Here is a 54,649-nt window from a genome sequence, read left to right as displayed (position 1 = left end):
AGCTGTCGGTAACGCTACCGTTGAGATCGCCGACTAGCCCACCTATATAGCTATATGCGCCAGTCACGTTGCCCGTTGCGTAGCTGCGGTCGATGCTGCCATTCATCACACCGACGAGGCCGCCGATGTTATCCGTCTGGCCCGTTACAGTGGCGGTGGAGTAGCTATCGGTAATCTGGCCGCTCATCATACCCACCAGCCCGCCAGTCTTGTTGATAGAGTCCAGGGTGCCACTACTGTGGCTGTGTTCAATGGTGCCGTTGAAGGCTCCCGCCAATCCACCGCTGATGCCGCTTGTAGAGACAATATCGCCTTGTACCGAGCTGTGGCTGATGCGACTGTTATTAGTCCCACTACCAACGAGCCCGCCAACTGAGCTTTGTCCGGTGATGGTGGTGTTAGTCAGCCCGATATTGCTGATCTGGCTAGCTGAGATCACCCCAAACAGGCCGACGTAATTGGTATTGGGTCGGTTGATGGTCAGGCCGTTGATAATATGACCCTGGCCATCAAAGCTGCCGGTATAACGGTTAGACCAGTCCCCAATAGGCACAAACCCCGCACCGCCATTCCAGTTGGCGGTGCCGCTGGCGTCGATATCGTTGCTCAGTGCGAAGTGGCTGCTTAACAGGCTGCGTGAGGCGATGCCCTGCAGGCCGTAGAGATCAACAATCTGATAAGCGTTGCCCTCACTGCCGTCACCGCCGTTGGCGCGCAGGAAGCTGGCATTGGTGGTGTTGAGTTGGAAATCCCGGGCAGAAAAGTCTGCCAGTGTAGCGCCCAGCTGGCTCCAGGCGCCGCTTTGCAGATTAAAGGTGCCGACGTTGACGGCGCCGCCTGCGCTGATCGCACCACCTGCGTTGAGGGTCAGGCCGCCGTTGGTCGCGGTGATGGCTTCATTGATCTGAATGTCGTTGTGGGCATCCAGCGAGAGGGTGGTGTTGGCGCTCCAGCTCACTGCACCGTTGACGTACATATCGCCGGGCTCGGTGCCGTCGTCGACGGTGGCCAGTGTGACATTGCTGTATTCCAGATTGTCGCTGAGGGTTATGGCACCAATGCTGCTTTCGGTTGGCAGGTCAATGCTGTCGGTAATGTAAAAATCGGTCGGGTCGATCAGCCATTCACCGGTGTTGCCATTGTTGGCCTTGGTGGTGACCTGGGTGCCGCCAGCGATTTTGACGTGGGCGCCGGAGGTGTCGATAAAACCGCCGTCGCCGCTGTCCGGGGCGGAGGCGTCCAGCGTGCCGGCGACGTTGACCGTGCCGCCGTTAAAGCCACCCTTGAGCACGATGGTGCCGCTGTGGTTTTCCAGGGTTTGTGCCTCAATCATCCCGGTGTTGTTGACCACGGTTTGCAGCACCGCATCGGTGGCGTTGGCGGTCATCACCACCTGGCCGCCGTTGGCGCGAACCAGTTGGTGGTTCTCCGCCAGTGCATTCAGGGTGCCTTCATCCACGGTCACGTTGAGCAGGCCGTCACCGGCAAAGTCCAGGGTGATCTTGTCGCCGGCCGCTAGTGCCACCGTGCCCTGATTGGCCTGAATAATGCCGTGGTTGCTTACCTGCCCGCCGAGCAGGGCGACTGCGCCCTGGTCGGCATTGAGGGTGCCGCGGTTGATTACTGCGGCGTTGTTGCCGTCGCCGCTGAACTGGTAATTGCCATCGTTGAAGTCTTCATCACTGAGACTCAAGGTCGAGGCCACCAGCGCCCCCACGTTGACCGCCGCCCCCTGACCAAACAGCACGCCGTTGGGGTTGACCAGAAACACCTTGCCGTTGGCGTTGAGGTTGCCGTAGATCGCCGAGGCGTCTTCGCCGATCACCCGGTTCAGCGCTACCGAGTTGCTGCCCGGCTGGTAGAAGTTGACCGTATGGCCCGCGCTAATATCGAAGCTGTCCCAGTTGGTGATCAGCCTGTCACTGTTCTGCTGCACGTTCAGGCTGTTGCCATCCTGGCTGATGCTGCCGGAGCCACCGACGATATTGCCGCCGGTGGGCAGGTCGGCGGCGTGCAGGCTGACCGAGATCAGGCTGATGGCGATGGCCAGGGCGGTGGGGGCGAACGTGTGCTGTGTGCGGGTCATGGGTCTGTCCTTTTCTGGTGGCGGGTACTACCCCGTGTTTACGGTCTTGGCAGGCAGTGGACCTAGAACATCCACTGCACCTGACCCCAGAGGTAAACGTCTTCCGGTTCGTCGCTGACGGCTTCCTCACCATCCAGCGAAGTGGCTGCGGTGGCGCTGACCTGCCACTGGTGATGCGGTCGCCAGTAGGCGGCAACCCCGGCACCGGTGAGGTTGCGATGGCGGTCGCCGATAGGCAGCGGGTCCTTGTTGTAGGTGATTTCGCCGGCTTCCAGGAAGGCGCCCAGCTGCCATTGGCCGTTCAGGGCGTAGCGCAGTTCGGTACTGGCCAGCCAGCCCTCATCACCGGAGGCCTCGCCCTGCGGGAAGGCGCGAATGCCGTAGGCGCCGCCCAGACTCATCTTCTCGACGGAATCCAGATTGCCGTCGGCCAGTTGGCCACGCAGGTTCAGGTTCAGGGTGAAGCGCGGGCTGAGACGCTGCTGGCGCAGCAGTGCCAGGTTGACTTTGTGGTAGCGGCCTTCGGTGCCGTAAAAGTCGGATGCGACGGCGTAGGGGCTGTCCAGCGACAGCTCGCCGTGGGTCCAGCTCAGGCGGTAGCTGTTGGCGCTGCCGCCCAGCAGGTCGTCACGCCAGTAGCCGTTGACCAGATCGAGGGTGACGCTGCGCAGGGTTTTCTCGCTGGCGACACCGAGCTGCTCGTCTTCCAGGTCGCGGTAGCGCCATTCGATGCGGCTGGATACGCCCCAGCTGCGTTGCTGCCACCAGTCCTGGCTGGCAAACAGGCTGCCGGTGGCGGCCTTGCCCTTGGCGTTGAGGCTGTCGAAGTCTTTGCCCAGTTCGTATTCCAGCCAGGACAGGCCAAACCCGACACGGGTGTTCCACGGGCCTACTGGCAGTTCGTATTGGGTGCTCAGGTATTTTTGGTCGCCGTCGGAGACCAGCGCCTGCAGTTGCAGGCTGTCACCCAGCCCGAAGGGATTAGCAATGGCAAGGCCGCCGGTCAGGCGGTATTCGCCGTTGTAGGTGTTGCCATAGTTGTCGAGCGACAGTTGCCCGCTCAGCGCTGGCAAGTCGTTTACGTCGATATCCAATGCGCTGGTACCGACCTGTTCACCGCGAGACAGCCGCGAGTTGACCTGGCTGGCGGGCAGCGCATCGAGGCTCATCAGCGCGTTTTCCAGTGCGCCGGCGCGCACGCCGTCGCCGGCGTTCAGGCCGCGGGTGGCGTTCTGCAGCACGCGGTCCGGCAGCGCGCTCTGGTTGTTGAGCCGAACCTGGTCGTATTTGCCTTCGACGATTTGAATGGTCAGGTAGCCGTCATCAATTTCCTGGGGGGGCAGGATGGCGCGGGCGAGCAGCCAGTCGTGCTGGCGATACCAGGCGGTAATCCGGTCGGCGGCCTGTTGCAGTTGCCCAAGGGTGAGGGCTTGGCCGGACAGGTCGAGCAGCAGGGCGGCCAGTTGGTCATCACTGAACGCGGTGTTGCCCGTGAAGCGAAAGCCAAGGATGTTGACGGTTTGCCCACCGGCGGCCTGCTCGCTGGCTGGTGGTGGGGTCAGGGTGGGCGTGTCTGCTGGTGGTTCGGGCGGCAGATCGAGCGGCCTGGTTTCGAGGTCGCGCAGGGCGCCACCGGCGGTTTCTGCGGCCTGCAGCGGCGCTGCTGCAAGGCATGAAATCAGGCCAACGGCCTGCAGACTGGATACGACAGCCAGTTTTTTCACGGAGTCTCCCATCCCTAGTTGCGTTATGCGTTAGTGGAAAGGGGGGAGGGTAGCAATGGGCTATTGCAGCGGCTTCCACTCAGCGCCACAACAGCGGCTGGGAACGGCCTTCAGACGGGCTCCCCAGCCGGTTGCTGAGTACTCGCAAGCTCACGCACTTCGCCGGGCGTGAGACCGAAACGGCGCCGAAACGCACGATAGAACCAGGACGGGTTATTGAAGCCGGCGTCATAGACGATGTCGGCCACCTTTTTATGCGCGTGCGCAGCGCTGCTCAGGCACTGAAACACCCGCTCCAGGCGTAGCCCCAGGACATAGTCGGTAAAGCTTTGGCCTTCCTGTTCGAACATGGCTCGGATGTAGCCGGGCGAGACGCCGTGCCGTTTTGCCAGCCAGCTCAGGGAGGTGTCACCATGCCAGGCACTGATGCGCAGGTCAGCCTTGACTGCGCGCAGTCTGGCCTGCTTGAGGCCGCGATGCCGGGCGGTGATCTCAATATCGCGCGGGGCTCCAACCGAGAGCGCGGCGAGATCCAGCAAGCGGTTGGTGTCGGCGAGGATGTTGAGATCTTCCGGCCCCGGAGCCTGGACCAACTCGATCGCACATTGTGTCAAATGGGTAAATGTTTCGGGGGCTAGCCGGGGTGACTTGCTGGTGCGTTCGATGTCGCCAATCAGCGGGCCGAGCAGTGAGCGCGAGAAGCAGATATTCAGCATGTAGGTCTGGCTACCTTGAAACTCGATGGTGCCGGGGCGGTCGTTGAAGCCGAAGCAGCCAGCACCTGGGCCGCACTCGACCTCGCCAACACCCGCCAGTTCGGAGCGCCAAGCCGTGCGCCCGGTTGGGTTCAGCAACAGGGCGAAGTCATCGTTGCCGTCCTGAATCTGCTGTGAGCGACGTTTTACGGTGAGGGGCGAGGTTCTGATCAGTGCGATAGAAATGCCGGGAAGCAGACGAATGCGGGTTTCTATCTCGGGGGCCTTACCGCGGGGTAGCGAGACATCAATGTTGGCCATGGCGGCGTAGATATCCTGGGAGGCTTCGAGGCGCTCCGCCAGAGGATAGTCTGCAGTGGAAAATGTAATGTAAGCCATGTTGCGAATCGACCTCTTCCTGAGTCGCAGAGTAGCGATTTTCCTGGTTGGAATTTAGTGTCAAACCCGCTTCTGCGACTAGGGACTGCTTTGTTTTTGTACGCACGGCTGTGCACGGATGATTACGCCTGCTGGGGATTATAACCCTGGCGTGGCCGCTCGTGCGCGGGCTGTCTTGGTATCGATTTACAATAACAATGCTACTGCTGCAATGATGCTGGTTCGCGCTTGAGGCAGCGATAGCGGCAGGCAGCCTGGCCTGCCGACCCGACTGCGCCGGGCGGCGTGGTTTTGATGCTGTTCGTTGTTAATAAAAATGATTATCATTGGCGCATAGTCGGCGAATCGAGCTTGCCAGTGACCAGTTCCAATCTAGATCGCGTTTTTATCTGTCAGCGCGCACCGTTGCTGCGCACGCTGCTGAAGATGGTGAAAAATGCCAGCATCGCTGAGGAGCTGGTGCAGGAAACCTATCTGCGCGTGGCGCGCAGCCAGCGTGACAACCCCATTGATTATCTCGAACCTTTCCTCTTCCAGACCGGCCGGAATCTGGCGCTGGATCACCTGCGTCGTGAGCGCATGCAGTCGCGGACCATGCTGGATGATGTGCCCCATGAGGTGGTGGAGTCGGTGCCCGCTCCGGCGTCGTCCAGTGAGGACAGTCTGCATGCAGCGCGCGTGCTGCAGCGGCTGGGCACTGCAGTCGAACAACTAAGCGAACGCCAGCAGCGAATTTTTATTCTCAGCCGGCTGCATGGCAAGGGCGCGGCTGAGATTGCGGCTGAGCTTGGGGTGTCTGCCAGTACTGTGCAAAAAGAGCTGAAGCTGATCATGGCGATCTGCATTACCCTAATAGAACGCCTGTCCCCGCCGGAATGAGTGGCTTTCGCTTGAACCCGCGTTCGGCCAGAATGAGTGCTCCCCCGACCAGAGATTTGCCCGATGCCTGAGCCGCACGGCCCGCAGACTGACGACGACGCGCTGATGAGCGAAGCGCTGGATTGGCTGTTGGCGCTTGAGTCTGCCGATGAAGACTGTCGTGAGCGGTTCCAGGCGTGGCTCGCTGCTTCATCTGAGCATGCGGCAGCGTTTCAGCGGGCCCAGCGCAGTTGGCAATCGCCGTTGCTCGGTGAGGCTGCGCAGCGGTTGGCCACGGCACGGCAGGCCGCCGTGCCGCGTCGCCGTCGGCTGCGACGGTATCTGGCGGTGGCAGCCTCGGTGTTGCTGTTACTGTCGGTTGCGGTGCAGCGCGACATGTTGCTTGACGTGCGTGCCGATCATGTCACCGCGGTGGGGCAGCGTCAGGGGCTCGACCTGGCTGACGGCTCGCACGTCACGTTGAATACTGACACTGCCTTTTCCAGCCAGATTGACGACCAGCGCCGGGTAGCGAATCTGTTGCGTGGAGAAGCCTATTTCGATGTCACTCCCGACAGCAGCCGGCCGTTCGAGGTTAATGCTGGGCCGATCAAGGTGTCGGTGTTGGGCACCGCTTTTGCTGTGCGCTATCAGGGCGATGAAGCCTGGGTGAGCGTTGAGCACGGCTCTGTTGAGGTCCATGCGCAGCGCGATGGCGCGCGGATTCAGCTGGGAGATGGTGACAGTATCCGCATCGGGCCTGATGGCATCGGCCGGCGTGAACGCGACGGTTCGGCTGGGCGCTTTGCCTGGGTGCAGGGGCGGCTGGTGTTTGATGACCAGCCACTGGGGGAGGTGCTGGCTGAGTTGCGCCGCTATTACCCTGGCTGGATCGTCAGCACCGACCCGCGCCTGAACGGAGTGCGGGTAACGGGTAATTACCGGTTGAGTGACCCGCTGAGCGTAGTGCGCTCCCTGGCGCAGGTAACCTCAGCCACCCTGCATGAGTATCCGGCTTTGTTGGTATTGAACTGAGCGGCTGGAGGCAAGAGACCGGGTTCATCAGGGATTTTCGGGGTGAACCGTCTCCTGCGGCCTACCGTTTCGTGCGTGCTCCGTTGTTGTTTCAGCCTTTCGCCTTGACGGCGAGCCAAGGGGGAGCTGTCTTGGCGCAGCAGTCCGGCACGTCATCCCGGCATTCCACGAAGAAACAAAAATAGTTTTACGCGTTGCGGCAACTCGTTCGTCTCGTCTGAATGTAATGCAAACCATTCGCATTAATTGGCTATCCACATTCCAGCAAAGAGACTATCGATGACTGTTCATACCCGGCGCTCGCTGTCCCGGACCCTGTCTGCCACAGGTCTATCGCTTCTGGCTGTTTCCCTGTCCTGCACTCTGGCCCCGCAGGCCTTCGCCGCGGACGCCGTTGTTCTGGCGCGCGCGGAGCATCAGGCCAACTACCGCTTTGTCATTCCCTCACAGCCGCTGGTAGCAGCCCTTAACGCTTTTAGTGAGACCACCGGCTGGCAGGTTGGCCTGCAGGCGGAGCTGGCAGGGGCGTTGCAATCGCGGGGGATTACCGGGCGGATGTCGGCCCAGCGGGCGCTGGAGCGGATGCTGGAGGGTACTGGCCTGACTTACCAGAGCGTGGGTGAGCGCAGTGTGGTTTTGGTCAGTGCCGAGCAGACCAGTGAGCTGCAGCCGATCACGGTGACGGCAACGCGCCACGTTCGTGAACTTGATGACGTGCCTGTTGTGGTGAGCGTGCTGGACCGGGATCAGCTGGATCAGCGGAACGTCAACGATATCAAGGACCTGGTGCGCAACGAGCCGGGTGTGTCTGTGGGCGGCAGCGGTCAGCGGTCTGGGATCACCGGTTACAATATCCGCGGTATTGATGGTGATCGGGTGCTGACGCAGGTGGATGGCGTGGAAGTGCCCAACAGCTTTTTCAATGGCCCGTATGCCAATACGCAGCGCAACTACGTTGATCCGGAGATTGTGAAGCGGGTGGAAATTCTCCGCGGTCCGGCATCGGCGCTGTACGGCAGCAGCGCCATCGGTGGCGCCGTGAGTTACTTTACGCTCGACCCGGAAGACATCATCAAGCCCGGACGAGATACTGGCGCCCGGCTCAAGGCCGGTTACAGCTCGGCCGATGACAGTTGGCTGACCTCGGGAACCGTGGCAGCGCGCCAGGGTGACGTTGATGTGCTGCTGCACCTGTCCCAGCGCAATGGGCACGAGACCGAATCCTACGGCAACACTGGTGGCATCGGCCTCGACCGCACCGAAGCCAACCCCGAAAATGTGCGCACCACCAATATTCTGGCCAAGCTGGGCTGGGACTACAGCGACAATGGTCATTTGCAGTTCACTTACGAGCACTACAAGGATGACCGCGACACCAATCAATTGAGCGCGGTGGGTGGGCCTTACAACGCCGGCAGCGGTTTTGGCTACTATGAGTCGCGTGAAGGAAACGACACTATCAGCCGTGAGCGGTTCGGCCTGACTCACACGCTGATGCTCGACAGCCTACTGGCGGACAACCTGAAGTGGAGCCTGAACTACCAACTGGCGAAGACCGACCAGAATACGGCTGAGCATTACGTGCCGAAGAACTTCATGACCGGTGCGCCGACGCGGGATGTGATGCGCTATCGCGACACGACCTACAAGGATCGCCAGTGGTTTCTGGACGGCCAGCTCGACAAGGCTTTCAGCGTCGGTCACAGCGAGCACCTGCTGACCTATGGCTTCTCAGCCAGGCATCAGGAAGTGACCGGCCTGCGCACCGGTTACGGCATTTGCCTGCAGGCGCTGAGCTCCAGCTGTGCGGCGGTCGGTGACATCAGCACCAGTTCCTCCGACACCTTGACGCCTCAAAGCGATTTTCCCGACCCGACCATTGAGGTCTACAGCCTGTTTCTGCAGGACGAAATTCGCTGGAACAACTGGACCTTCCTGCCAGGGCTTCGCTACGACCGCACCCAGCTGTCACCCGAGTTGACGGACCAGTTTCTGGCCACTGTCGGTAGCGCTGGCGTGTCCGAGTTTAATGATCAGGATCGCGTCTGGCACCGGGTGTCACCGAAGTTGGGCGCAACGTATGCCTTCAACGACAGCTATAGCCTGTTTGCTCAGTACGCCGAGGGTTTCCGCACGCCGACGGCCAAAGCGCTCTTCGGTCGTTTCGAGAACCTGGCTGGCGGCTATACGGTAGAGCCAAACCCGGACCTGGAACCGGAAAAGAGCCGTGGGCTGGAAGTGGGGCTGCGTACCCGCTCCGCACTGGGTAGCTTTGATCTTGCGTTGTTCTACAACCGCTATCGCGACTTTATCGACGAGAATGCACTGACGCCCGGCTACACCAGCGACAGCTTCCAGAGCCAGAATATCGCCCACGCCAGTATCCGTGGTGCAGAGGTCAAGGGGCGACTGAATCTGGATCAGATTGGCGCCATGTCCGGTCTATACGCAGAGGGTTCTGTGGCCTATGCCCGCGGGCGCAACGATGATACCGGCGCGCCGCTGAACAGCATCAATCCGCTCACTGGCGTGTTTTCCCTGGGGTATGAGCAGGAGCGCTTTGGCGGCGAGCTGAGCTGGACTCTGGTCAAGCGCAAGACGCGCATTGATGAGTCGAGCCTCAATGTCCCAGATGGTACAACCAGCCAGTTTGCCACCCCTGGTTTCGGCCTGCTTGATCTGACTGGCCACTACCGCATCACCGATGATCTGATGCTCAACGCCGGGCTCTATAACCTGACCGACAAGAAGTACTGGCTGTGGGATGACCTGCGTGGCTACGACAGCGTCGGGGAGGCCAGCGTTACCAGCCCGGCCAATCTGGATCGCCTGACTCAGCCCGGCCGTAACTTCGCTGTCAATCTGGTCTGGGATATCTGATCAGCCGCTGTGCGCTGGCGGGGTGGGGAGCGTTATGTGGCCTCGCCGTCAGCGCGGCGGTCTGTTTGCATATTGTAATGATAATAACTATCATTCTCCGCTTTGGCGCGGGCCCTGCCTGGGCTCGGTTCAACTGTGCATGATCTGCTGTGCTGAGGCAGACGCGCTAACGCGGTGAGTGCTTATGTCGTTTTCTTTCGTTTGGGGTGTGTTCGCATGACAGCCGTCTCCGCGCCTCATATTGTGTCCCGGGTGGTCGCTGCCATCTTTGGTTCCTACGCCTTTATCTGGGGCGTTATTTCCCTGGGTGTGGTGAGCTTGAGTGCCATCGGCGTCGACTTTCACAGTGCCGAGCTGAGCATGCTGCTGCTCGGAGTGCTGCTCTATATCGCGCTCTTTATCTGGGTGTTCTCAATCAAGAGCCTGCTGCGGATCTGGCTGGTGCTGGGGCTCGGTGCGGCTCTAATGTTATCGGCAGCCTGGTTGCTGCAGCCCTTGCTGCTTTGCCAGGAGGCCACATGCTGAACCACTTCCGTCTCTCCATGGCCTGGGTACACACCTGGTTCGGGCTGGTGCTTGGCTTTGTGCTGATGGTGGCTTTCTTCTTTGGTTCGCTGTCGGTGTTTGACCGCGAGATCGACCGCTGGGCGGTGCCGGCAACCCGTTTTGCGCCGCAGCCGATGCCATCCTACGATCATCTGCTGGCCGATGTGTATGCCCGCCTCAAGCCGGATCCGGTCGATATGGCGGCGACGGCCAAACGGGTCGTCGGCGAGCTGCCAGCGGCCGATACCATGCCGTTGGTATCGTTGTTTGCCTACACCACGCACCGTGATCCGGTGCTGCTGATCGGCGGCGAGTTTGGCATTCCGAATCAGCCGAAGAATCCCGCCGACGATCATTTGCATGTGCATGGTCGGGCGACGGTGGATCCGCGCACCGGTGAGTTTCTGCCGGATGACGCTCTGAAGATCGGCAGTGACTGGTTTTACCCGCTGCATTACAGCCTGAATCTGAACTGGATGCGGCTGGGAATTTACGTGGTCGGTCTGGCGGGGCTGGCGATGCTGGTGGCGCTGGTCACCGGGGTAATAATGCATCGCAAGGTATTCCGCGAGTTTTTTACCTTCCGTCCGAACAAGCGCCTCCAGCGCAGCGCGTTGGATCTGCACAACATGACCGGTGTGGTTGCGCTGCCCTTTCACTTCTTCTTTGCCTTTACCGGGGTGCTGATCTTTGCCGGGTTTTACTATTTCCCGGTGACGCACACCTTGCTCAAGCCACTGCACGATCAGCATGAAGTGCTGGAGGCGGCGGATACTGGCCTGCCCCACGATGAGGCTGGCGTTCCCGCGCCGCTGGCGTCAGTGGACGCCATGGTGGCCGAGGCAAAACGCATCTGGGCCGAGCGTGACATGGCAGGAGAGGTCGGCTTTCTGACCATCAAGCATCTCGGTGATGCCAACGGGTATGTGAGCATTTACCGCGCTGGCAGCGACCGGGTCGCGCTGGTCGGCGAGGGCATTCATTTCAAGGCAAGTACCGGTGAACTGCTGCGTGAGGATCCGCCACGCAGCCCGGTGGAGAGCATTGCGCAGTTTCTGACCGGTCTGCATCTGCAGCACTTCGAGCATTGGGCCTTGCGCTGGCTGTATGTGTTGGGTGGTTTGCTGGGCTGTGTCTGTATCGCCACGGGGTTTGTGTTTTTTGTCGAGAAGCGCAAGCAGGATCACGCCCGTCGAGGGCTGCAGGGTAGCCGTATCGTTGACGCACTGGCGGTCACGACGGTGACGGGTATGGTGCTGGCAGCGGTCGCCATGCTGGTGGCAAACCGGGTGCTGCCGGAGGCAATGGCCGGCAAGGGCGAGTGGGAGAAAGCGGTGTTTTGGGGGGTGTGGGTGCTAGCCCTGTTGCATGCAAGCTGGCGCAGCTCGCCGGTTGCCAAGGCTTGGCGCAATCCCGCCTGGGCGGAGCAATGCTGGTTGCTGGTGGCGCTGTCGGTTGCCGCAGTGCTGCTGAACTGGATCACAACGGGAGACCACCTGCTCAAGACTGTGCTGATCGAACCCTACTGGCCGGTTGCCGGCGTTGATCTCAGCTTGCTTGGCTGCGCGGTGCTGGCGGCGTGCTGTGCGCGTAAACTGGCGAAGCCGAAAACGGTTTCGGCCGCGGCGCGGGGTGCGGAGGTGGTGTATGACTGACACGCTCTGGTTACTCTGCGCGGCGCTGCTGATGCTGCTGGCAACCTGCTGGCTGGCGCTGTCGCTGCAAAGCCACTGGCGCCAGGTGTTTGCCCGGACTGATGCGACGCCTGCGGCCAAACGCCTGCGTGCAGCTGGCTGGACTGCGCTGTTGCTGTCTGCACTGTGCTGCCTGAAGGCGGATCACCCGTCGATGGCTGTGCTGGTCTGGTTCACCCTCTTCTCTGCGGCAGCCATGACAACCAGCATGCTGCTTAGCTATCGCCCGCTCTGGCTGCGTCTGGTCTGCCCGCCATTGTTGCGCCTGTCCTGAACCACGGATAGCACCGGACATGTTTCAGGCAACGGCACTGAGGCTGTTCCGGTGTTTGGTCAGAAGTTGGTAAAAGTATGTAAATTCGCTACTTCCATGGGCTGATCTTCCCTACAGTCTGGCATTCGAAGCAGCGGTTTACGCTGTAGCTGTTCAGTTAACGGATTACACGCCCATGCCTCTCCCGCAATCGTCCCGTTCCCTTCGCAACCGGTTACTGCTGGCCGCAGCCATCCTTGCGGCCGGCACCCTCACCTGGTACCAGTTTGGCGGCGACGCCGACAGCGCCAAGCCCGACAATCTGCGGCGTATGGGCTGGGATGCGCCTGCTGTGGTTCGGGTCGAACCGGCGGAGCTGGGGCAGCTGGACGTGCGGATCAAGTCGATCGGGACCGTCACACCGCTCAATACTGTCATGGTGCAGAGCCGGGTTAGTGGTGTGCTGGACAAGGTGGTGTTCGAGGAGGGCGCACGGGTGGAGCAGGGTGACCTGCTGGCCGAGATCGACCCTTCGTCCTATCGCGCCCAGCTGGATCAGGCTGAAGGCCAGTTGCAGCAGGACATCGCCAAGCTGGAGAATGCCCGCGCTGATTTGGCGTTGTATGAGCAGCTCTGGGAACAGGACTCCATTGCTCGCCAGAAACTGAGCGCCCAGCGCGCGCTGGTGCAGGAATTGCTCGGCACGGTCCGTGCTGATCAGGCGCGGGTTGATGATGCTCGTCTGCAGCTATCCTGGACGCGGATCACCGCGCCGTTGTCTGGCCGGCTCGGTCTGCGCAAGGTTGATCAGGGCAATCTGGTGACTGGCAGCGAAGCCGAGGGGCTGGTCAGCATCACCCAGACTCAGCCGATTGCGGTCAACTTTACCGTGCCGGAGGTAGACGTACCGGCGCTGCGCGAGGCGCGTCGCGGTGAAGCGGCGTTGAAAGTTGAGGTACTTGATCGCACTGAACAACGGGTGCTGGCCACCGGCGAGCTGACCACCCTCGACAATCAGATTGATACCAGCACGGGCACACTGCGGGTACGGGCCCAGTTCGCCAACGACGACGAGGCGCTGTTTCCCAACCAGTTCGTTAACGTGCATCTGCGGTTGAAGACGCTGGACGCGGTGGTGACCATTCCTTCCGATGCCGTGCAATTTGGGACTGAGCGCAGCTATGTCTATGTCGTACAGGACGACAAGGCCTATGTGCGCAATGTGGTGCTGGGCGCCGCCACGGACGGCCGCGTAGCGGTCACCGAGGGGCTGGCGCCGGGCGAATTGGTGGTGTTGGAAGGGCTGGATCGGCTGCGTGACGGCAAAGAGGTCAATATTCCCGATGGTGACGCTGGCTCATCGGTGAATGCCGAACGCCGCAGCCCGCCGCCGGCCAACTGAGGCGGGGTGATGAAAGGTCTCTCGACTCCCTTCATTCTGCGCCCGGTAGCGACCTCGCTGCTGATGCTGGCGTTTCTAATCGCCGGCCTGGTTTCCTGGCGGTTGCTGCCGGTCGCTGCGCTGCCGCAGGTGGATTACCCGATCATTCAGGTGTTTACCTTTCAGCCGGGTGCCGGGCCGGAGGTAACGGCGCGCACCATCACCGCACCGCTGGAACGCTACCTCGGGCAGATTCCGGGCCTGAAGCAGATGTCCTCGACCAGCTCCGGCGGGGCGTCGGTCATTACCCTGCAGTTTGATCTTGGCGAGGATCTGGGCGTTGCCGAGCAGGAAGTGCAGGCCGCAATGAATACCGCCGACAGCCTGCTGCCGAATGATCTGCCAACGCCGCCGATCTACCGCAAGGTTAACCCGGCGGACGCGCCAATCCTGACCTTGGCGATTACCTCCGACAGCCTGCCGCTGCCGGAGGTGCACGACCTTGTCGACACCCGGATGGCGCAGAAACTGGCGCAGATTTCTGGTGTTGGTCTGGTTAGCCTGGCCGGTGGTCAGCGGCCAGCGGTGCGGGTGCTGGTCAACCCGATGGCGCTGGCGTCCTACGGGCTGAGTCTTGATCAGGTGCGCCAAAGCATTGCCGCCACCAACGTCAACCAGCCCAAGGGCAGTTTCGACGGCCCGACCCGCAACACCATGCTCGATGCCAACGATCAGATTCGCTCGGTCGAGGATTACCGCAAGCTGATCCTCACCTGGCAGGACGGTGCACCGCTGCGGCTCGGTGACATTGCCACCATCATCGACGGTGCCGAAGACCGTTTTCTTGCTGCCTGGGCCAACGGCCAGCCGGCGGTGCTGCTGAATGTCCAGCGTCAGCCGGGTGCCAACGTCATCGAGGTCACTGACCGGGTGCGTGAGTTGCTGCCGCAGCTGGCCGGCACCCTGCCGTCGGCGGTGGATGTCACCGTGTTGACCGACCGTACCCACAGCATTCGCGCCTCGGTACGTGACACCCAGAAGGAACTGCTGTTTGCGGTCGCGCTGGTGGTATTGGTCACGTTCGTCTTCCTGCGCAGCATTCCGGCGACCATCATCCCCAGCATCGCGGTACCGCTGTCGCTGGTCGGCACCTTTGCCTTCATGTACCTGATGGACTTCTCGGTCAACAACCTGACCCTGATGGCGCTGACCATTGCCACCGGCTTTGTGGTGGATGACGCCATCGTCATGCTGGAGAACGTGGCACGGCACCGGGAGATGGGCGAAACGCCGATGCAGGCGGCGCTCAAGGGCGCGGGCGAGATCGGTTTTACCCTGATGTCGCTGACCTTCTCGTTGGTCGCGGTGCTGATTCCGCTGTTGTTCATGCCGGATGTGGTGGGGCGGCTGTTCCACGAGTTTGCCATCACGCTGGCGGTGGCTATCGTTATCTCGCTGGTGGTGTCGCTGACGCTGACACCGATGATGTGCGCGCGCATGCTCAGCACACCGCCGCAGGAGAAGGCTGACGGTCTGTTGCATCGGGTGATCGAGCGCTACGGTCGAGCGCTGGATTGGGTGCTGGACCGCCAGACGCCGGCGCTGCTGGTGATGCTCGGTACCATCGCCTTGACCGGGCTGCTGTACCTGGCGGTCGACAAGGACTTCTTCCCGGTGCAAGACAGCAATGTGATCCAGGTGGTCACCGAAGGCCCGCAGGACATTTCCTTTACCGCCATGGCCGAGCGGCAGCAGCAGCTGGCCAAGGCGCTGCTGCAGGACCCGGGCATCGAGAGCCTGTCTTCGTTCATCGGCGTGGATGGCGTCAACGTCACGGTCAACAGCGGCCGGATTCTGATCAACCTGCCGCCGCATGATCAGCGTGACGAAAGTCTGTTCGAGGTGATGGCGCGGCTGCGTGAGCGTGCCGCCAGCGTTAACGGCATCAGCGCCTGGTTCCAGCCGGTACAGGAGCTGACCATCGAGGATCGGGTCAGTCGCACGCAGTACCAGTTCAGCCTGACCAGTCTCGACAGCGCGGCACTGCACGAGTGGGTGCCGCAGATGGTTGCCGCGCTGAATGCCCGCCCGGAACTGAGCGACGTGGCGGCCGACCTGCAGCAGCGCGGCATGCAGGCCTACGTAGACATCGACCGTGATGCCGCTGCGCGTTTTGGGCTGGACGTCACTGATGTGGCAGATACGCTCTACAACGCCTTCGGCCAGCGCCAGATTGCGACTCTGTTCACCCAGTCAAACCAGTACCGGGTGATCATGGAGGTTGATCCGCAATTTGCCGGTGACCCGGAGAGTTTGCGGCGTCTATTCATCACTACCTCAGACGGCGGCTCAGTACCGCTGGCCAGTGTGGCTCGGGTGCAGCAGCGTACAGCGGCGCTGCTGATCAACCATCAGGGCCAGTTCCCCGCCACCACAGTGTCGTTCAATCTGGCGGATGGCGCGTCGCTTGGTGAAGCCGTTCAGGCGATTGAAGAGGTGCAGCAGGCTCTGGCGTTGCCGGTCACCATCGAGCTGCGCTTTCAGGGCGCGGCCGAGGCGTTTCGGGCGTCGCTCGGCAACACTCTGTGGCTGATTCTGGCTGCGGTGCTGACCATGTACATCGTGCTGGGTGTGCTTTACGAGAGCACCATTCACCCGGTCACCATTCTCTCGACCCTGCCTTCGGCTACGGTCGGCGCGCTGCTGGCGCTGTTGCTGACCGACCGGGCGCTGGACATGATCTCGGTGGTCGGCATCGTGCTGCTGATCGGTCTGGTGAAGAAGAACGGCATCATGATGGTCGACTTTGCCCTGGAGGCGCAGCGCAATCAGGGCATGAGCCCGCGTGAGGCGATTCACCGGGCGGCGATGTTGCGCTTTCGGCCGATTCTGATGACCACGCTGGCGGCGCTGTTTGGCGCATTGCCGCTGATGCTGGCCAGTGGTTCCGGTGCCGAGCTGCGTCAGCCGCTGGGGGTGGTGATGGTCGGCGGTCTGCTGGTCAGCCAGGTGCTGACGCTGTTTACCACGCCGGTGGTGTACCTGTTCTTTGATCGGCTGTCTGGCAAGCCTGCGGTGCAGCCGGCAGAGGCGCTGGAGTGAACACCGGCCTGCTGCATCGCCCGATCGGGCTGGCGCTGGCGGCCGTGGCGCTGGTGCTGTCCGGCCTGCTGTGCTGGCGGCTGCTGCCGGTCGCGCCGTTGCCGCAGCTGGATGTGCCGATGATTGTGGTCACCGCCAGTCTGCCAGGAGCTAGCCCCGAGAGCATGGCGACCACGGTGGCAACACCGCTGGAGCGGGCGCTCGGCAGTATCTCCGGGGTCACCGATATTTCCTCCAACAGTAGTCAGGGTGCGGCGCAGATCGCGCTGACCTTTGAGCTGGATCGTGATCTCAACGAGGCCGCGCGGGAGGTCCAGGCAGCGATCAACGCGGTGCGCGGCGAGCTGCCTGCGGGCATGCCGGGCAACCCGGAGTACCGTAAGATTGATCCGTCACAGGCGCCGATCATGGGGTTGGCACTGAGTTCACCGAACCTGACGCCGAGTGAGTTGTACGACATTGGCTCGACCATTCTGGCGCAGAAACTGGCGCAGATTTCCGGGGTGGGCGAGGTCAGCGTGGATGGCGCGTCGCTGCCGGCAGTTCGCGTGCAGCTCGATGCCGGTGCACTGCTGCATTACGGTATTGCCCTGGACGAGGTACGCAGCGCCATCGCCAACAGCAATGCGTTGCGCCCGCTCGGGGTGATCGAGCAGGGCGAGCATCGCTGGCAGGTGCAGACCAGCGATTCGCTGCGCACCGCGGCGGCCTACCGTCAGCTGGTGATCCGCTACAAGGATGGCGCGGTGGTGCGCCTCGGTGATGTCGCCAGGGTCACCGACTCGGTGGAAGACCGCTACAGCAGCGGCTTTCACAACGAGCGTCAGGCGGTGGTGCTGAGCATCAGTCGGCAAAGCGGCGCCAATATCGTCGAGACCATCGACAACATTTATGCGCGACTGCCGCAACTGATCAACCTGCTACCCGAAGACGCCCAGCTGTCGGTGGTGATGGACCGCTCGCCGGTGATCCGCGCGACCCTGCGCGAGGCGCAGATTTCCCTGCTGCTGGCGGCGTTGCTGGTGGTTGCCGTGGTCTGGCTGTTCCTCGGCAACCTGCGTGCGGCGTTGATCCCGTCGGCGGCGATACCGGTGTCGTTGATCGGCAGCTTTGTGGTTATGTACTTCTGTGGCTTCTCGCTGAATAACCTGTCGCTGATGGCGCTGATTGTTGGCGCCGGGCTGGTGGTGGATGATGCCATCGTGGTGTTGGAGAACGTCCAGCGGCATATGGCGGACGGCCTGTCACCATTGGCCGCCGCAGCGCGCAGCGCGGGTGAACTGCGCTTTACCCTGATCGCCATGACACTGGCTCTGGCGGTGGTATTTGCCTCGATTCTGTTGCTGGGGGGCTTGATCCGGCAGCTGTTTGAGGAGTTCTCCATCACTCTGGTTGCCGCCATGCTGATCTCGCTGCTGGTGTCGCTGACGCTGACGCCGAGTCTGTGCGCGCTCTGGTTGAAGCCGAGCACAGCAGGGCAGGAGACGGCGACGCAAGACTCGGTCTTTGCGGGCTTGCGCCGTGGCTACGACCGTTCGCTGGGCTGGACGCTGAACCATCGACCGGTGGCGCTGCTGGTGTTGCTGGCGGCTATCGGTAGCAGTGTCTGGTTGGCGGCAAATCTGCCGGAGGAAGCGTTGCCGCAGCAGGATTCCGGGCAGATTCGCGGTTTTTTGCGCGGCGATGACGGCATGTCGTTCCAGGTTATGCAGCCGAAGATCGAGGTTTTCCGGCAGTACATTCTGGCCGACCCGGCGGTCGCCGACCTGACTGGCACCAGCGGCGGCAGTGGTGGTCTGACTAACGCCCAGCTGACCATTCGGCTCAAACCGCTGGCCGAACGCAAGGTGTCCGCTCAGGCGGTGGTCGATCGCCTGCGCGCCAACGCACCCGCAGTGCCGGGTGTGTTGATGATGCTGATGGTCGATCAGGATCTGCATTTCCGCCCGCCGTATCGGCACAGCGAATACGAGGTACTGCTGCGCTCGGACTCGCTGGCGCAGCTGAAGGTGTGGTCGCGCAAGGTCGCCCAGGCGATGATGCAGAGCCCGCTGCTGGTGGATGTGGATTCGATGGACGGCGACGAGACCCGTCAGGTGGTGCTCGATATCGACCGCGAAGCCGCCCGACGTCTCGGCGTCGACATGCAGACCATCGCCTCGACCCTGAATAACTCCTTCTCTCAACGTCAGGTTGCCACCCTGTACGACGAGCTAAACCAGTATCGGGTGGTGATGGAGCTGGACTCGCGCTACACCGAGCGCCCTGAAGTTCTGGCCCAGCTCGAGGTCATGGGCTCGGATGGGCAGCGGGTGCCGCTCTCCAGCTTCGCCACCTGGGGCTATGGCATGGCCGAAGACCGCGTGCGCCACGAAGGGCAGTTTGCCTCAATGGGCGTGGGGTATGCGCTGGCGCCGGGCGTCACCGAGGCGCAGGCCAAGGAGGCCATCGCGCAGATTCTCAACGAGGTAATGCTGCCGAGCGATGTGCATGAGGCACCGCCGTCGGCCAACGATTTTGGCGCTGCGTTAGAGCCGTGGATCTTTGTTGCCGTGCTGCTGGCGGTGTATTTGGTGCTCGGTGTGCTTTACGAGAGTACGCTGCATCCGCTGACCATTCTCTCGACCCTGCCGCCGGCCGGGCTGGGCGCGCTGCTGGCGCTCAAGTTCGGCGGCCAGAGTCTGAGTCTGATCGCCATGCTTGGGCTGTTCCTGTTGATCGGTATCGTGATGAAGAACGCCATCATGATGATCGACTTCGCGCTGGAGCTGCAGCGCCGCGAAGGGCTCAATCCGCAGCAGAGCATTCACCGTGCCGCGCTGCTGCGCCTTCGACCGATTCTGATGACCAACCTCGCCGGTATGCTCGGCGCGGTGCCGTTGATCATGGGCTTTGGCGAAGGTGCCGAGATGCGCCGCCCGCTGGGGATCACCATTTTTGGTGGCTTGGCGCTGAGCCAATTGCTGACGCTGTACACCACGCCGGCGGTCTATCTGTATCTGGAAAACCTGCGTCAGCGCGTGTTGCGCCGTGGCGCAGCCGAACGTTCCTCACCTTCAACCTGATCGGGGCTGTTACCGATGAAGCTCTCCCTGCTGTCTACCTCTGTTGTTCTGGCCACTGCGCTGATTGGCGGCTGTACGCTCGGCCCGGATTACCGGGTGCCGACCACGGTCGAGCCCTCAGCGCTGCGCTATGACCAGGGCTGGCAGCCGGTGCCGGCGCAGAGCTGGGCAGCCAGCGGGCGCTGGTGGGAAGTGTTTGGCGATGCCGCGCTGAACGCGCTGATTGAGGAGGCCAATCAGCGCAACCAGACGCTGGCACAGTCCGAGGCGCGTTATCGCGCAGCATTGGCGCAGCGCAGGCTGAGCACCGGCGAATACAGCCCAACCCTGAGCGCGGCGCTGGATACCGCACGCAGCGGCGGCAGTGAAGTCAGCACCGGGACCCGCAGCAGCGCGCAGCTGGGTATCAGTTGGGAGCTGGATCTGTGGGGGCGGGTGCGCCGTCAGGTCGAATCCGATACCGCTGCGCTGGAAGCCAGTGCGGCGGATCTGGCCGCCGCCCGGCTGTCGATTCAGTCGGCCGTGATCAACAGCTACATCAATCTGCGCGCCCAAGACCTGCAGTATCGGCTGCTGGAGCAGACGCTGGCGTCCTCAGCCCGTTCGGCCCAGCTGACGCGCAACCAGTACGACGCCGGCATCGTCTCCCGCGCCGACGTGATTCAGGCCGAAACTCAGCTGCAGTCACTGCGCAGTGACCTGTACGACCTGCAGAATCAGCGGGCCTTGGAGCAAAACACCATTGCCGCGCTGCTGGGCCGTGCACCGATCGATTTGCAGCTGGAGGTGGTCGAGGCGCTGCCCGCGGTGCCGCCGATTCCGGCGCAACTGCCAGCGGAGCTGATTGCCCGCCGCCCGGATGTGGTCTCTGCCGAGCGCGGCGTCGCAGCAGCCAACGCCGATATCGGCGTCGCCATCACCGCTTGGTTGCCCACCCTGACACTGGGCGGCAGCGCTGGTGTCAACGGCAGTTCGATCAGCGATCTGTGGGATGCGCCAGTGCGGGTCTGGTCGGTTGGGCCGAGTCTGGCGCAAACGCTGTTTGACGGCGGCCGACGCAGTGCTGCCCGAGACGCTGCCCTGGCGCGTTACGACGAACAGGTCGCCGCCTACCGCCAGACCGTTCTCGACGCGCTGGCCGATGTGGAAAATGCGCTGGCGACCACTGCAATTTTGCGCGAGAAAGCCGTGCAGCAGGATCGGCTGGTTGAGCTGGCCGAGGAGAACGAACGGGTAATCACCAATCGCTACCAGTCCGGTCTGGTTTCCTATCTGGAGGTGTCGATTGCCCAGAACACGACACTCAGCGCCAAACGTGGACGCATTAGTGTCACCAGCGCCCAGCTTTCCGCGGCTGCCGAGTTGGCCTCGGCCATCGGCGGCGGCTGGCAGGTGGGCGATGATGTGGGGGATGCAGGAGAACGGAAAGCGCCGTGAGGCGCAGTTTCTGGCTCTGAGCCGGGGGCCCTGGAAAGCAGTATTGAGCGACTGGCTCACCCTTTGGGGTGAAGACCGATGGCAGCGGGAACCGCATATTCCGTGCTGGTCTTTGCTCAATCCAAGGGAATGTCATGCTGTTTTCCAATGCACGATCTGTTTTTGCCCCAGTGGCTACCTTCCGGCTCTCTGTGCTGGCTTCATCCATCCTCGCTGCTTCCTGGTCGCTGTCAGCCGCTGCAGCTCCCAACTCCTGCGCCACGTCACCGGTGACGACTTCGGTTACTGGAACGTGCTATATCGACTCCGATAACGATTCGGTCACGGTCGACAGCGGCGGCTCAATCACCGCTAACGTTAGCGGCTTCGGCGTTCGGATCGAGGGCGGCAGCCCGGGTCTTATCAGCGGGGTTACGCTGACCAACTCTGGCGCCATTGAGGGGACTGGCTCCAATGGTTACGGTGTCTATGCGACCGCGCCGTTGGGCCTGAATATCGTCAACAACAACGGTGCCAGTATCACCAGCGCTCAGTCGTTCGGCCTTGTCATCGACAATAATTCTGGCGTCAACACCAGCGCATCTATCACCAACGACGGCCTGATTTCGGGGGTGCACGGGATTAGTGTCGATGGTAGTTCGGGGGCTCGGGCGCAGCTGTCGCTGACTAACTCGGGCACGGTCCAGGGCTCGGGCGGCTGGGGTATTCAGACCGGTTTCACGGACATCTCGCTGCTTTCCAATACTGGGGTAGTGACCTCAGACAGCACACTTGCAACGGTTCATCTCAGATTTCAGTCGACGTTGAGCAACTTCGCTAACGGTTCAGCAGGGCTGATTGAAAACACCGCATCCAATGGCCGGGCGTTTTGGTCCGAGGGCAGCGATGTCGGCAGTTTTGTCAACGACGGTACCCTGCGTAATTCGTCTTCCGTGATGCCGACCGTCCACATCGTTTCCGGGACATTAGGTGGTTTGACCAACAATGGTTTGATTCGGAACCAGGGTAACGCTGAAGCGCTTTATATTGCGCCAATGGTGGCGTCTGCCGGCAGTACGGTTGTGCGTAATAACGCAGGCGCCACTATCTCCAGCCAGCAACGTGCGGTAATGATTACCAACGCGGCGGACCTGGGCAATTTCATTAACGCAGGCAGTATCATCGGCAACTTCAGCGTCGGCACCAGCAACTCGCTCAGAACGCTGACCATTGGCGGTAACGAGTCTGCGCTGTTCAATGGCATGGTGGATCTGGTCAGCACCGGTGCGGCTGGCGTTGATGGTGGTGATCTGGCGTTCGCCACTGGCAGTCGCTATGCGATGCTCGGGGATCAGCATTTTCGGGTGCGTAACTTCAACCTGGATGGCGGGACCCTCATTCTGGACCCGCGCGCGTCCAATCGCACCGTGGGGACCGCTGCAACGGTTTCGCTACCGACCATCAGCGGCAACCTGATTGGTGCCGGCGGTCAGCTGGAAGTGGTTGTGGTCAACAACACCACCTATGGGCAGCTTGCGGTTGAAGGTGATGTGGATCTGACCGATAGCAACCTGGCCGTCAACGTTCAGGCCAACGGCTTGCTCAGCGCGGGTAACCTGTTCGCCGATGTGATCTCCTCTACGGGAGCCATCACCTACGGCAATTTCAGCATCAGCGATAACTCTGCGCTGTGGGACTTCGACACGATACGCAACGCCAGCGATCTGGACCTGCGCCTGACGGCCGACGGCCAGGGTGAATCCAGCAACGCGCCCGGCAACCCGGGTGGTCCGGGCTCTCCTGGAAACACGCCCCTGCCGAACAGCGGCAACGTTATCACCGCTGCGCAAGTCAGTGGCAATACCGTGGCTCAAGGGGCCGCTCCGGTGATTCAGAGCGTTGCCGACGACTACGCGGCAAACGGCTCCACTGGCAGCTCTGAACTCGACTCCATGATTCTGGCTTTGGGTAACTACAGCACGGCGGCCGGGCTGGCCGATGGCGTGGCGACCCTAGCGCCGGCCAGTGTGCATGCTGGCCGGGAGGCTGCTCAAGCGAATCGCCGGATGCGCGAGCTGATTGGCCGCCGTGATGCCTACCTGTATGCGCTGAACCCCGAAACAGCGACAGCCGAGCCAAGCAATGTGTGGGCTCAACCCTACGGCTCGCGCGCGCGTCAGCAGCAGCGTTCCGGTGTCGAAGGCTACGACGTAGACAGCTATGGTGTGCTGCTCGGCATGGACGGCGGCCTCGATGAAGTGACCGAGTTGGGCGTCGCCTTCGGCATCGGGCGCAGCGATATCGACAGCAACATGCCGGTGGGCGGTTATGAGAGTGAGTTGAACAGTTATCAACTGCTTGGCTATCTCAACCGTGAATTGGGTAATGATGTGGTGCTAGGGCTGACGGCCGGGGTTGGGTATGGCCGGTACGAAACAGACCGGGATCTGTTTAACGGCTTGACCGCCCGTTCCGAGTACGACGCCTGGACTGCCAGCGCAGGGGCTGAGCTGAAAAAGCACTACGCGGTAAACGAGCAGTTCGATGCGGCGGTTCAGGTGGGTCTGAATTACGACTACACCGATGTTGATGGATACGCCGAGTCCGGTGCTGGCGCACTCAACCTGGATGTCGATGGCTCCGATTACCAGAGCCTCAATGTCGAAGTCGGTACCGAGCTGGCGTACGATCTTGGCGAGGGCTGGATGCTGTTTGGTCAGGCCGGTGTGAGCTACGACACGTTGGCCGAGCAGGCGAAGCTTGATGCGGTGCTGGTGGGCACTGGCGATCGGTTCGCTACCCGCGGCATTGATGCCGATGCCTGGCGCTATGATGCCGGCCTGGGTGGCAAGTACGTGGTTGATAACGGAGCCGAGCTGGCAGCGTTGTATACCGTCTCCGGCCAGAGCGGGTTTGTTGAGCAGGCTGTTACGCTGAATGCACGCATGGCATTCTGAGTGACAGGGGCCGCTCCCCTTTGGGGGGGCGGCCAATGGCGGCAAGGGAGAATGATGTAGTGGATTTGTTGATTGTTGATGATCACCGGCTGTTTGCCGATGCAATGCGGCATGTGTTCGCTGATCACCCGCAGATCGACGCCGTGCACCATGCTTCGGGCCATGACGAGGCGCTGCAGCAGATTGTGGCGCAAGCCGGAAACGAGCTGATCGTCCTGATGGACCTGAACCTGGGGGGCGAGTCAGGCGTCGATCTGAATAACCGCTTGCGCTCTCTCAACCCCGCCATGCGCACTATTTTCTGTACAGGAGAGCAGCCAGCAAACCTCTGCCTTGATGAAGCACTGCTGCGCGCCAGTTCGTTTGTATTCAAAACCGATGCGCTGGCTGATATCCGCGCCTGCATGGACTGCGTGCTGGACGGAGGGCGTTATCAGTCCGCTAGCCTTCGCGGCGTTCAGTCGGTCGTCGCCGAAACGCTCAAGCTGAGCGAGCGTGAGGGTGACGTGGCGAGATTATTGATGCAGGGGTTACGCAATGCCGAGATTGCAGCCCAGTTGGGGGTTACCGACAACACGGTAAAAACCCACCTCAAGAGCATTTACTCCAAGCTCGGCGCTCGCAACCGAGCCGATTGTCTGCTGCTACTGGAGAAGCTCCGCTTCCTGGACTGACTCCAGTATCCCCGGTGCATGGTGCAGCGGGATCAGTAGTGTGGTTTGCCAACTGCCTTTATCGCGGTACACCCTGAGCCGTGCACTGATGGCGCGACACATGTGTTCGATCATGATCAGTCCGTAGCCCTGCAAAGGGTGGTTCTGCCGGTTTTCGGCTCCCGTCTCTGCTGTCTCGCCCGCGCTGAAGTGCAGCTGGTAGTGATGCGTGTCTGTGCTTGTTGCGATGTGCAGGCCCTGGATTGGGGCATGGTGAACATAATTGTAGAGAATGTTCTCAATGATGCGGGCAAGCGCAAAGGCATCAGAGGTCAGTATCGCCGCCTGGTAGTTGGAGCTGATTGCCGTTTCGGGCTTGACCGTCCTGACGTCCTGTACAACCTTGGCAAGCAGGTCTGCCGGGTTGAATCGGGAGAGCCGCAGTACCTCGTCCTGTTCTTTTAGGCTCACCATGCTCAAGGCGTCGTGCAGGCCGTTCAGGGCAACCTCTGTCGCGTTCAGCGCATTGCGCGCAGCGCTGTTGTCCTGCTGCTTTTCGGCCAGCACCTCCAGATACAGCTTGGCGCTGGCCATCGGCTGACGCAGGTCGTGGCCAATGGCGGCGATCAGGTAGTCCTTTTCCAGGTTGGATGACTTCATCTTCTGAAACATGGTGCCAAGCTCAACTGACTTGATGATCAGCGCGACCTGATTTTTATGGGTTAGCAGGCTGAACAGGCTGAGCGCAGCCCAGGCCATGCAGCATAGATACACCTGTGGATGCGCCAGTCCGGTCTGCAGTTGAATGTTGTATCCCAGTGACAGGAACACCGGGGTGAGAAAGGTGATGTAAATTTCCGGATAGCACCCCATGCTGATCGAGGGCATTGCGGAAATGATCACCAGCGCCAGCAATGCGATAGACAGCGTTTGCTGTGACGCGTCGGACAAAAAGACGAATGGCATGTAAGCCCAGAAGCAGCCCCAGAGAACTGACAGCAGCATGTTGACGCGATGCCATTGACGGATTGAAGGCAGCGATGTGTTGGTGGCAGTCTTGATCTTGCGTAGCGCCAGCCAGGAGCAAATGACGACGACCAGCAGGCTGGCAAACCACATGCCGCGCTGGCCGCTGCTGGCCGCGTTCTGGAAGAACAGTCCGAACAGAACAGCGGCAAGGGCCGAGGCGATCATCCTTGACCAGACTTCGTCGACGAACAGGGTGAAGCGTTGCTGCTCGATGATGTCGGCCTGGGGGTGATTATGAATAAGTCTGGACAGCATCAACAGGTGAACTCAGACGGGCGACCAGTCCATGTTAGAGCCTTGTTATAGCCCGTGCCAAGGCTTGTGGCCATCAGCTTGCCAGCGCTGTTCGCATTCTCACCGGGTCGATGAGGCAACCAGCTGACGCGGCGGACGCCAGAGTTTTATGCGGCATGCCTTGTTTAATCCCGCTGGGGGCATGCGCTCAAAGCCCCCCGTGGGTCAGTTTCGCCGGGTCCAGCAGGCGGGTCAGTTCGTCTCGACTGAGATCGGTGTTTTCCGCGGCGACATCAACAATCGGTCGACCTTCCTTGTAGGCTTGTTTGGCGATTTCGGCGGCTTTCTGGTAGCCGATGATCGGGTTCAGGGCGGTCACCAGTATCGGGTTGCGCGCCAGTGCCTGTTGCAGTCGGTCCTCGCGCACGGTAAAGCTGGCTATGGCCTTGTCGGCCAGCAGGCGAGTGACGTTGCTCAACAGGTGCAGGCTCTCCAGCAGGTTGCGGGCGACCAGTGGCAGCATGACGTTCAGCTCGAAATTGCCGGACTGGCCGGCGAGGGTGATGGTGGCGTCGTTGCCGATGACCTGGGCGGCGGCCATGGCGGCGGCTTCCGGTATCACCGGGTTGACCTTGCCCGGCATGATCGAGGAGCCGGGTTGCAGTGCCTCCAGTTCGATTTCGCCAAGCCCGGCCAGTGGCCCTGAGTTCATCCAGCGCAGGTCGTTGGCGATCTTGGTGATGCTGACGGCCAGGGTTTTCAGTTGCCCGGACAGGGCAACGGCGATGTCCTGCGAGCCGATGTGGGTGAAGAAATTGGCTGCCGGGGTAAAGGTTACGCCGGTGCTGGCGCTCAGTGCGCGGCAGAAGTGCTCGGCGAACGCGGGGTGGGCGTTGACGCCGGTGCCGACCGCGGTGCCGCCCTGGGCAAGACTGTGCAGCATGGGTTGCAGCTGCTCCAGGCGCTGGCGGTTACCTTCGATCTGATCGGTCCAGGTGTCGAGACTCTGGCTCAGGCGCACCGGCATGGCGTCCATCAGATGGGTGCGGCCGGTTTTGACATGGTGCTCAACGGTGCGTGCCTTGGCTCGGGTGACCTGCTCGAAATGCTGCAGTGCAGGCAGCAGGTCTTCATGCAGGGCCAGCGCGGCGCTGATGTGGATGCTGGAGGGGATGGTGTCGTTGCTGCTTTGGCTGCAGTTGACGTGATCGTTCGGGTTGATGGTCTGGCCGCTGTGGCGGCTGGCCAAGGTGGCGAGCACTTCGTTGGCGTTCATGTTGGAACTGGTGCCGGAGCCGGTCTGAAACACATCGACCGGAAAGTGCTGCATGTAATCGTCGGTAGTCAGCAGGTCGTCAACGGCATGGCAGATGGCTTTGGCCATTGGCGTGGGCAACTGGTCCAGTTCGGCGTTGGCATTGGCCGCTGCGCGCTTGGCCAGCAGCAGAGCGCGAATAAAGCGCTTGGGCATGGGTTGGCCGCTGACCGGGAAGTTGTTGACGGCGCGCTGGGTTTGGGCGGCATAGAGGGCGTCGCCCGGTACCTGCAACTCACCCATGCTGTCTCGTTCAATACGGCTGGTGCTCATCTGCGCTACTCCCTGATCGGCTGAAACGGCTGTCTGCTTCCATGGTCAGACCACGGAAGCAGACAGGTGTTCAGCATAGCGCGTGTACGCAGCCGATGGCTGCGCGTCAGCTGGCGGCGCGCAGGGCCTGAGCCGCGGCGACCATGTTGCGCAGCGCCGGGGTCACTTCAGGCCACTGGCGGGTCTTGAGGCCGCAGTCCGGATTGACCCACAGGCGCTCGGCAGGCACGCGCTCGGCCGCCTTGCGCATCAGTTCGACCATCTGCGCCTGATCGGGAATGTTCGGCGAGTGGATGTCATACACGCCGGGTCCGATCTCGTTGGGATACTGGAAGTGATCGAAAGCATCCAGTAGCTCCATGTCAGAGCGTGAGGTCTCGATGGTGATCACATCGGCATCCATGTTAGCGATGGCCTGCATAATGTCGTTGAACTCCGAGTAGCACATGTGGGTGTGGATCTGGGTTTCATCCGCGACGCCGTTGGCGGTGATGCGGAAGCTCTCCACCGCCCAGTCCAGATAGTCTTTCCACTCACTCTGGCGCAACGGCAGACCTTCGCGCAGAGCGGCTTCGTCGATCTGAATGACGCTGATGCCGGCCTTCTCCAGGTCTAGTACCTCGCCGCGCATGGCCAGGGCCAGTTGCCGGCAGGAGTCGGCGCGGGGCTGGTCGTCGCGCACGAAGGACCAGTTGAGGATGGTCACCGGGCCGGTCAGCATGCCCTTCATCGGCTTGTTGGTCAGTGACTGGGCGTAGCGGCTCCACTCGACCGTGATGGGGGTGGGGCGGCTGATATCGCCGAACAGAATCGGTGGTTTGACGCAGCGCGAGCCGTACGACTGCACCCAGCCAAAGCGGCTGAAAGCATAGCCTTCGAGTTGCTCGCCAAAGTATTCAACCATGTCGTTGCGTTCGGGCTCGCCGTGCACCAGCACGTCCAGCTCCAGTGCTTCCTGCTCGCGCACGCAGTGGGCGATTTCGGCTTCCATCGCCTTGCGGTAGTCGACGGCACTCAGCTCACCTGCCTTGAACTGACGGCGCGCCTGGCGAATCTCGGCCGTCTGCGGAAAGGAGCCGATGGTGGTGGTCGGGTAGGCGGGCAATTGCAGGCGCGCCGCCTGCACTGCAGCGCGGGCGGCGTAGGGGCTGCGGCGCTCACCCAGCGCCGGCTTCAGCGCAGCGACGGCGTCACGCACCGCCGGGTTGTGCACCCGCGGCGAAGTGCGGCGGCTTTCGAGAGCCTGCCGGTTTTCAGCAAGCTCGGCTGTAACGCTGTCTCTGCCGCTGCGCAGTGCGCGGCCCAGCACACGGAGTTCGTCGAGCTTCTGCACGGCGAAGGCCAGCCAGCTGCGCACGTCTGCGTCGAGCTGATCCTCGCTGTTCAGGTCAACCGGAACATGCAGTAGCGAGCAGGAGGGTGCCAGCCACAGGCGATCACCCAGCTGCGCGGCCAATGGTTCCAGCCAGTCGAGTAGTGCGGTCAGGTCGCTCTTCCAGATATTGCGGCCATTGATCACTCCGAGGGAAATGACCCGGTCTGACGGCAGGCGTTCGATCAGTTCAGCCACCTCGTTGCGGGCGTTGATGCAGTCCAGGTGCACCCCGGCGACCGGCAAGCGGGCCACCAGTGGCAGGTTGTCCTGCAGTTGGCCGAAATAGCTGGTCAGCAGCAGTTTGACTTCGCTGTTTCGCAGGGTGGCGTAGCTGTATTCCAGCGCAGCCTGCTGGGTCTCGCTGAGGTCGGTCACCAGAATCGGCTCGTCGATCTGCACCCACTCCACGCCTTGTTGCGCCAGCGCTTCCAGCAGCTCGGCGTAAACCGGCAGCAGTTGCTCAAGCAGTGCCAGGGGGTTGCTGTCGTCCTTAACCTTGCCCAGGCTCAGGTAGGTGACCGGGCCGATGATCACCGGTTTGGCCTTGATGCCGGCGGTGCGGGCTTCACTCAACTGATCCAGCAAGCGCCGTGGGTTGAGGGTAAAGCAGGTGTCTGCGGTAAATTCCGGCACGATGTAGTGATAGTTGGTATCAAACCACTTGGTCATCTCGCCCGCAGCGACGCCGCCGCAGCATTCGGCGTGCGCCTGGGCGGAGCGGCCGCGGGCAACGCGGAAGTAGTTGTCCAGCTCGTCTCCGGCGAAGCCTTGCACCCGGGCTGGCAGATTGCCCAAGGTAAAGCTCATGTCGAGCATCTGGTCATAGAAGGAGAAATCGCCGACCGGAATCAGGTCGAGCCCTTGCTGGGCTTGCCAGTGGCGCTGGCGCAGTTCGGCGCCGGTTTGCAGCAGCTCGTCGCGGGAGCGCTCGCCTTTCCAGTATCCCTCCAGCGCGAATTTAAGCTCGCGGCGGGCGCCGATGCGCGGAAAGCCGAGATTGTGAATGCGTGTCATGGATTGCCTCTGTGTCTCTTCGAATGGGAACAGGGGCATGCTAGGTGGGATTTACTATTAGTGTAATTGTTGAATATTCAGGTTTGAATTAATTTTTCTCACATTGAGTGTCTCCCCCGGATTGCCCGGGGGAGTTGCCCAGATCAGAAGCGATACTTGGCCGTTGCTGTCACGCTACGTGGAGCGCCGTAGGTGATGGCACCGAAGGCTTCGAAGATATCGAAGTATTTCTCGTCGGTGAGGTTGTTAACGTTGAGCTGACCGGACAGATTGTCGGTGATGTCATAGCGGGCCATGAGGTTGACCAGCGCGTAGGCATCCTGCTCGATTTTCTCCTGCTGATCGTCCGGGTTGGTTGCATAGGTATAAATGCTGTCTTGCCAGTTGACGCCGCCACCAACCGTCAGGCGGCTCCATTCGCCCGGGAACTGATAGGTTGTGAACGAGCGCAGCAGCTTGGTCGGGAAGCGGGTGTTGGTTGCGTCGCCTTCAGCGTCCTCGACCTTGAATTGGGTGTAGCCCGCGCCGACATTCCAGCCCGCAGCCAGCTCGCCGTTGACTTCCAGCTCAAAGCCTTTACTGGTGGCCTCGCTCGCGACGTAGGCGCTCTCAACTGTGCCGGGGATGAACTGACCGGTCTTGACCGCCAGATTATCCTGCTCAATATGGAAGACCGCCACCGAGGCGTTCAGGCGGCCGTCGTAAAACTCGCCCTTCAGACCGGCTTCGTAGCTTTTGCCGATGATCGGTACGATTTGCTGCCCGTTCATGTCGCGCTCGCTTTGCGGCTGGAAAATATCCGTATAGCTGGCGTACACCGACAGGGTGTCGTTCAGGTCATAGATAACGCCGGCGTAGGGCGTCAGCTCGTGGCCAACGTCGGTCCGGGTTGGGTCTGAGTAGATGTCATCTGACGTTTTCTTGTAGGTGCTGTCGCGGGCACCGAGGATGACCTTGAGGTCGTCAGCGATGTTCAGGCGCACGGCAGCGTAGGCGCCGGTTTGGGTCAGATCGCCGTAGCCGTAGGTTGTCAGGTCGCCCCAGACAGGTGCCGGGAAGTTGCCTTCGTAACTGTCGAAGTCCGGGATGCCACCCCAGCCGGTGCTGGCAATCCGAGTGTCGGCGTCGAATTCCTGCTCACTGTGGATGTAGCCGAATGCCAGTTCATGCTCGCGGCCGAAGAGCGAGAACGGTCCGTTCATGCGGGCGCTGTAGTCCTCTTGCACCGTACGGGTCTTGTACATCCCAGGATAGGTGTTGATGGGGGCTGATCCGGGCTGGCTGGCGTAGGTGTAAACATAGAACAGGTAGGATTCGCTTTCCCGCTCACCGCGGCTATAGCTGAGGTTCAACTGCCAGTCGTTGGCAAAGTAGTGATCCAGATTGACGAAGCGGGTCTCGTAGCTACTGTCCCACCAGCTCCATTTGGCCGAGGTCGTCTTCGAGCGGTTCCAGTCGGTTTTGCTGCCATCGTGGTACCAGTAAGCCAGGCCACCCCACATCGGCGAGTTAGACTTGTTCTCCTGATGGCTCATGCCAAACCACAGGGTAGTGTCTGGCGTCAGGTCGATATCCATGGTGCCGTACAGCGTGGAGTTCTCGTTGCTGTGCAAATCAATCCAGCTGTCGCCATCGTTGTACTCGCCGACAAGGCGAGCGCGAACGGTTCCAGCATCGTTCAGGGCGAAGGAAACGTCGCCCAGCGCGCCATAGGTATCCCAGGTGCCGCCACTGACAGACAGCGAACCGGTTGGTACGGTGCTGCTGGCGCGTTTGCGCACCATGTTGATTGACGCCGACGGGTCGCCAGACCCACTCATCAAGCCGTTTGCACCCCGGACCACCTCGACGCGGTCATACATGGCGAGGCTGCTGAAAATCTCGCCTGAACTCCACGGCTGCTCCCAAATGGTTGGAACGCCGTCAATCATCAGAGCGTTGATGTTGAAGCCGCGGGCGTTGAACTGGGCGCGACTGGTTTCGTAACGGTTGACCGAAATGCCGACGGTGTTGTTGACCACGTCTAGGATCGTCCCCAGATCCTGATCTTCGATCTTCTGTTGGGTGACGACGGTTACCGATTGCGGGGTCTCACGCGGCGACAGGCTCAGCGGAGTGGCGGTACGAGCTGCATCAGTCGTGTAGGCGCTGGTGCCCTCGGTAGTGGCGCTGCGCTCACCTTGGCCGGTGACGCTGATTGGTGCGAGCAGCATCTCCTCTTCGCTCGCGCTCTGGGCTGCAGCCGGCACGGCGGCAAGAACTGATCCGGCGGTCAGCAGGTGAATGGCCAGCGTCAGTGGACTGAGTCGGTTGCGTGTTTTTTCCCGGGGCAGGGCTATGGTTGGCATCTACATCGCTCCAAATTAATGCTTGTGATTATGAGAATCGTTCGCATTGTATTGATGTGGAGCAAGGAACGCAAAGGGGGATTTAGTGTATGGCGTTGTGGGTAGAGTGACGCTGGCGGGGTGCCGCAGGCGCACCAGGGCGCCCGCGTTTCGGGGGTTATTGCGGTTGTTGTTGTTGTTGTTGTTGCAGGGCGCTTCGGCTCCAGTCGAGCAACTGGCGGGCGAGGGTGTCGGCGGCCTCACCTAAGCCGCTGACGACGCCGGGTACGGCGGTATCGGTCAGCGCCTGGCTGACCCGGAAGTGACGGCTGGCAATCACCTGGCGGGAGCCCGGGTCGACCAGCTTGGCGTCCAGTTCGATGACGGCGCTGGCATGGCCGTTTTGATAGAGCGTCTGGAACTGGCGCAGATCGCTGAACAGCTGAACATCGGTCTGCAGTGCATGAACTTCGGTGCTGACGCTGGCAAAGCTGCCGTTCTGCTGGAATGCCTGTACCAGATGCTCGCGCAACAGGATCGGATTGGGGTCGGTCCAGCGCGCGCCCCGGTAGCTGTTGATGGTGTTGCCTTCGGGCGTCACCATGATACGCGGTGTTTGCAGGACGTAGCTGGCTGCGGGCGTGATAATGCGCAGCGATAGTGCCAGTGGCGCCTCGGTGCTGGCGCTGAAGTGCGGGGCCGGCAACTGATAGGTCGTGACCGGCTCGGTCTTGGGCAGTACGCTGCAGGCGCTGAGCAGCGTCAGTCCGAGCAGCGCCGGGATCAGTCTGGTGCGGGTCATGGTGTGAACTCCTGTTGCGCTTCGCCACCGAGCAGGAAGCGGGCTGGGTCATCCTGCAGGCGGCGGCTGAGGCGACGCAGATCAGCCAGGGTGGTGCGCAGCTCGTTCAGCGCGGGATCAAGCTGGCCGAGCCCCTGCGCGCCGCTGCTCAGTGCGTAGCGGTTTTCGCTGAGCACCTGCTCCAACTGATCACTGGTTCTGGCAATCGAGGCCATGGCGGTGCGCGCGCTGTGAAGGGTGTCGGCACCATCATTGCTCATGAGCTGGTCGGCGCGGGCGATCATCTGGTTACTGCGCTCCAGCGTTTCGGTTGCGGCCTGGCTGGTGGCGCGCAGTTCTGCCAGCAGCTGCTGCACGTTGCCGTCGGGGTCGGCAATGCTGTGGGTCGCCTGATTGAGACCTTCAAGCGTCATGCTGAAGCTGTTGACGTTTTCCTCGGACAACACCTTGCGGGCGCTGACAATCAACTTGTTGATGTTGGTCATCAGGTCTTCGCCGTTGGCGAGCAGCGCGGAAATTGGCGAAGGAATGGCCTGGATTACCGGGTCCTCACCTTTGGGGGCTGTCAATCGCGGGCTGTCAGGATCGTTGTGTGTCAGCTCGATAACCGAGGTTCCGGTGATGCCGGTGAATGACAGTCGTGCCTTGGTTGCCTGGGTGATCGGGACAGTTGAGTCGATGCGGATGCGTGCGCGGACAATGCGTGGGTCCTCTGCATCGAGCCCCAGCTCGGTGATCTCACCGATGCGGATACCGCTGAATTGCACTGCGCTACCGCGCGACAGACCCGTGACCGACTGCTTGAAGACGACGGTGTAATAACGTTGATCGTTTGCGGTACTGGTGCTGCTGAGCCAGATCGCAAAGACGATGGCTGCCAGTGCCGATAGCACGGTAAACAGGCCGATCAACACATGGTTGGCACGTGTTTCCATGGGTCTCTACTCTCCTGCTGCAGGGTGTTGGTACGCGGCGGCGCGCCCGCGCGGACCGTGGAAATAGTCTTGTACCCAGGTATCGTCGGTTTGGGCAACGCGCTCCAGTGTGTCGGCGACCAGTACACGTTTCTGCGACAGCACGGCGACCCGGTCACAGATGGCGTACAGGGTATCGAGGTCGTGGGTAACCAGAAACACACTCAGTCCCAGCGCGTCGCACAGGGTGCGAATCAACTGGTCAAACGCCGCTGCGCCAATCGGGTCGAGGCCGGCGGTGGGTTCGTCGAGAAACAGAATGTCCGGGTCCAATGCCAGTGCACGGGCCAATGCGGCGCGCTTTACCATGCCCCCGGACAGCATTGATGGGTACTTGTCCGCAGCTTCCGGCGGCAGACCGGTTAGCATCACTTTCATTCGGGCCAGGTGGTTGGCGTCGCGGCGGCTCAGGCCAATATGCTCAATCAGCGGCAGGGCGATGTTTTCTGCCACGGTCAGCGAAGAGAAGAGTGCGCCGGACTGAAACAGCACGCCGAAGCGGCGTTCCTGCAGTGAGCGTTCTTCCTCTGATAGTGTTTGCAGATCCTGACCAAATACTTTGACCGAACCGGCATTTGGACGGCGCAGACCGACGATCGACCGTAACAGTACCGACTTGCCGGTGCCGGAACCGCCCACCACGCCGAGCACTTCCCGCGGCATGATGTCGAGGTCGAGGTTGTCGTGTACGGTCTGTTTGCCGAAGCGATTGACCAGACCGCGCACCTCAACGATGGGCTTGGCTACGGTTGTGTTCACCATCCCATCTCCATGTAGAACAGGGCGGCCAGCGCATCGACCAGAATCACCACGAAGATGCACTGGACCACGCTGGAGGTGGTGTGTTCTCCGACCGATTCGGCGCTCCCCGAGACCTTGAAGCCCTCAAGACAGCCAATGATGGCTACCAGAAAGGCAAATACCGGTGCTTTGGCCATGCCCAGCAGGAAGTGCTGCACACCGACATCGTCGTGCAGCAGGTTGAGGAACATGACCGGTGATATATCCAGGCTGAAGGCGCAGACCATGGCACCGCCCAGCAGCCCCGAGAGCATGGCGATAAAGGTCAGCGCCGGCAGGGTAATCAGCAGGGCGATGACCCGCGGCAGCACCAGCAACTCAAGCGGGTTGAGACCCAGGGCGCGGATGGCGTCGATTTCTTCGTTCGACTTCATCGAGCCGATTTGTGCGGTGAACGCGCTGGCGGTGCGGCCGGCCATAAGAATGGCGGTCAACAGCACACCGAATTCACGCAGGAAGGAAAACGCAACCAGATCCACCGTGTAGATGCTGGCGCCGAAGGTTTGCAGCACGGTGGCACCGAGGAAGGCGATGACCGCCCCGACCATGAAGGTCAGCAGGGCGACAATCGGCACAGCGTTCAGGCCGGTCTGCTCGATCTGTGCGGCAATCGCTGTGGGGCGCCAGCTGCGTGGTCGGAACAGGCCGCTGACCAGGCCACTCAGGGTTAGGCCGATAAAGCCGAGCAGGTCGATCACATTGGCTGCGTGCTGAGCCATGCTGACGCCAATATGTTCCAGCTGGTCGCGGATCGGATTACCGGGCTGGGGCTCCGGATCTGGCCCTTGCTCGCAGGTGCTGGCTATGCGAGCGAGCAGGGTACGGCGTTCGTCAGGCAGGCCGCTGCTGCTGGCCAGTATCTGTTGTAGCCGCTCCGCCCCGAGCAGGTCATTGATTAACTGCCCGCCAGCGGTGTCGACACGGCTGAGCTGGCTGAGATCAATGTTGCTTACCTGCGCACTATCGGCCGGCAGGCTACCGATCAACTGGCGCAGCTCGGCGTAATTGTCGAGGGTCCAGTCACCCTGCAGAAGCAGCGTGTCCTGCTGTGCGTCGGGCAGGCGAAGGTAAGGAGAAGTATCGGGCATGGGGATCGCCTGCGCCGAGAAGCGGCGCAGGCTGCTGGATCAGGACTTGCGCTTGAGGCCGAAGTCCTCGGAAAGGGTGCCGGGGCCCGCGGCGTCTTTGGGAGCGTAGTCGCGTGGTGGCTCCAGCGAGTCGAATGCCGGCTCGGCCTGCTGGCGAGAGGAACTGTGCACGATGCCGGCATCCTGATCCAGTGCTGCGAGCAGGCGCTGGCGTGTCATGTCGTCCGGGGCCAACTCAACGGCACCATGGGTCAGGTGTTCCTGAATGTCCTGATAGCTGCGGTTCAGGCGGCTGGCCAGGGTGGCGGTAGTCTTGAAGTGGGCGGCCACTTCCTGTTGATACTCTTCAAAGCGCAGCTGCAGACTCTCAAGCTGGGCTTGAGCGCTGGCATTACTGCCTCCGCTGACGCGTCTGGATACCTGAGCCAGCACGATGCCGACAACGACGCCCACTGCCAATGCAATGGCTGCTGCAATCCACAGGTTTTCGCTTGCTTCCACCTTGGGTCCCTCATCTTTAGGTTGGTGCTATCAGTCCAGCGGGTGCTGCCTGTCCGAACCATGTAGTAACGGTAACGACATTTGCCGGCCAAGGCTAGGGCATTTGCACCTAATCGATGGTGGGGTGCGGGCAACTTGTCAGTGTCGTCAGGCAGGGTTCAGAATATGGCGTTTGAGTGTCGCAGCGCCCTCTGGTTCCGCTGATGCGACGCCCCAGCCCCCGCAGTAGTCACGGAGTCGGTCATGTCCAGAGCAGGTGAAGAGTCGATTGTCATTGAAGGCCCGAGTGGTGCCCTGGAGGCGGTGCTGACCCGTGGCGAGGTGCCCGGGTTGCTGGCGGTGATCTGTCATCCCAACCCGGTGCAGGGCGGCACCATGCAGAATAAGGTGGTGCACACCCTGATGCGTACGGCACGGGATCTGGGAGCCAGTACGCTGCGTTTTAACTTCCGCGGCGTGGGGGCGAGCGCCGGGCAGCACGATTATGGCGTTGGCGAGGTCGATGACTGCCTGGCGGTGATTGACTGGGCGTTGCAGCATGAAGGCACATCGCGTCTGTGGCTGATGGGCTTCTCCTTTGGCGGTTTTGTCGCGGCGGCTGCCGCGACGCGACTGGCGCAATGGCCCGAGCGGCTGGTGCTGGTTGCGCCGTCCGTAGAAAAACAGGATTTCGCGGCGCTCAAGCCGCTGGCAGGGCCTGTCAGCGTGATGATGGGGGAGGACGATGACGTTGTCGCCCCGGCCGCTGTTTACGCCGCGTTCGCCGACGAGCGCGCGGCCGAGGTTGTCCGCTTTGCCGACACCGGGCACTTCTTCCACGGCAAGCTGGTGCCGCTCAAAGCCGAGGTGGAGCGGGTTTTGACGGATCAGGCCTGATTGCCAAGGGAGGATGCTGGGGTTAGAGTATCGCTCCCTTCGATGTCCCTACTGGTATTGTGTGCATGTCTCCCCTTGAACGATACAAGGCCGATCTTCAGCGTCCTGACTTCTTTCATGATCCTGCGCAGGAACGCGCGGTTCAGCATCTGCAGCGGTTATTCGATGACCTGATTCGCAGTGAGGGCGAGCGCACGGGTTTTTTCGGGCGGTTTCGCAAGCGCAAGCCGGAGCCGGTCAAAGGCCTGTATTTTTGGGGTGGTGTAGGGCGCGGCAAGACCTATCTGGTCGATACCTTTTTTGAAGCTCTGCCCTTCGAGCGCAAGATGCGCACGCACTTTCACCGCTTTATGCAGCGCGTTCATCACGAACTGAAGGCGCTGAAAGGGGAGAAGAACCCGCTCAAGCTAATCGCAGCGCAGTTTGCCAGTGAGGCGCGAGTCATCTGTTTTGACGAGTTTTTTGTCTCTGATATTACCGATGCGATGATTCTGGGCAGCCTGATGGAAGAGTTGTTTGCGCAGGGGGTAACCCTGGTGGCGACCTCCAATATCGTGCCTGACGGGTTGTATAAGGATGGCCTGCAACGTGCGCGCTTCCTCCCGGCTATCGCATTGCTCAACAGCTGCACCGAGGTCGTCAACGTGGACAATGGCGTTGATTACCGATTGCGTGCCCTGGAGCAGGCCGAGCTGTACCACTGCCCACTCGATTGCGACGCCTATGCCAGTCTGAAGCGCAGCTTCGACAGTCTGGTTCCGGACCTTAACGAGGTTGTTGAGGGTGAGGAGCTGATCATCGAAAACCGTCCGATTCAGTCGGTACGGGTGTGTGAGGATGTTGCCTGGTTCGAGTTTCGTGCCCTGTGTGACGGCCCTCGCAGTCAGAACGACTACATCGAGCTGGGACGCATCTTTCACGCGGTGCTGATTTCCAACGTCGAACAGATGAGTACCGCCAAGGATGATATGGCGCGTCGCTTCATCAATCTGGTCGACGAGTTCTATGACCGTAACGTCAAACTCATTCTCTCTGCCGAGGTGCCGCTCAAGGACCTCTACGCCGGTGGTCGGCTGGACTTCGAGTTTCAGCGCACGCTGAGTCGTTTGCTGGAAATGCAGTCACACGAATTTCTCGCGCGTCCGCACAAGCCCTGACTCAGGCTGTCGGTTCGCGGCTGCCCTGCAGGTAGGCGCGGCGATACTGGTTGGGCGACATGCCAGTATGCTGGCGGAACAGGCGTGCGAAGAAACTGGCGTCGTCGTAGCCTATCTCGTAGCTGATGGTTTTGATGCTCTGGTTGCTGGTTACCAGCAGCGTTTTGGCCATCTCGATCCGCAAGCGCTGCAGGTAGTGCAGCGGTTTGTCTCCGGTGGCCTGGTGGAAGCGGCGCATGAAGTTGCGAATGCTCATGCCGTGACGGCTGGCCACATCCTCAAAGCGAAATTTCTCTGCAAAGTGCTGCTCCAGCCACTGCTGAATCTGCAGAATTGGCAGGTCATGGTGCAACTTCTGGCCGCCAAAGCCGATGACGCCCGGCGTGTAGTTGCGCTGCACCTCGTAGTACGCGTCCCGGGCGAGTGTGCGGGACACTTCAGGGCTGCACAGGCGCTCGGCAAGGTGCACAAACAGGTCGCGCGCTGAGCTGATTCCGGCGGCGCAGAGCACCTGTCCGGCGTCGGTCAGGTGCTTGTCGCGCTGCAGCTCGACGGCGGGAAATCGCTGGCGGTACTCGTCATGAAAGCGCCAGTAGGTGGTTGCTTCGCGGCCGTCCAGCAGACCCCCTGCGGCAGGCCAGAACGCGCCGAGGGCAACGGCGCCAATCAGGGCGCCACGCTGGCTCTGTTGCTGCAGCCAGGGACAGATTTGCGGGTACTGCGTCTGCAGCAAGTCAAAGTCGGCCCAGAAAGAGGGCAGGATGATCAGTTGTGGTTCTACATCGACAATGCTGGCTTCTGCGTGAATTGGGTCCTTGCTGAAGCCCGTTGCAGGTTGTCCGTCAGGGGTGACCGTCAGTACCTCAAAGCCGGGGGTCAGGCCTTGGCCAAGTTGGCGGCCGGTATTGAGGCTGGCCATATAGAAGACATCTCTGGCCTGAGACAGGGTAGAAGTGACCGTGAAGTCGGTCGCGAGAATTGCAACCTGTCTCAGCGGCTCTGCAGTTTGGTTGGGCATTTTTTATTGTCGTTATAGGTTGATTCGGACAGATATGGCAGAAATAGCCGTATGCAGTCAGTGTCTAACGACGGAGACAGTGGGGTCAAGAGGCGGCCGCCCGGGTGGGCGGCCGCTGGGATCAGGGCGCCGGGTTGGGCTGGCTCTGATGGATTTCGGAAATGGCCTGCAGCACGCTGTCGGTCAGGCCCATGTTGATGCTGCTCAGGTTGCGATTGAGCTGATCCATGTTGGTGGCGCCGATGATGTTGCTGGTGACGAACGGCTGACGGGTGACAAACGCCAGTGCCATCTGCGCCGGGTCCATACCATGGTCGCGGGAGAGCTGAACATACCGGGCACAGGCCTTTTGGGCTTGCGGGTTGCTGTAGCGTACAAAGCGCTCGAAGAGGGTGATTCGCGCCTTCTCCGGTCGCAGGCCGTTGAGGTACTTGCCGGTCAGCACACCAAAGGCCAGTGGCGAGTAGGCGAGCAGGCCGATCTGTTCACGCATCGACATCTCGGCGAGGCCGACTTCGTAGGTGCGGTTGAGCAGGTTGTAGGGGTTCTGGATCGAGACCATGCGCGGCCAGCCACGGGATTCGGCCAGGTGCAGAAAGCGACTGACGCCCCAGGGTGTTTCGTTCGACAGGCCGACATGGCGGACTTTGCCAGCCTTGATCAGGTTGTCCAGGGCCTCAAGGGTGTCTTCGAACGAGGTCAGCTCGTCGTCCGGATTGTGGCGATAGCCGAGTTGGCCAAAGAAATTGGTTTGCCGGTCTGGCCAGTGGAGCTGATAGAGATCGATGTAGTCGGTCTGCAGGCGCTTGAGGCTGCCATCGATGGCCTGGTCGATATGGGCGCGAGTGAAGCGAGTGCGGCCGTCGCGCAGGTAGCTTAGCCCGTTGCCCGGGCCGGCAATCTTGCTGGCAAGGATCCACTTGTCGCGCCCGCCACGCTGCTGGAAGAAATTGCCGATGATGGTCTCGGTTGCGCCGTAGGTATCTCCCTTGGGTGGCACCGGATACATTTCGGCGGTATCGATGAAGTTGACGCCGGCATCGCGCGCGCGGTCAATCTGTGCAAAGGCTTCCTGCTGGGTGTTTTGTTCGCCCCAGGTCATGGTGCCGAGACAAAGGGCGCTGACCTTGAGGTTGCTGCGGCCGAGAGGGCGGTATTGCATGGAGAGCTCCTTGGTTGCCGAAAGGACGGTTCATTATTGATCATCAGGGTAAATAAGGGTTGTATTTTTTTTGCTGATTGGCATAATGCCCGCCACTTTCGACAGGATGCCTAGCCTGTCGTTGTTGTTTACAGCACAGATGCCACCCAGACCCACGCAGCCCCCACTGAGTGTCTGTTCTAGGCTTTGTTGTCTTGTAAAAACACATTTCACTCTGTAAGATTTGCCGTCTTCTTTTGAAAGCGGCCTCTGAGGCTAGGATTAATGAAAACCTTCAGCGCAAAACCTGAAACCGTAAAACGTGATTGGTACGTCGTCGACGCCAGTGGTCTGACTCTGGGTCGTCTGGCAACCGAGGTTGCTTCACGTCTGCGCGGCAAGCACAAGCCCGAATACACCCCTCACGTTGATACCGGTGACTACATCGTCATCATCAATGCCGAGAAAGTACACGTAACCGGTAACAAGGTTCAGGACAAGATGTACTACAGCCACTCCGGTTTCCCGGGTGGTATCAAGTCCATCAACTTTGAAAAGCTGATCCAGCGCGCTCCTGAGCGTGTTATCGAGTCTGCTGTCAAAGGCATGTTGCCTAAGAACCCCCTGGGTCGTGCAATGTACCGGAAGATGAAGGTCTATAAAGGCGCTTCTCATCCGCATGCTGCACAACAGCCCCAAGAACTGAAGATCTAAGGAGTTCACCATGTCGGCGACACAAAACTACGGCACTGGCCGTCGTAAAACTGCCACCGCTCGCGTATTCCTGCGTCCGGGTTCTGGCAATATTTCCATCAACAATCGCAGCCTGGAGAACTTCTTCGGTCGCGAAACAGCTCGCATGATTGTTCGTCAGCCGCTCGAGCTGACCGAGAGCACCGAGAAGTTTGACGTCTACGTGACTGTCAGCGGCGGTGGTATCTCCGGTCAGGCTGGCGCCATCCGTCACGGCATCACTCGTGCGCTGATGGAATACGACGAAACACTGCGCGGCGAGCTGCGCAAAGCGGGTTATGTTACCCGTGACGCTCGTGAAGTTGAGCGTAAGAAAGTGGGTCTGCGCAAAGCGCGTAAGCGTCCGCAGTACTCCAAGCGTTAATCTCGTATTGCGCTGCAAAACGCCCGGGCTCCGGAAGGAGTGCCGGGCGTTTTCGTATCTGCGGCAAGGTGTCGCGCCTGCTATGGTTAGATGCAAGTCCCTGATTGGGCGCGAATTCGGTATAGTGTTGAGCGTGCTGGGAGTGGATATCACCTTGTCAAAAAAGGGGTTTTTCATTACCATCGGTTTCATTTTGTGCAGGCTGTTCAACACTTCAAAAGGCCTTCTAAAAAGGTCCAGAAATTAGCTGATGGGAGACGACTGGATGAGTAATGACGGCGTGAATAATGGCCGGCGTCGCTTCCTGGTGGCCGCCACAAGTGTGGTAGGTGCCGCCGGAGCAGTAGGGGCCGCAGTCCCCTTTGTGGGGGCCTGGTTCCCGAGCGCTCGAGCCAAAGCGGCTGGTGCGCCGGTAAAGGTGAATATCAGCAAGATCGAGCTGGGACAGCAGATCGTTGTGGAATGGCGCGGGCAGCCCGTGTTTGTTTCGCATCGGACGGCTGAAGCCCTCGCGCTGCTGGATGAAACCGATTCCGAGGTGGCGGATCCGCATTCCGAGGCCTCCAATCAGCCGGCTTATGTTGATGGTAAAACCCGTGCGATCAAGCCGGAGTTGCTGGTGGTCATGGGTGTTTGTACTCACCTTGGCTGCTCTCCTCTGTTCAAGCCTGAAGTCGCTTCTGCTGACATGGGTGCGGATTGGAAGGGTGGTTATTTCTGCCCATGCCATGGTTCCCACTACGACATGTCCGGTCGTGTCTTCAAGGGCCAGCCCGCGCCCCTGAATCTTCCGGTACCACCCTATTCATATGAGTCTGATGACGTAATCGTGATCGGCGTGGATCAGGAGAGCGCCTGATGAATAAATTGATGCAATGGGTGAACGAGCGGATGTCCGTCACTCAGGTGATGGAAGATCACCTGACCAAGTACTACGCGCCCAAAAACTTCAACTTCTTCTACTTCTTTGGCTCTCTGGCCATGCTGGTGTTGGTAAACCAGCTGGTTACCGGTATCTGGCTGACCATGAGCTACGAGCCCTCTGCACAGGGCGCGTTTGCCTCGGTCGAGTACATCATGCGCGATGTCGAGTACGGCTGGCTGCTGCGTTATCTGCACTCTACTGGCGCCTCTGCGTTCTTCGTAGTGGTCTATCTGCACATGCTGCGGGGTCTGATGTACGGCTCCTATCAGAAGCCGCGTGAGCTGATCTGGCTGTTCGGTATGCTGATCTATCTGGTGCTGATGGGTGAAGCCTTTATGGGTTACCTGCTGCCCTGGGGTCAGATGTCCTACTGGGGTGCCCAGGTGATCATCTCCCTGTTCGGTGCTATTCCGTTCATTGGTCCGGATCTGGCGCAATGGGTACGTGGTGACTTCCTGATCTCCGGTATCACCCTGAACCGCTTCTTCGCGCTGCACGTTATCGCACTGCCGATCGTGCTGCTGGGGCTGGTTGTGCTGCACATCATCGCGCTGCACGAAGTGGGCTCCAACAACCCGGATGGTATCGATATCAAGAAGTTCAAGGATGAGAATGGCAAGCCGCTGGACGGCATCGCCTTCCACCCGTACTACACCGTGAAGGATATCGTTGGTGTGGTGGTCTTCCTGTTCGTATTCTGCGCCATCGTGTTCTTCTTCCCGGAGATGGGGGGTTACTTCCTTGAGAAGCCGAACTTTGAAATCGCCAACCAGTTGAAAACGCCTGACCACATCGCTCCGGTCTGGTACTTCACTCCGTTCTACGCGATTCTCCGTGCTGTTCCGTCGATTGCCGGCTCTGCCTTCCCGGGCGTTCTGGCGATGGGTGCGGCGATCGCGGTGCTGTTTGTGCTGCCCTGGCTGGACCGTAGCCCGGTTCGCTCCATCCGCTATAAGGGCTGGATGAGCAAGTTGTGGCTGGTCATCTTCTGCGTGTGTTTCGTGATTCTCGGTGTATTGGGTGCTATCCCGTCCACTCCGGGTCGTACGTTGCTGTCGCAGGTGTGTACCGTTCTGTATTTCGCCTTCTTTATCCTGATGCCGTTCTACACCCGGATGGAGAAGACCAAACCGGTTCCGGAGAGGGTTACTGGCTAATGAAAAAACAACTGATTGCCCTGATGTTTGCTCTGGTTCCGACCGTCGCGTTTGCGGCGGGTGGTGCTGGCTATCACCTAGATGAAGCAAATGTTGATATCACTGACAAGGCCGCTCTGCAGGATGGCGCGCGGACCTTCGCCAACTATTGCATGGGGTGCCACTCTGCGCAGTACCAGCGTTATGAGCGTGTTGCGACTGACCTGGGTATCCCTGAGCAGTTGATGCTCGATAACCTGGTTTTCACCGAAGGCACTCTGATCGGTGATCACATGAAGAACGGCATGCGCAGTGCTGACGCCAAAAAGTGGTTTGGTGCGGCTCCGCCGGACCTGACCTTGGTTGCCCGTGTTCGCGGTACCGATTGGCTCTACACCTATCTGCGTACCTTCTATGAAGATCCGTCCCGTCCGCTGGGCGCCAACAACAAGGTATTCCCGAACGTGGGTATGCCAAATGTGCTGGCCGAGCTGCAGGGTCGTCAGGTTATCGGCTGCAAGGCCATGCCGGTCAAAGACGAAAGCGGTAAGATCATGCGTGACACTCTCAGTGGCGACGTGATGAAGCAGGAGCAGTGCGATGTCCTGACCGTGGTTCCGAACACAGGTACTCAGACCGAGGAAGAGTTTGATACTACGGTTCGCAACCTGGTTAGCTTCCTGGCTTACTCGGCTGATCCGGTCAAGCTGGAGCGTCATCGTATTGGTGTATACGTGCTGCTGTATCTGGCCTTCCTGTTTGTATTTGCGTATCTGCTGAAGCGTGAATACTGGCGAGATGTCCATTGATCTTCTGAGGTTCAGATGATCCGTGCGCGCCCCTTGAGGGCGCGCACTTGTTTCTGGGGTATAATGGCGCTCTGCGCGCGCGGCCCCGCTGCGCGCTTTGTGCTTTTAGGTGCCAGTCTGGCACCTGCCGCAGTCCGAATAAGGATGAGGGTTTACATATGGGCGTAACCGCCAACAAGCGTTCCTCCATGGCATTTTTCTCGGATCCCCGTGATCACTACTGTCACCGGGTCAGAATAGTGCTGGCAGAAAAGGGGGTTACCGTTGACGTGATTAACGTCGAACCTGGCGATCATCCGCAGGAGTTAGCCGAGAATAATCCCTATAACAGCGTTCCGACGCTGCTTGATCGTGATCTCGTTCTTTACGAGTCGAGCATCATGATGGAGTACCTCGACGAGCGTTTCCCGCACCCTCCGCTGTTGCCGGTATATCCGGTGGCGCGGGCCAACAGCCGTCTGCTGATGTATCGCGTACAGCGTGACTGGTGCCGTCTGGTGGATGTTATCGTTGATCCCAAGAGCAGCTCTGCCGAAGTGACGCGTGCACGTAAGGAGCTGCGTGAGAGCCTGATTGGGGTTGCTCCGGTGTTTGCTGAGATGCCGTTCTTCATGAGTGAAGAGTTTAGTCTGGTGGATTGCTGTATCGCGCCGATCTTGTGGCGTCTGCCGGAACTGGGTGTGGAGCTGCCGAAGCAGGCCAAGCCGTTGCTGGACTATATGGAGCGAATCTTCCAGCGCGAAGGGTTTATCGCCAGTCTGTCGGCGGCTGAGCGGGATATGAAGGCAAACTGATTGGAGGAAGCGGATATGGCCGAGATGGGCTCCAGTCGCCCCTATCTGGTGCGTGCTCTTTACGAGTGGATTCTTGATAATCAGTGCACGCCTTATTTGCTGGTGAATGCCGAGCATCCGGACACAGCTGTTCCGATGGCCTTCGTCGAGGATGGGCAGATTGTTCTTAATCTTTCGCCAAGCGCGGTGCGTGATCTGCATATGGATAACGAGCAGATCAGCTTTGACGGCCGCTTCGGTGGCGTTGCCCAGCAGGTTTGGATCCCGCTGGGGGCGGTAATGGCCATTTATGCCCGCGAGAACGGTCAGGGTATGGTGTTTGAGCTGGAGCCTGTTGCGCCGCCGTCTGGTGATCCAGAAGGTGGTGATCAGCCGCCCCAGCCGCCACGTCCGGAAGGTGGCGGTCGTCCCGCATTGAAAGTCGTCAAGTAGACAATAAAAAGCCCCGCTCTGCGGGGCTTTTTATTGTCGCCAGTGCCGGTCCTCAATCGAGATACTCGAACAGTTTGACGATGCGTTGAACGCCTCCCACCTGCTGCGCTTGCGCCACGGCGAGATCGGCTTCGTGGTGGGTGACAAGGCCCATGAGATAGACCACGCCAGCTTCGGTTACCACCTTGATGCGCGAGCCGGGTATGGTGCCGTCGGTGAGCAGGCGGGTTTTCAGGTTGGCGGTGATCAGGGCGTCCTGGTTGCGTGCGAGGAGCGACAGACGCGGGCCTGCGGTGAGCTCATTGTGAACCACCTTGACCTTCTGTACCTGCTTTGCCGCCTCGCCAGCGGGCGCAATCAGATCCCCACGTGGTACCTGGCCAGCCAGCAGGACGACGCCGTTGTAGCTGGTAGCAATGATTCGCCCTTCGGCTTCGATCGCGGCGTTGACCTTGTTGACGTTTACCGCGACCTTGGTCTCGATCAGTTGGTCGTCGATGCTGCTACCGATGGTGCGCGTGCCGTGGTTGTCTTCAATCGGAGTATCCCGAGTGGCAGTGAGTATCGAGCTGCAGCCCGCGAGCATCAGTGTCAGGGCGATGGCTGACAGTTTTCTCATTCCTCGCTCCCGAACAGTTGGCGGTCGATCAGGTCGCACAGGCAGTGAATCGCCAGCAGGTGCACTTCCTGGATGCGTGCCGTCGAGCGTGCGGGGACGCGGATTTCGACGTCTTCGGGCATCAGTAGTGAGGCCATGGCGCCGCCATCGCGGCCGGTCAGAGCAACAACGTGCATGTCCCGGTCGTGGGCTGCCTGGATGGCTTGCATGACGTTGGCAGAGTTGCCGCTGGTGGAGATGGCCAGCAGAACGTCGCCTGGCTGGCCGAGCGCCCGGATCTGCTTGGAAAAGACTTCTTCGTAGCTGTAGTCGTTAGCGATCGAGGTGATGGTCGAGGCGTCGGTGGTCAGTGCGATTGCCGGCAAGCTTGGGCGTTCACGCTCAAAGCGATTGAGCAGCTCGGAGGAGAAGTGTTGTGCGTCGCCGGCCGAGCCGCCATTGCCGCAGGTGAGAATCTTGCCCTCGCTGAGCAGCGCGTTGACCATCAGTTGGCTGCCCTGTTCAATGCTGGGGCCTAGCACATCCATCGCGCGGGTCTTGGTTTCAATGCTGTCGGTGAAAAGCTGTCTGATGCGGTGTTGCATGTCCATAGGGAAACTCGCTAGCAAGTGAATGCCTCTCTTATCCAGTTGTATGAGGCTGGATTCGAGGGGTCGCCTTCGGCGGCTATGACGTCAAAGCGACAGGGGCGGTTGGCCAGGCGGGGGTGGTGAAGCAGGTAATGCTGCGCAGCGAGAATCAGGCGTTGCTGCTTTGCCCGATTGACGCTCTCTGCTGCGCTCCCCCAATGGCTCTGCTGCCTGTAGCGCACTTCGACAAATACTACTGTATCGCCGTCGCGCATGACCAGATCAAGCTCGCCCTGTCTGCACCGGTAATTGCGTGCCACACAGGATAGACCTGCCTTGCGCATGATTTGTTCAGCCATGCGCTCGGCCTGGTTGCCCAGTTGTTGCCTGCTGGTCAGGCGTGTCATCAAAGTGGGCTGCTGTCGCTCGGTGCGGCCGGTTGCAGGATGCCGTCCCGAATCTGGCCCCAGGAGAGGTTGCGCTGAATGCGCCCGCTGTCATCGAGACTCAGCTCGCCGGTGGCTCCTTCGATGCGCGTGTCCGGATACTGACGCATTTGCGGCAGGCGGGAGAAGATGCGCTGGGTGTCTACGCCCATGGCGTAAAGGCGCCCAATTGCGCCGCTGGCCTGGGGCCAGTTGCCGGTTACGTCGCTGTAAAGCGGGTCGCTGTGATCAAGCAGCCAGGGGATCTCTGCAATCAGCAGGCCGTCGAGGTCGGTGTTCTGCGCGCCCGTCGGGTCAATCTGGTAGGAGTGCGAGGTGGCATAGACCGGTAGCTCTGCGGCGTACTGGAATGCCAGTGTCGGCTTGATCTGCCGTGCCTGCAATGGGGTGGCAGCCAGGAACAGTGCGTCCAGGTCCTGGCGCGGCGTGGGTTGAGCCAGTACGTTACCAAGGAGTCTTTTGATGCGGTTGGCGCGGTTCTCGCTCTGCTTGATCTTGAGCAGGTCGCCCATCTGGTTGGCAACGGCGGCTGGCTGGTCAACCAGCTCCTGGCCGATGATGGTGCCGCCCAGGCGTTCCCATTCGCTGACAAAGGCGCGATTGGCGCGCTGGCTCCAGTCGTCGCGGGTGCTCAGGGTTGCCATTCGGCGCTTGCCGTCTTCCCAGGCGCGGATAGCGGCCGAGCGCGCTTCGTCCTCGGGGGCGAGGCCAAACTGGTAGATGCTGCTGGCTGAGGTGGCCTGTTCCGCGTAGTTGAGAACCAAAGTTGGCAGCGGTAACTCGCCGACGCCAGCCAGTTGTGCGACCTTGTCCTTTTCCAGTGGGCCGATCATCCATTGCACGCCCTCTTGCTTCGCCTGATTCAGGGCGTCTAGGGCGCTGGCGTATTGAGTGCTGTCGTACAGGGTTACCTGGGGCTGGTCGATGCCCTGGCTCTGGGCCTGGTACTGCGCGGCCAAAAATCCGTCGCGCAGCGCTTGCGCGGCGCTGGCGAGTGGGCCGTTAAATGGCAGGAGCAACCCGATATGGGTGGGGCGACTTGCCTGCAGTGCTTCGATCTGCTGAATGGCGTCCGGTAGCGGGTTGGCTGCTGGATGATTTGGGTTGGCTTCCTTCCAGACCATTAGGGAGCGGATCTGTAGGTCAAGATTGCGCTGTTTGCGCGTAATCAGTGCCAGTTCGAGCCAGCCGGCGAATTCGCCGCTGGCATTGGCGCTGGCAGATTGCAGGCTTTGCGTGTCTGCTTTGCTCAGGCTTTCCCAGATTGCTTGGCTATTGGCAGCCTGTCGGCTCGTGTCCAGCAGGCTGTGAATGTAAACCCGCTCCTGTGCGGCGTCGATGAACTTGCCATTGGCCTCCAGGATGTCTGCTCGCAGTTGCTGAATCCGCAGTTGCTCTGGCAGTGGGCGAATGTCCAGCTGGCGCATTGACGGGTGCTGAATCGCGCGCAGGGCTGCAGCGTTGTCGCCCAGAGCCAGTGCGCCCGTTGCCTGCAGTTCGTTGAAGCGAATCTGCTGGTCTGTCGGCAGGTCGCTCTGGGGAATCGTTTGCAAGATTCGGCCGGATTGCTCCGGATTGCCGTTGTTCAGTGCGGTTTGGGCGGCATGCAGGCGGAGCAGGTTGGCCTCGGCACCTTCGTAGCGGTCTGCGCTCTTAAGGATTTCCTCAACCGATGCATCGGGGGTGCGTGGCAGCTCGTCCAGGCTTTTCGGTGCGGAAGCACAGCCGGCCAGCACTGTGGTCAGTGTCAGGGCCAGAGTCGACAGGCGAAGGGAGCGGTGCATGCGGAGGTGTCCTTACGTGCGGGCGATGATGTGGTTACAAACCGGCGGGTTAAGTCGCGCATTGTACCCGCGCGCGGGCTCATTCTCCAAGGCAGACAGCGCCGAGAGGATGGCTGCTGTACAATGCGTCACAAATTGCACCCAGGAATCTCCATGACCACACTCGCTGGCACTCTTTTTGTGGTGGCTACGCCGATCGGTAATCTGCAGGACATGAGTCCGCGCGCGTTGCAGGTTCTGAAGGACGTGAAACTGATAGCTGCCGAGGATACCCGTCACAGCGCAAGGCTGATGCAGCACTTTGGTATCGGTACCCCAATGACGGCTTGTCATGATCACAATGAGCGCGACAAGGGTGGGCGGTTGGTAGAGCGGCTGCTGGCAGGAGATGACATTGCGTTGATTTCCGATGCCGGCACACCGCTCATTTCGGACCCGGGCTACCATCTGGTGCGCCAGGCCCGGGAGGCGGGCGTCAAGGTATCGCCAGTACCTGGCGCCTGCGCGCTGATCGCGGCGCTCAGCGGTGCCGGGATGCCTTCGGATCGTTTTGCTTTCGAGGGATTTCTCCCGGCCAAGGCGCATGGCCGCCGCCAGCGCCTGCAGGCGCTGGCTGCGGAGGACCGAACCTGGATGGTGTACGAAGCCCCGCACCGCCTGCTGGAGTGTCTGCAGGATATGCAGCAGGAGCTGGGCGGCGAGCGCCGGGTGCTGCTTGCCCGTGAGCTGACCAAGACTTTCGAGACTCTGCATTCGGCACCGCTGGCAGAGCTGGTTGCCTGGGTGGCCAGTGACTCTGATCAACAGCGCGGCGAATGTGTGCTCGTGGTTGAAGGTGCGCCTGCGCCCGAGGGTGATGCGGTGGGCGATGACGCGCTGCGCGTGCTCGATCTGCTGTTGGCAGAATTGCCGCTCAAGCGCGCGGCTAAGCTGGCTTCGGAGATCACCGGGGTGCGTAAGAACCTGTTGTATCAGATTGCTCTGGAGCGCGGTAACGGCTAGTGCGCTTATCGGCAGTGGCCGCTTGCCTGCAGGGAATGCTTGCCCTGCGCGCCTGTGGTCGTTAATCTTGCCGCCAAGAGTTGGCCGGGCAGTCGCTGTGACGGTGCGCAAGCGTCGTTGTGGAGGAAAGTCCGGGCTCCAAAGGGCAAAGTGCCAGGTAACGCCTGGGAGGCGCGAGCCTACGGAAAGTGCAGCAGAAAGCAAACCGCCTAAGCGCGCAAGCGCCGGTAAGGGTGAAAAGGTGCGGTAAGAGCGCACCGCGCAGCTGGTAACAGTCTGTGGCGTGGTAAACCCCACTTGGAGCAAGACCAAATAGGAATCCGTTGGTGTGGCCCGCACTGGATTCGGGTAGGTTGCTAGAGGTTGTCAGTGATGGCGATCCCAGAGGAATGACTGTCCTCGACAGAACCCGGCTTACAGGCCAACTCTTATTTTCCTTCCTGTGTGACTTACTTCTTCTTAGAGCAAAAAAATCTTACTCCTCACAATTCACTTTAAGTTCTGAGGCGATGTTTTTGCTTTATCTGTTTTTTACGCTCTCAACTACACCTCTTTTGCATCCATATTCCCGATAAAACGCGCTAAACCACTGCTGTGCAAGGTTTTTTTCCTATGTACGGCTCTTGACGCTGTATAGGTGCATTTCTATAGTGTCGCAAAGTGGTGATATGTGGGGCGGAGTGGGATTTTTTGGCTAGCTCCGGCCGGTAATCTAAGGGAAGGACAACGACGTGTTTCGTGGAGCCAATGCCATCAACCTCGACGCCAAAGGGCGACTCGCGATGCCTGCGCGCTATCGCGACCGCCTGGTGGAGTCCTGTGGTGGGCAATTGGTCGTCACTATCGCGTTGGAAGACCGTTGTCTTTGGATCTATCCCCTGCACGAATGGGAAGCCGTCGAAGCCAAGCTGCGTCAGGCGCCCAACATGAATCCTGCGGTTAAACGTCTGCAACGACTGCTGATCGGTAATGCCTTCGAGCTCGAGCTGGATGGCGCCGGTCGCTTTGTCGTGCCGCCGCTGCTGCGTGAATACGCCGGGCTGGACAAGAAGGTGATGCTGGTCGGTCAAATCGGTAAGTTCGAGCTCTGGAGTGAAGATGCCTGGACTGCCACCACGTCTGCCTATCTGGACGAGTCGCAGGAGGCTGGCGAGCTGCCGGCTGAACTGCACTCGCTGAGCCTGTGAGTACTGTGCCTAATTTTTCCCATATCAGCGTATTGCTGAACGAAGCGCTTGATGCGCTTGCCATCCAACCTGACGGCATCTATATCGACGGCACCTTCGGACGAGGGGGACATAGTCGAGCGCTGCTCGCACGCTTGGGGCCGGAGGGCAGGCTGATTGCCTTTGACAAAGATCCGGAAGCCATCCGGGCTGGCGAACAACTGGCGGCCGAAGACGGCCGCTTTGTCGTTGTACAGCGGTCCTTCGCGGAGATGGCCGAGGAGTTGCGTGCGCGCGGTCTGCACGGGCATGTCAGCGGTGTTTTGCTGGATCTGGGAGTGTCCTCGCCCCAGCTCGATGACCCGACCCGCGGCTTCAGCTTCCTGAATGACGGTCCGCTCGATATGCGCATGAATCCGAGTGCAGGGCAGAGTGCCGCGGACTGGGTCAACAGCGCCAGTGAGGCTGATATCGCCACCGTGCTCAAGGAGTACGGTGAAGAGCGTTTCGCCAAGCGCATGGCGCGGGCGGTGGTTGCTCGCCGTGCCCAGCAACCTTTTACCCGTACCGGCGATCTCGCTGCGGTAATCAAGGAAGCCAATCCCGCCTGGGAGAAAGGTAAGCATCCGGCCACCCGAGCGTTCCAGGGCATCCGTATCTTTATCAATCGCGAGCTGGACGATCTGGCCGACGGTCTGCGCGCTGCGTTGGATGTGTTGGCACCGGCTGGCCGCCTTGCGGTAATCAGCTTCCACTCGCTGGAAGATCGCATGGTCAAACAGTTCATGCGTCGCGAGGCCAAAGGCGCGCCGATTCCGCGTGACCTGCCGATTCGCGATATTGATATTCCAGTCTCGATCAATCTGGTGGGCAAGGCGATCAAGCCGACTGCCGCTGAGATTGATGCCAATCCCCGTGCCCGCAGCGCTGTGCTGCGTATTGCGGAGAAGCGTTGATGAACGCCCCTGCGCAGCTGCCCAAGCGTTCCGGCCTGCCAACCGGCAGCGGCTGGCTGACGCTGGTTTTCGTGCTGGGTGTCGCCAGTGCGCTGGCGGTGTCCTACAGCGCCCATTGGAGCCGCCAATTGCTTAATGAGCTGGCGACCGAGATGGATGTGCGTGAGAAAGCGCAGGCCGAATGGGGCCGGCTGGTGCTGGAGCAGAGCACCTGGACGGCCTATAGCCGGATTGAACGTATCGCCACCGAGCAGCTCGGCATGCATGTGCCTGAGCCCAGCGATGTGATCCTGGTGAAACCATGAGAAAGTTCGCACTCAAGCCTAATGGCAGCCTCTATCCCTGGCGTTTTCGCCTGGTGATCGGGTTGCTGGGTCTGTGCTGCGTAGCCGTTGCCTGGCGAATCGCCGAGCTGCACGTTCTGGATGAAGGTTTTCTGCGCAGTCAGGGTGACAAGCGCAGTGTGCGCCATGTGCCGATTCCGGCTCACCGTGGGCAGATCACCGATCGGAACGGTGAGCCGTTGGCCGTCAGTACCCCGGTTCTCACCATCTGGGCCAATCCGTCTCAGTTGATTGACCAGCAGGCCCACTGGCCTGATCTGGCGCGTGCGCTGGGCACCGATCTGGCGACCTTCAGCGAGCGGCTTAAGGCCAATGCCGATAAAGAGTTCATTTACCTGCGTCGTCGCATGACGCCGGCTGACGGTGAAGCTGTCATGGCGCTCAAGGTACATGGCGTCTACAGCATCGAAGAATACCGCCGCTTCTATCCGGCAGGTGAAGTGGCTGCCCACCTGGTCGGCTTCACCAACGTTGATGAGCAGGGGCAGGAAGGGCTGGAACTGGCTTACGACCAGTGGCTGCAGGGTGTGCCGGGCAAGCGCCAGGTGCTGCAGGATCGCCGCGGCCGCCTGATCAAGGATGTACAGGTGATCAGCAATGCGCGCCCGGGCAATGATTTGCGCCTGTCCATCGATCTGCGTTTGCAGTATCTGGCGCACCGCCAGTTGCGTGAGGGTATGCAGGAATTCGGTGCCAAGGCCGGTTCGGTAGTGATGCTGGATGTGCGCACCGGTGAAGTGCTGGCGATGGTCAACCAGCCCTCCTATAACCCGAACAATCGGGCCAATCTGCAGCCGAGCATGATGCGCAATCGCGCGATGATCGATGTGTTCGAGCCGGGCTCGACCATGAAACCGATTTCCATGACTGCCGCGCTCGCGACCGGGCGCTGGAAGCCGAGCGACCAGGTCAATGTCTATCCGGGTACCCTGCGAATTGGTCGTTACACCATTCGCGACGTGTCCCGCGCACCCGGCGGCGTGCTCGATCTGGCAGGCATTCTGCTCAAATCCAGTAACGTTGGTATGAGCAAGGTGGCACTGGATATCGGTGGCGAGACTGTCCACGACGCCATGGCGGCTGTTGGGTTGGGTGAGTACACCGGCGTCGGTTTTCCCGGCGAGAGCGTCGGCAGGCTGCCTACTTACCGTACCTGGCGTTCCGCCGAGACAGCGGCGTTGTCTTATGGCTACGGCCTTTCGGTCACCGCCGTTCAGCTGGCGCAGGCCTATGCGATTCTGGCCAACGACGGCCGCAAGGTGCCTATGTCACTGCTGCGGGTCGAGGGGCAGCCTGAGGCCCAGCAAGTATTGCCCGAAGACGCTACGCGTTTGGTGCAGGGCATGTTGCAGAACGTGATCGAGGCCGATGGCGGCACCTTCCGTGCTCGCGTTCCCGGCTATCACGTATCCGGCAAGAGTGGTACTGCACGCAAGGCGAGTACCTCCAGCAAGGGGTATCAAGAGGATTCCTATCGCTCACTGTTCGCCGGGTTTGGGCCCAGTTCCGACCCGCGGATTGCGATCGCTGTGGTGATCGACGAGCCAAGCAGCGATGACGGTTATTACGGTGGCCTGGTTGCCGCGCCGGTCTTTGGCGGCCTGATGTCCAATGCACTGCGGCTGATGAATGTCGCGCCAGATAATCTGGCATCGCTTGATCAGGCGACTCTGCCGGCAGTCGCCGGCACGGGGGAGCAGAGATGAAACTTTCTCAGCTGTTCCCTGGCGTTGCTGCTACCGATGTCGACATTCATAGCCTGACGATGGACAGTCGTCGGGTAGCGCCCGGGGATCTGTTTCTTGCTTTTCCGGGCTTGCGATACGACGGACGGGACTTCATTGCCGAGGCCGTGGCGGCAGGGGCATCTGCTGTCGCCTG

45 protein-coding genes and 1 other RNA gene (1 of these 46 only partly in view) are annotated in these 54,649 nt (G+C 60.7%); 28 read left to right on the top strand and 18 right to left on the bottom strand.

Annotation, left to right across the window (positions count from 1 at the left end; all coding sequences use genetic code 11):
• The 3 genes from C1949_RS05595 to C1949_RS05585 form a co-directional block, all read right to left on the bottom strand.
• A partial coding sequence (locus tag C1949_RS05595; RefSeq protein WP_146040294.1) for a two-partner secretion domain-containing protein occupies positions 1 to 2,086 on the bottom strand: 2,086 nt, incomplete at its 3' end.
• A gap of 62 nt (positions 2,087 to 2,148) precedes the next feature.
• On the bottom strand, positions 2,149 to 3,810 hold the full coding sequence (locus C1949_RS05590; protein WP_170063006.1) for a ShlB/FhaC/HecB family hemolysin secretion/activation protein: 1,662 nt from the start codon (positions 3,808 to 3,810) through the stop codon (positions 2,149 to 2,151).
• Between the two features lie 110 nt (positions 3,811 to 3,920).
• On the bottom strand, positions 3,921 to 4,904 hold the full coding sequence (locus C1949_RS05585; protein ID WP_104737473.1) for a helix-turn-helix transcriptional regulator: 984 nt from the start codon (positions 4,902 to 4,904) through the stop codon (positions 3,921 to 3,923).
• Positions 4,905 to 5,261: 357 nt separating this feature from the next.
• Between C1949_RS05585 and C1949_RS05580 the strand changes: the two genes are divergently transcribed.
• From C1949_RS05580 to C1949_RS05525, 12 genes are all read left to right on the top strand, one after another.
• A complete protein-coding gene (locus C1949_RS05580) occupies positions 5,262 to 5,783 on the top strand; it encodes an RNA polymerase sigma factor (protein WP_104737496.1) in 522 nt (173 codons plus the stop codon).
• A gap of 63 nt (positions 5,784 to 5,846) precedes the next feature.
• Entirely contained in the window at positions 5,847 to 6,797 is a 951-nt protein-coding gene (locus C1949_RS05575; protein ID WP_104737472.1) for a FecR family protein, read from the top strand.
• 279 nt (positions 6,798 to 7,076) lie between these two features.
• A complete protein-coding gene (locus C1949_RS05570) occupies positions 7,077 to 9,677 on the top strand; it encodes a TonB-dependent receptor (RefSeq protein WP_104737471.1) in 2,601 nt (866 codons plus the stop codon).
• Positions 9,678 to 9,893: 216 nt separating this feature from the next.
• Positions 9,894 to 10,202, top strand: coding sequence for an iron uptake protein (locus C1949_RS05565; protein ID WP_104737470.1), 309 nt, complete (start codon positions 9,894 to 9,896; stop codon positions 10,200 to 10,202).
• Positions 10,196 to 11,878, top strand: coding sequence for a PepSY-associated TM helix domain-containing protein (locus tag C1949_RS05560; RefSeq protein WP_104737469.1), 1,683 nt, complete (start codon positions 10,196 to 10,198; stop codon positions 11,876 to 11,878). Before C1949_RS05565 ends, C1949_RS05560 begins: the two co-directional genes overlap by 7 nt.
• Positions 11,871 to 12,191, top strand: coding sequence for a DUF3325 domain-containing protein (locus tag C1949_RS05555; RefSeq protein ID WP_104737468.1), 321 nt, complete (start codon positions 11,871 to 11,873; stop codon positions 12,189 to 12,191). Before C1949_RS05560 ends, C1949_RS05555 begins: the two co-directional genes overlap by 8 nt.
• A gap of 175 nt (positions 12,192 to 12,366) precedes the next feature.
• Positions 12,367 to 13,572 carry an efflux RND transporter periplasmic adaptor subunit gene (locus tag C1949_RS05550; RefSeq protein ID WP_211287076.1) on the top strand — a complete coding sequence of 402 codons (1,206 nt, stop codon included), beginning with the start codon at positions 12,367 to 12,369 and terminating at the stop codon, positions 13,570 to 13,572.
• A gap of 9 nt (positions 13,573 to 13,581) precedes the next feature.
• Positions 13,582 to 16,653 (top strand): multidrug efflux RND transporter permease subunit, encoded by a 3,072-nt coding sequence (locus tag C1949_RS05545; protein WP_104737467.1) that lies wholly within the window; start codon positions 13,582 to 13,584, stop codon positions 16,651 to 16,653.
• A complete protein-coding gene (locus C1949_RS05540; protein ID WP_104737466.1) occupies positions 16,650 to 19,718 on the top strand; it encodes an efflux RND transporter permease subunit in 3,069 nt (1,022 codons plus the stop codon). Before C1949_RS05545 ends, C1949_RS05540 begins: the two co-directional genes overlap by 4 nt.
• 15 nt (positions 19,719 to 19,733) lie before the next feature.
• On the top strand, positions 19,734 to 21,155 hold the full coding sequence (locus C1949_RS05535; RefSeq protein WP_104737465.1) for an efflux transporter outer membrane subunit: 1,422 nt from the start codon (positions 19,734 to 19,736) through the stop codon (positions 21,153 to 21,155).
• Positions 21,156 to 21,289: 134 nt separating this feature from the next.
• Positions 21,290 to 24,091, top strand: coding sequence for an autotransporter family protein (locus tag C1949_RS05530; RefSeq protein WP_104737464.1), 2,802 nt, complete (start codon positions 21,290 to 21,292; stop codon positions 24,089 to 24,091).
• Between the two features lie 59 nt (positions 24,092 to 24,150).
• Positions 24,151 to 24,765: a response regulator transcription factor gene (locus tag C1949_RS05525; RefSeq protein ID WP_170063005.1), complete on the top strand. Its 615-nt coding sequence runs from the start codon at positions 24,151 to 24,153 to the stop codon at positions 24,763 to 24,765.
• Here the strand turns inward: C1949_RS05525 and C1949_RS05520 are convergent.
• The 9 genes from C1949_RS05520 to C1949_RS05480 form a co-directional block, all read right to left on the bottom strand.
• Positions 24,736 to 26,028 carry a sensor histidine kinase gene (locus C1949_RS05520; RefSeq protein ID WP_104737462.1) on the bottom strand — a complete coding sequence of 431 codons (1,293 nt, stop codon included), beginning with the start codon at positions 26,026 to 26,028 and terminating at the stop codon, positions 24,736 to 24,738. The two genes, C1949_RS05525 and C1949_RS05520, sit on opposite strands and share 30 nt — an antisense overlap.
• A gap of 187 nt (positions 26,029 to 26,215) precedes the next feature.
• Entirely contained in the window at positions 26,216 to 27,595 is a 1,380-nt protein-coding gene (locus C1949_RS05515) for a class II fumarate hydratase (RefSeq protein WP_104737461.1), read from the bottom strand.
• A 106-nt stretch (positions 27,596 to 27,701) separates the two neighbouring features.
• Complete coding sequence (gene metE / locus C1949_RS05510; protein ID WP_104737460.1) at positions 27,702 to 29,984, bottom strand: 5-methyltetrahydropteroyltriglutamate--homocysteine S-methyltransferase; 2,283 nt, start codon at positions 29,982 to 29,984, stop codon at positions 27,702 to 27,704.
• A gap of 143 nt (positions 29,985 to 30,127) precedes the next feature.
• Complete coding sequence (locus C1949_RS05505) at positions 30,128 to 32,332, bottom strand: TonB-dependent siderophore receptor (RefSeq protein ID WP_104737459.1); 2,205 nt, start codon at positions 32,330 to 32,332, stop codon at positions 30,128 to 30,130.
• Positions 32,333 to 32,489: 157 nt separating this feature from the next.
• Positions 32,490 to 33,113: an ABC-type transport auxiliary lipoprotein family protein gene (locus tag C1949_RS05500; protein ID WP_104737458.1), complete on the bottom strand. Its 624-nt coding sequence runs from the start codon at positions 33,111 to 33,113 to the stop codon at positions 32,490 to 32,492.
• Positions 33,110 to 34,048 carry an MlaD family protein gene (locus C1949_RS05495; RefSeq protein WP_104737457.1) on the bottom strand — a complete coding sequence of 313 codons (939 nt, stop codon included), beginning with the start codon at positions 34,046 to 34,048 and terminating at the stop codon, positions 33,110 to 33,112. Before C1949_RS05495 ends, C1949_RS05500 begins: the two co-directional genes overlap by 4 nt.
• A 6-nt stretch (positions 34,049 to 34,054) precedes the next feature.
• A complete protein-coding gene (locus tag C1949_RS05490; protein ID WP_229744293.1) occupies positions 34,055 to 34,846 on the bottom strand; it encodes an ABC transporter ATP-binding protein in 792 nt (263 codons plus the stop codon).
• Positions 34,843 to 35,976, bottom strand: coding sequence for an ABC transporter permease (locus C1949_RS05485; protein WP_104737455.1), 1,134 nt, complete (start codon positions 35,974 to 35,976; stop codon positions 34,843 to 34,845). Before C1949_RS05485 ends, C1949_RS05490 begins: the two co-directional genes overlap by 4 nt.
• 39 nt (positions 35,977 to 36,015) lie before the next feature.
• Positions 36,016 to 36,477 (bottom strand): Z-ring associated ZapG family protein, encoded by a 462-nt coding sequence (locus C1949_RS05480; protein ID WP_104737454.1) that lies wholly within the window; start codon positions 36,475 to 36,477, stop codon positions 36,016 to 36,018.
• A 243-nt stretch (positions 36,478 to 36,720) separates the two neighbouring features.
• Between C1949_RS05480 and C1949_RS05475 the strand changes: the two genes are divergently transcribed.
• Positions 36,721 to 37,353 (top strand): alpha/beta hydrolase, encoded by a 633-nt coding sequence (locus tag C1949_RS05475; RefSeq protein WP_104737453.1) that lies wholly within the window; start codon positions 36,721 to 36,723, stop codon positions 37,351 to 37,353.
• 65 nt (positions 37,354 to 37,418) lie between these two features.
• Entirely contained in the window at positions 37,419 to 38,510 is a 1,092-nt protein-coding gene (zapE, locus tag C1949_RS05470; RefSeq protein ID WP_104737452.1) for a cell division protein ZapE, read from the top strand.
• 1 nt (position 38,511) lies between these two features.
• Here zapE and C1949_RS05465 read toward each other — a convergent pair whose 3' ends face one another.
• Together C1949_RS05465 and C1949_RS05460 are read right to left on the bottom strand one after the other, a co-directional pair.
• Positions 38,512 to 39,528, bottom strand: coding sequence for a GlxA family transcriptional regulator (locus tag C1949_RS05465; protein WP_104737451.1), 1,017 nt, complete (start codon positions 39,526 to 39,528; stop codon positions 38,512 to 38,514).
• Between the two features lie 121 nt (positions 39,529 to 39,649).
• Positions 39,650 to 40,690, bottom strand: coding sequence for an NADP(H)-dependent aldo-keto reductase (locus C1949_RS05460; RefSeq protein WP_104737450.1), 1,041 nt, complete (start codon positions 40,688 to 40,690; stop codon positions 39,650 to 39,652).
• Positions 40,691 to 40,954: 264 nt separating this feature from the next.
• Between C1949_RS05460 and rplM the strand changes: the two genes are divergently transcribed.
• The 7 genes from rplM to C1949_RS05425 all read left to right on the top strand — a co-directional run bounded on the left by rplM (position 40,955) and on the right by C1949_RS05425 (position 45,882).
• On the top strand, positions 40,955 to 41,383 hold the full coding sequence (gene rplM / locus C1949_RS05455; RefSeq protein ID WP_088274787.1) for a 50S ribosomal protein L13: 429 nt from the start codon (positions 40,955 to 40,957) through the stop codon (positions 41,381 to 41,383).
• Between the two features lie 10 nt (positions 41,384 to 41,393).
• Positions 41,394 to 41,786, top strand: a complete 393-nt coding sequence (gene rpsI / locus C1949_RS05450; protein ID WP_104737449.1) for a 30S ribosomal protein S9 — start codon at positions 41,394 to 41,396, stop codon at positions 41,784 to 41,786.
• Positions 41,787 to 42,051: 265 nt separating this feature from the next.
• Positions 42,052 to 42,645 (top strand): ubiquinol-cytochrome c reductase iron-sulfur subunit, encoded by a 594-nt coding sequence (gene petA, locus C1949_RS05445; protein WP_104737494.1) that lies wholly within the window; start codon positions 42,052 to 42,054, stop codon positions 42,643 to 42,645.
• The gene (locus C1949_RS05440; protein ID WP_104737448.1) at positions 42,645 to 43,868 is read left to right on the top strand and encodes a cytochrome b; all 1,224 of its coding nucleotides are present in this window, start codon (positions 42,645 to 42,647) and stop codon (positions 43,866 to 43,868) included. The genes petA and C1949_RS05440 overlap by 1 nt, the downstream gene beginning before the upstream one ends.
• The gene (locus C1949_RS05435) at positions 43,868 to 44,656 is read left to right on the top strand and encodes a cytochrome c1 (RefSeq protein ID WP_104737447.1); all 789 of its coding nucleotides are present in this window, start codon (positions 43,868 to 43,870) and stop codon (positions 44,654 to 44,656) included. The genes C1949_RS05440 and C1949_RS05435 overlap by 1 nt, the downstream gene beginning before the upstream one ends.
• 158 nt (positions 44,657 to 44,814) lie before the next feature.
• Entirely contained in the window at positions 44,815 to 45,450 is a 636-nt protein-coding gene (locus C1949_RS05430; RefSeq protein WP_104737446.1) for a glutathione S-transferase N-terminal domain-containing protein, read from the top strand.
• Positions 45,451 to 45,474: 24 nt separating this feature from the next.
• Positions 45,475 to 45,882 (top strand): ClpXP protease specificity-enhancing factor, encoded by a 408-nt coding sequence (locus C1949_RS05425; protein WP_104737493.1) that lies wholly within the window; start codon positions 45,475 to 45,477, stop codon positions 45,880 to 45,882.
• Positions 45,883 to 45,934: 52 nt separating this feature from the next.
• Here the strand turns inward: C1949_RS05425 and C1949_RS05420 are convergent, their stop codons facing one another.
• The 4 genes from C1949_RS05420 to C1949_RS05405 are packed head-to-tail and all read right to left on the bottom strand — an operon-like array spanning position 45,935 to position 49,300.
• Complete coding sequence (locus C1949_RS05420) at positions 45,935 to 46,501, bottom strand: BON domain-containing protein (protein ID WP_104737445.1); 567 nt, start codon at positions 46,499 to 46,501, stop codon at positions 45,935 to 45,937.
• The gene (locus C1949_RS05415) at positions 46,498 to 47,091 is read right to left on the bottom strand and encodes a phosphoheptose isomerase (RefSeq protein WP_104737444.1); all 594 of its coding nucleotides are present in this window, start codon (positions 47,089 to 47,091) and stop codon (positions 46,498 to 46,500) included. The genes C1949_RS05420 and C1949_RS05415 overlap by 4 nt, the downstream gene beginning before the upstream one ends.
• Positions 47,092 to 47,102: 11 nt before the next feature.
• Complete coding sequence (locus C1949_RS05410) at positions 47,103 to 47,477, bottom strand: YraN family protein (protein ID WP_104737443.1); 375 nt, start codon at positions 47,475 to 47,477, stop codon at positions 47,103 to 47,105.
• A complete protein-coding gene (locus C1949_RS05405) occupies positions 47,477 to 49,300 on the bottom strand; it encodes a penicillin-binding protein activator (protein WP_104737442.1) in 1,824 nt (607 codons plus the stop codon). Before C1949_RS05405 ends, C1949_RS05410 begins: the two co-directional genes overlap by 1 nt.
• A gap of 153 nt (positions 49,301 to 49,453) precedes the next feature.
• On the opposite strand from C1949_RS05405, the gene rsmI reads away from it, so the two are divergent.
• The 7 genes from rsmI to C1949_RS05370 all read left to right on the top strand — a co-directional run.
• Positions 49,454 to 50,302, top strand: a complete 849-nt coding sequence (rsmI, locus tag C1949_RS05400; protein ID WP_229744292.1) for a 16S rRNA (cytidine(1402)-2'-O)-methyltransferase — start codon at positions 49,454 to 49,456, stop codon at positions 50,300 to 50,302.
• 76 nt (positions 50,303 to 50,378) lie between these two features.
• Positions 50,379 to 50,735, top strand: an RNA gene (gene rnpB, locus C1949_RS05395) — RNase P RNA component class A.
• 298 nt (positions 50,736 to 51,033) lie between these two features.
• Positions 51,034 to 51,489: a division/cell wall cluster transcriptional repressor MraZ gene (mraZ, locus tag C1949_RS05390; protein WP_104737440.1), complete on the top strand. Its 456-nt coding sequence runs from the start codon at positions 51,034 to 51,036 to the stop codon at positions 51,487 to 51,489.
• Positions 51,486 to 52,424: a 16S rRNA (cytosine(1402)-N(4))-methyltransferase RsmH gene (rsmH, locus tag C1949_RS05385; RefSeq protein ID WP_104737439.1), complete on the top strand. Its 939-nt coding sequence runs from the start codon at positions 51,486 to 51,488 to the stop codon at positions 52,422 to 52,424. Before mraZ ends, rsmH begins: the two co-directional genes overlap by 4 nt.
• Positions 52,424 to 52,729 carry a cell division protein FtsL gene (ftsL, locus tag C1949_RS05380; RefSeq protein ID WP_104737438.1) on the top strand — a complete coding sequence of 102 codons (306 nt, stop codon included), beginning with the start codon at positions 52,424 to 52,426 and terminating at the stop codon, positions 52,727 to 52,729. Before rsmH ends, ftsL begins: the two co-directional genes overlap by 1 nt.
• Positions 52,726 to 54,474, top strand: coding sequence for a peptidoglycan D,D-transpeptidase FtsI family protein (locus tag C1949_RS05375; RefSeq protein WP_104737437.1), 1,749 nt, complete (start codon positions 52,726 to 52,728; stop codon positions 54,472 to 54,474). Before ftsL ends, C1949_RS05375 begins: the two co-directional genes overlap by 4 nt.
• Positions 54,471 to 54,649: the start of a UDP-N-acetylmuramoyl-L-alanyl-D-glutamate--2,6-diaminopimelate ligase gene (locus C1949_RS05370; protein ID WP_104737436.1), read on the top strand. 1,273 nt of this gene lie beyond the right edge of the window; the window shows 179 of its 1,452 coding nt (coding positions 1-179); it begins with the start codon at positions 54,471 to 54,473; the stop codon falls past the right edge of the window. The genes C1949_RS05375 and C1949_RS05370 overlap by 4 nt, the downstream gene beginning before the upstream one ends.

Source organism: Halopseudomonas oceani, assembly GCF_002903165.1.
Classification (GTDB): domain Bacteria; phylum Pseudomonadota; class Gammaproteobacteria; order Pseudomonadales; family Pseudomonadaceae; genus Halopseudomonas; species Halopseudomonas oceani.
The sequence above is the reverse complement of the archived record's forward strand: the minus strand, read 5'-3'. Positions and strand labels throughout refer to the sequence as shown.

Excerpts from the sequence above, each read along its gene's own strand:
- C1949_RS05570 (WP_104737471.1), top strand. The coding sequence starts at position 7,077 with ATGACTGTTCATACCCGGCGCTCGCTGTCCCGGACCCTGTCTGCCACA.
- petA (WP_104737494.1), top strand. The coding sequence starts at position 42,052 with ATGAGTAATGACGGCGTGAATAATGGCCGGCGTCGCTTCCTGGTGGCC.
- C1949_RS05500 (WP_104737458.1), bottom strand. The coding sequence starts at position 33,113 with ATGACCCGCACCAGACTGATCCCGGCGCTGCTCGGACTGACGCTGCTC.
- C1949_RS05535 (WP_104737465.1), top strand. The coding sequence starts at position 19,734 with ATGAAGCTCTCCCTGCTGTCTACCTCTGTTGTTCTGGCCACTGCGCTG.
- C1949_RS05495 (WP_104737457.1), bottom strand. The coding sequence starts at position 34,048 with ATGGAAACACGTGCCAACCATGTGTTGATCGGCCTGTTTACCGTGCTA.
- ftsL (WP_104737438.1), top strand. The coding sequence starts at position 52,424 with ATGAACGCCCCTGCGCAGCTGCCCAAGCGTTCCGGCCTGCCAACCGGC.
- C1949_RS05520 (WP_104737462.1), bottom strand. The coding sequence starts at position 26,028 with ATGCTGTCCAGACTTATTCATAATCACCCCCAGGCCGACATCATCGAG.
- C1949_RS05375 (WP_104737437.1), top strand. The coding sequence starts at position 52,726 with ATGAGAAAGTTCGCACTCAAGCCTAATGGCAGCCTCTATCCCTGGCGT.
- C1949_RS05530 (WP_104737464.1), top strand. The coding sequence starts at position 21,290 with ATGCTGTTTTCCAATGCACGATCTGTTTTTGCCCCAGTGGCTACCTTC.
- C1949_RS05440 (WP_104737448.1), top strand. The coding sequence starts at position 42,645 with ATGAATAAATTGATGCAATGGGTGAACGAGCGGATGTCCGTCACTCAG.
- C1949_RS05475 (WP_104737453.1), top strand. The coding sequence starts at position 36,721 with ATGTCCAGAGCAGGTGAAGAGTCGATTGTCATTGAAGGCCCGAGTGGT.
- rplM (WP_088274787.1), top strand. The coding sequence starts at position 40,955 with ATGAAAACCTTCAGCGCAAAACCTGAAACCGTAAAACGTGATTGGTAC.
- rsmI (WP_229744292.1), top strand. The coding sequence starts at position 49,454 with ATGACCACACTCGCTGGCACTCTTTTTGTGGTGGCTACGCCGATCGGT.
- C1949_RS05415 (WP_104737444.1), bottom strand. The coding sequence starts at position 47,091 with ATGGACATGCAACACCGCATCAGACAGCTTTTCACCGACAGCATTGAA.
- C1949_RS05425 (WP_104737493.1), top strand. The coding sequence starts at position 45,475 with ATGGGCTCCAGTCGCCCCTATCTGGTGCGTGCTCTTTACGAGTGGATT.
- C1949_RS05550 (WP_211287076.1), top strand. The coding sequence starts at position 12,367 with ATGCCTCTCCCGCAATCGTCCCGTTCCCTTCGCAACCGGTTACTGCTG.
- zapE (WP_104737452.1), top strand. The coding sequence starts at position 37,419 with ATGTCTCCCCTTGAACGATACAAGGCCGATCTTCAGCGTCCTGACTTC.
- C1949_RS05460 (WP_104737450.1), bottom strand. The coding sequence starts at position 40,690 with ATGCAATACCGCCCTCTCGGCCGCAGCAACCTCAAGGTCAGCGCCCTT.
- C1949_RS05505 (WP_104737459.1), bottom strand. The coding sequence starts at position 32,332 with ATGCCAACCATAGCCCTGCCCCGGGAAAAAACACGCAACCGACTCAGT.
- C1949_RS05555 (WP_104737468.1), top strand. The coding sequence starts at position 11,871 with ATGACTGACACGCTCTGGTTACTCTGCGCGGCGCTGCTGATGCTGCTG.
- C1949_RS05465 (WP_104737451.1), bottom strand. The coding sequence starts at position 39,528 with ATGCCCAACCAAACTGCAGAGCCGCTGAGACAGGTTGCAATTCTCGCG.
- C1949_RS05565 (WP_104737470.1), top strand. The coding sequence starts at position 9,894 with ATGACAGCCGTCTCCGCGCCTCATATTGTGTCCCGGGTGGTCGCTGCC.
- metE (WP_104737460.1), bottom strand. The coding sequence starts at position 29,984 with ATGACACGCATTCACAATCTCGGCTTTCCGCGCATCGGCGCCCGCCGC.
- C1949_RS05575 (WP_104737472.1), top strand. The coding sequence starts at position 5,847 with ATGCCTGAGCCGCACGGCCCGCAGACTGACGACGACGCGCTGATGAGC.
- C1949_RS05560 (WP_104737469.1), top strand. The coding sequence starts at position 10,196 with ATGCTGAACCACTTCCGTCTCTCCATGGCCTGGGTACACACCTGGTTC.
- C1949_RS05435 (WP_104737447.1), top strand. The coding sequence starts at position 43,868 with ATGAAAAAACAACTGATTGCCCTGATGTTTGCTCTGGTTCCGACCGTC.
- C1949_RS05420 (WP_104737445.1), bottom strand. The coding sequence starts at position 46,501 with ATGAGAAAACTGTCAGCCATCGCCCTGACACTGATGCTCGCGGGCTGC.
- C1949_RS05405 (WP_104737442.1), bottom strand. The coding sequence starts at position 49,300 with ATGCACCGCTCCCTTCGCCTGTCGACTCTGGCCCTGACACTGACCACA.
- C1949_RS05545 (WP_104737467.1), top strand. The coding sequence starts at position 13,582 with ATGAAAGGTCTCTCGACTCCCTTCATTCTGCGCCCGGTAGCGACCTCG.
- rpsI (WP_104737449.1), top strand. The coding sequence starts at position 41,394 with ATGTCGGCGACACAAAACTACGGCACTGGCCGTCGTAAAACTGCCACC.
- C1949_RS05410 (WP_104737443.1), bottom strand. The coding sequence starts at position 47,477 with ATGACACGCCTGACCAGCAGGCAACAACTGGGCAACCAGGCCGAGCGC.
- C1949_RS05430 (WP_104737446.1), top strand. The coding sequence starts at position 44,815 with ATGGGCGTAACCGCCAACAAGCGTTCCTCCATGGCATTTTTCTCGGAT.
- C1949_RS05515 (WP_104737461.1), bottom strand. The coding sequence starts at position 27,595 with ATGAGCACCAGCCGTATTGAACGAGACAGCATGGGTGAGTTGCAGGTA.
- C1949_RS05585 (WP_104737473.1), bottom strand. The coding sequence starts at position 4,904 with ATGGCTTACATTACATTTTCCACTGCAGACTATCCTCTGGCGGAGCGC.
- C1949_RS05485 (WP_104737455.1), bottom strand. The coding sequence starts at position 35,976 with ATGCCCGATACTTCTCCTTACCTTCGCCTGCCCGACGCACAGCAGGAC.